At 42.9% G+C, this 57,671-nt stretch carries 60 protein-coding genes and 2 rRNA genes (1 of these 62 running past the window's edge); 14 read left to right on the top strand and 48 right to left on the bottom strand.

Features of this window, described 5'->3' with window-relative positions; genetic code table 11:
- Together murI and DS891_RS23400 are read right to left on the bottom strand one after the other, a co-directional pair.
- Positions 1–388, bottom strand: the start of a protein-coding gene (murI, locus tag DS891_RS23405) for a glutamate racemase (protein WP_174171062.1). It extends 389 nt beyond the left edge of the window; the window shows 388 of its 777 coding nt (coding positions 1–388); the start codon lies at positions 386–388; its stop codon lies off the left edge, out of view.
- A 63-nt stretch (positions 389–451) separates the two neighbouring features.
- Complete coding sequence (locus DS891_RS23400; protein ID WP_010604385.1) at positions 452–1,579, bottom strand: DUF5610 domain-containing protein; 1,128 nt, start codon at positions 1,577–1,579, stop codon at positions 452–454.
- 164 nt (positions 1,580–1,743) lie between these two features.
- On the opposite strand from DS891_RS23400, the gene trmA reads away from it, so the two are divergent.
- Positions 1,744–2,838 (top strand): tRNA (uridine(54)-C5)-methyltransferase TrmA, encoded by a 1,095-nt coding sequence (gene trmA / locus DS891_RS23395; protein ID WP_010604384.1) that lies wholly within the window; start codon positions 1,744–1,746, stop codon positions 2,836–2,838.
- Between the two features lie 10 nt (positions 2,839–2,848).
- Here the strand turns inward: trmA and DS891_RS23390 are convergent, their stop codons facing one another.
- The 5 genes from DS891_RS23390 to ccoG are packed head-to-tail and all read right to left on the bottom strand — an operon-like array spanning position 2,849 to position 7,125.
- Complete coding sequence (locus tag DS891_RS23390; RefSeq protein ID WP_069023300.1) at positions 2,849–3,307, bottom strand: DUF523 domain-containing protein; 459 nt, start codon at positions 3,305–3,307, stop codon at positions 2,849–2,851.
- Between the two features lie 48 nt (positions 3,308–3,355).
- Positions 3,356–3,985, bottom strand: a complete 630-nt coding sequence (locus tag DS891_RS23385) for a thiol:disulfide interchange protein DsbA/DsbL (RefSeq protein ID WP_010604382.1) — start codon at positions 3,983–3,985, stop codon at positions 3,356–3,358.
- Between the two features lie 18 nt (positions 3,986–4,003).
- Positions 4,004–4,627: a thiol:disulfide interchange protein DsbA/DsbL gene (locus DS891_RS23380; protein ID WP_010604381.1), complete on the bottom strand. Its 624-nt coding sequence runs from the start codon at positions 4,625–4,627 to the stop codon at positions 4,004–4,006.
- 16 nt (positions 4,628–4,643) lie between these two features.
- Positions 4,644–5,618 (bottom strand): serine/threonine protein kinase, encoded by a 975-nt coding sequence (locus DS891_RS23375; RefSeq protein ID WP_174171061.1) that lies wholly within the window; start codon positions 5,616–5,618, stop codon positions 4,644–4,646.
- 49 nt (positions 5,619–5,667) lie between these two features.
- Complete coding sequence (gene ccoG, locus DS891_RS23370) at positions 5,668–7,125, bottom strand: cytochrome c oxidase accessory protein CcoG (protein WP_102057652.1); 1,458 nt, start codon at positions 7,123–7,125, stop codon at positions 5,668–5,670.
- Positions 7,126–7,374: 249 nt separating this feature from the next.
- Between ccoG and DS891_RS23365 the strand changes: the two genes are divergently transcribed.
- The gene (locus DS891_RS23365; protein ID WP_026001103.1) at positions 7,375–7,734 is read left to right on the top strand and encodes a hypothetical protein; all 360 of its coding nucleotides are present in this window, start codon (positions 7,375–7,377) and stop codon (positions 7,732–7,734) included.
- Positions 7,734–7,937 (top strand): hypothetical protein, encoded by a 204-nt coding sequence (locus DS891_RS23360; protein WP_010604378.1) that lies wholly within the window; start codon positions 7,734–7,736, stop codon positions 7,935–7,937. Before DS891_RS23365 ends, DS891_RS23360 begins: the two co-directional genes overlap by 1 nt.
- A 3-nt stretch (positions 7,938–7,940) precedes the next feature.
- Here the strand turns inward: DS891_RS23360 and DS891_RS23355 are convergent, their stop codons facing one another.
- The 13 genes from DS891_RS23355 to gspC form a co-directional block, all read right to left on the bottom strand.
- A complete protein-coding gene (locus DS891_RS23355; RefSeq protein WP_174171060.1) occupies positions 7,941–8,510 on the bottom strand; it encodes a UPF0149 family protein in 570 nt (189 codons plus the stop codon).
- Positions 8,511–8,827: 317 nt separating this feature from the next.
- A complete protein-coding gene (locus DS891_RS23350) occupies positions 8,828–9,586 on the bottom strand; it encodes a type II secretion system protein N (RefSeq protein WP_010604376.1) in 759 nt (252 codons plus the stop codon).
- A gap of 2 nt (positions 9,587–9,588) precedes the next feature.
- Positions 9,589–10,062, bottom strand: a complete 474-nt coding sequence (gspM, locus tag DS891_RS23345) for a type II secretion system protein GspM (RefSeq protein ID WP_010604375.1) — start codon at positions 10,060–10,062, stop codon at positions 9,589–9,591.
- Positions 10,059–11,264, bottom strand: a complete 1,206-nt coding sequence (gene gspL, locus DS891_RS23340; protein ID WP_174171059.1) for a type II secretion system protein GspL — start codon at positions 11,262–11,264, stop codon at positions 10,059–10,061. The genes gspM and gspL overlap by 4 nt, the downstream gene beginning before the upstream one ends.
- The gene (gene gspK / locus DS891_RS23335) at positions 11,261–12,262 is read right to left on the bottom strand and encodes a type II secretion system minor pseudopilin GspK (protein WP_099031899.1); all 1,002 of its coding nucleotides are present in this window, start codon (positions 12,260–12,262) and stop codon (positions 11,261–11,263) included. The genes gspL and gspK overlap by 4 nt, the downstream gene beginning before the upstream one ends.
- Positions 12,259–12,897 (bottom strand): type II secretion system minor pseudopilin GspJ, encoded by a 639-nt coding sequence (gene gspJ / locus DS891_RS23330; protein ID WP_010604372.1) that lies wholly within the window; start codon positions 12,895–12,897, stop codon positions 12,259–12,261. Before gspJ ends, gspK begins: the two co-directional genes overlap by 4 nt.
- Positions 12,897–13,274, bottom strand: a complete 378-nt coding sequence (gene gspI, locus DS891_RS23325) for a type II secretion system minor pseudopilin GspI (RefSeq protein ID WP_039490909.1) — start codon at positions 13,272–13,274, stop codon at positions 12,897–12,899. Before gspI ends, gspJ begins: the two co-directional genes overlap by 1 nt.
- Complete coding sequence (locus DS891_RS23320; protein ID WP_174171058.1) at positions 13,271–13,864, bottom strand: prepilin-type N-terminal cleavage/methylation domain-containing protein; 594 nt, start codon at positions 13,862–13,864, stop codon at positions 13,271–13,273. The genes gspI and DS891_RS23320 overlap by 4 nt, the downstream gene beginning before the upstream one ends.
- Before the next feature lie 3 nt (positions 13,865–13,867).
- A complete protein-coding gene (gene gspG, locus DS891_RS23315) occupies positions 13,868–14,293 on the bottom strand; it encodes a type II secretion system major pseudopilin GspG (RefSeq protein WP_026001105.1) in 426 nt (141 codons plus the stop codon).
- 64 nt (positions 14,294–14,357) lie between these two features.
- The gene (gene gspF / locus DS891_RS23310) at positions 14,358–15,584 is read right to left on the bottom strand and encodes a type II secretion system inner membrane protein GspF (RefSeq protein WP_010378505.1); all 1,227 of its coding nucleotides are present in this window, start codon (positions 15,582–15,584) and stop codon (positions 14,358–14,360) included.
- Positions 15,584–17,071, bottom strand: a complete 1,488-nt coding sequence (gene gspE / locus DS891_RS23305) for a type II secretion system ATPase GspE (protein ID WP_174171065.1) — start codon at positions 17,069–17,071, stop codon at positions 15,584–15,586. The genes gspF and gspE overlap by 1 nt, the downstream gene beginning before the upstream one ends.
- Positions 17,072–17,162: 91 nt before the next feature.
- Entirely contained in the window at positions 17,163–19,229 is a 2,067-nt protein-coding gene (gspD, locus tag DS891_RS23300) for a type II secretion system secretin GspD (protein WP_010604368.1), read from the bottom strand.
- Positions 19,230–19,256: 27 nt separating this feature from the next.
- A complete protein-coding gene (gene gspC, locus DS891_RS23295; RefSeq protein ID WP_010604367.1) occupies positions 19,257–20,141 on the bottom strand; it encodes a type II secretion system protein GspC in 885 nt (294 codons plus the stop codon).
- 276 nt (positions 20,142–20,417) lie between these two features.
- Here gspC and hslR point away from each other — a divergent pair, with 276 nt between their 5' ends.
- The 4 genes from hslR to DS891_RS23275 all read left to right on the top strand — a co-directional run bounded on the left by hslR (position 20,418) and on the right by DS891_RS23275 (position 23,842).
- A complete protein-coding gene (hslR, locus tag DS891_RS23290) occupies positions 20,418–20,828 on the top strand; it encodes a ribosome-associated heat shock protein Hsp15 (protein ID WP_010378496.1) in 411 nt (136 codons plus the stop codon).
- A gap of 11 nt (positions 20,829–20,839) precedes the next feature.
- A complete protein-coding gene (gene hslO, locus DS891_RS23285) occupies positions 20,840–21,685 on the top strand; it encodes an Hsp33 family molecular chaperone HslO (RefSeq protein ID WP_010604366.1) in 846 nt (281 codons plus the stop codon).
- A gap of 263 nt (positions 21,686–21,948) precedes the next feature.
- Positions 21,949–23,487 carry a phosphoenolpyruvate carboxykinase gene (locus DS891_RS23280; RefSeq protein WP_010378491.1) on the top strand — a complete coding sequence of 513 codons (1,539 nt, stop codon included), beginning with the start codon at positions 21,949–21,951 and terminating at the stop codon, positions 23,485–23,487.
- Positions 23,488–23,647: 160 nt separating this feature from the next.
- Positions 23,648–23,842, top strand: coding sequence for a hypothetical protein (locus DS891_RS23275; RefSeq protein WP_010604365.1), 195 nt, complete (start codon positions 23,648–23,650; stop codon positions 23,840–23,842).
- A 44-nt stretch (positions 23,843–23,886) separates the two neighbouring features.
- Here the strand turns inward: DS891_RS23275 and DS891_RS23270 are convergent, their stop codons facing one another.
- Genes DS891_RS23270 through ompR form a run of 3 tightly spaced genes read right to left on the bottom strand, consistent with a single transcriptional unit; the run spans position 23,887 to position 26,675 of the window.
- Positions 23,887–24,612, bottom strand: coding sequence for a hypothetical protein (locus DS891_RS23270; RefSeq protein WP_227386789.1), 726 nt, complete (start codon positions 24,610–24,612; stop codon positions 23,887–23,889).
- Positions 24,613–24,636: 24 nt separating this feature from the next.
- A complete protein-coding gene (gene envZ / locus DS891_RS23265; RefSeq protein WP_010604363.1) occupies positions 24,637–25,950 on the bottom strand; it encodes a two-component system sensor histidine kinase EnvZ in 1,314 nt (437 codons plus the stop codon).
- Between the two features lie 5 nt (positions 25,951–25,955).
- A complete protein-coding gene (gene ompR, locus DS891_RS23260) occupies positions 25,956–26,675 on the bottom strand; it encodes a two-component system response regulator OmpR (protein WP_010378483.1) in 720 nt (239 codons plus the stop codon).
- 214 nt (positions 26,676–26,889) lie between these two features.
- On the opposite strand from ompR, the gene greB reads away from it, so the two are divergent.
- Together greB and DS891_RS23250 are read left to right on the top strand one after the other, a co-directional pair.
- Positions 26,890–27,375 (top strand): transcription elongation factor GreB, encoded by a 486-nt coding sequence (gene greB / locus DS891_RS23255; protein ID WP_010378480.1) that lies wholly within the window; start codon positions 26,890–26,892, stop codon positions 27,373–27,375.
- An 83-nt stretch (positions 27,376–27,458) separates the two neighbouring features.
- The gene (locus DS891_RS23250) at positions 27,459–29,771 is read left to right on the top strand and encodes a Tex family protein (RefSeq protein WP_174171057.1); all 2,313 of its coding nucleotides are present in this window, start codon (positions 27,459–27,461) and stop codon (positions 29,769–29,771) included.
- A 116-nt stretch (positions 29,772–29,887) separates the two neighbouring features.
- Here DS891_RS23250 and DS891_RS23245 read toward each other — a convergent pair whose 3' ends face one another.
- The 3 genes from DS891_RS23245 to bioH form a co-directional block, all read right to left on the bottom strand.
- Positions 29,888–30,772 carry a putative metalloprotease CJM1_0395 family protein gene (locus tag DS891_RS23245; RefSeq protein WP_174171056.1) on the bottom strand — a complete coding sequence of 295 codons (885 nt, stop codon included), beginning with the start codon at positions 30,770–30,772 and terminating at the stop codon, positions 29,888–29,890.
- Complete coding sequence (locus DS891_RS23240) at positions 30,772–31,080, bottom strand: hypothetical protein (protein WP_102057660.1); 309 nt, start codon at positions 31,078–31,080, stop codon at positions 30,772–30,774. Before DS891_RS23240 ends, DS891_RS23245 begins: the two co-directional genes overlap by 1 nt.
- 104 nt (positions 31,081–31,184) lie before the next feature.
- Positions 31,185–31,916, bottom strand: coding sequence for a pimeloyl-ACP methyl ester esterase BioH (gene bioH, locus DS891_RS23235; protein ID WP_174171055.1), 732 nt, complete (start codon positions 31,914–31,916; stop codon positions 31,185–31,187).
- Between the two features lie 57 nt (positions 31,917–31,973).
- On the opposite strand from bioH, the gene DS891_RS23230 reads away from it, so the two are divergent.
- The gene (locus DS891_RS23230) at positions 31,974–32,645 is read left to right on the top strand and encodes a ComF family protein (protein ID WP_174171054.1); all 672 of its coding nucleotides are present in this window, start codon (positions 31,974–31,976) and stop codon (positions 32,643–32,645) included.
- Positions 32,646–32,709: 64 nt separating this feature from the next.
- On the opposite strand, the gene DS891_RS23225 is transcribed toward DS891_RS23230, so the two are convergent.
- Complete coding sequence (locus DS891_RS23225; protein WP_174171053.1) at positions 32,710–35,235, bottom strand: M14 metallopeptidase family protein; 2,526 nt, start codon at positions 35,233–35,235, stop codon at positions 32,710–32,712.
- Between the two features lie 145 nt (positions 35,236–35,380).
- Between DS891_RS23225 and nfuA the strand changes: the two genes are divergently transcribed.
- Together nfuA and DS891_RS23215 are read left to right on the top strand one after the other, a co-directional pair.
- Positions 35,381–35,956, top strand: a complete 576-nt coding sequence (gene nfuA, locus DS891_RS23220; protein ID WP_010378467.1) for a Fe-S biogenesis protein NfuA — start codon at positions 35,381–35,383, stop codon at positions 35,954–35,956.
- Entirely contained in the window at positions 35,956–36,234 is a 279-nt protein-coding gene (locus DS891_RS23215) for a hypothetical protein (protein WP_174171052.1), read from the top strand. Before nfuA ends, DS891_RS23215 begins: the two co-directional genes overlap by 1 nt.
- 10 nt (positions 36,235–36,244) lie before the next feature.
- On the opposite strand, the gene dinF is transcribed toward DS891_RS23215, so the two are convergent.
- Positions 36,245–37,576 (bottom strand): MATE family efflux transporter DinF, encoded by a 1,332-nt coding sequence (gene dinF, locus DS891_RS23210; RefSeq protein WP_174171063.1) that lies wholly within the window; start codon positions 37,574–37,576, stop codon positions 36,245–36,247.
- Here dinF and DS891_RS23205 point away from each other — a divergent pair.
- Complete coding sequence (locus DS891_RS23205) at positions 37,541–38,584, top strand: polysaccharide deacetylase family protein (protein ID WP_174171051.1); 1,044 nt, start codon at positions 37,541–37,543, stop codon at positions 38,582–38,584. The two genes, dinF and DS891_RS23205, sit on opposite strands and share 36 nt — an antisense overlap.
- Before the next feature lie 33 nt (positions 38,585–38,617).
- Here the strand turns inward: DS891_RS23205 and DS891_RS23200 are convergent, their stop codons facing one another.
- From DS891_RS23200 to DS891_RS23140, 13 genes are all read right to left on the bottom strand, one after another.
- The gene (locus tag DS891_RS23200) at positions 38,618–39,646 is read right to left on the bottom strand and encodes a chemotaxis response regulator protein-glutamate methylesterase (RefSeq protein WP_174171050.1); all 1,029 of its coding nucleotides are present in this window, start codon (positions 39,644–39,646) and stop codon (positions 38,618–38,620) included.
- Between the two features lie 9 nt (positions 39,647–39,655).
- Complete coding sequence (cheD, locus tag DS891_RS23195; RefSeq protein ID WP_010604353.1) at positions 39,656–40,270, bottom strand: chemoreceptor glutamine deamidase CheD; 615 nt, start codon at positions 40,268–40,270, stop codon at positions 39,656–39,658.
- Positions 40,257–41,087 carry a protein-glutamate O-methyltransferase CheR gene (locus DS891_RS23190; protein WP_174171049.1) on the bottom strand — a complete coding sequence of 277 codons (831 nt, stop codon included), beginning with the start codon at positions 41,085–41,087 and terminating at the stop codon, positions 40,257–40,259. Before DS891_RS23190 ends, cheD begins: the two co-directional genes overlap by 14 nt.
- Before the next feature lie 51 nt (positions 41,088–41,138).
- Entirely contained in the window at positions 41,139–43,826 is a 2,688-nt protein-coding gene (locus DS891_RS23185; RefSeq protein WP_174171048.1) for a methyl-accepting chemotaxis protein, read from the bottom strand.
- A gap of 1 nt (position 43,827) precedes the next feature.
- A complete protein-coding gene (locus DS891_RS23180; protein ID WP_010604350.1) occupies positions 43,828–44,349 on the bottom strand; it encodes a chemotaxis protein CheW in 522 nt (173 codons plus the stop codon).
- Positions 44,346–46,436: a chemotaxis protein CheA gene (locus DS891_RS23175; protein ID WP_010604349.1), complete on the bottom strand. Its 2,091-nt coding sequence runs from the start codon at positions 46,434–46,436 to the stop codon at positions 44,346–44,348. Before DS891_RS23175 ends, DS891_RS23180 begins: the two co-directional genes overlap by 4 nt.
- A gap of 18 nt (positions 46,437–46,454) precedes the next feature.
- Positions 46,455–46,817 carry a response regulator gene (locus tag DS891_RS23170; RefSeq protein WP_010378447.1) on the bottom strand — a complete coding sequence of 121 codons (363 nt, stop codon included), beginning with the start codon at positions 46,815–46,817 and terminating at the stop codon, positions 46,455–46,457.
- A gap of 9 nt (positions 46,818–46,826) precedes the next feature.
- Positions 46,827–47,099 carry an STAS domain-containing protein gene (locus DS891_RS23165; protein ID WP_010604348.1) on the bottom strand — a complete coding sequence of 91 codons (273 nt, stop codon included), beginning with the start codon at positions 47,097–47,099 and terminating at the stop codon, positions 46,827–46,829.
- A gap of 155 nt (positions 47,100–47,254) precedes the next feature.
- Entirely contained in the window at positions 47,255–47,848 is a 594-nt protein-coding gene (locus tag DS891_RS23160; RefSeq protein ID WP_174171047.1) for an SCO family protein, read from the bottom strand.
- A complete protein-coding gene (gene cyoE, locus DS891_RS23155; protein WP_029215745.1) occupies positions 47,845–48,744 on the bottom strand; it encodes a heme o synthase in 900 nt (299 codons plus the stop codon). Before cyoE ends, DS891_RS23160 begins: the two co-directional genes overlap by 4 nt.
- Positions 48,728–49,741, bottom strand: a complete 1,014-nt coding sequence (locus DS891_RS23150; RefSeq protein ID WP_174171046.1) for a heme A synthase — start codon at positions 49,739–49,741, stop codon at positions 48,728–48,730. The genes cyoE and DS891_RS23150 overlap by 17 nt, the downstream gene beginning before the upstream one ends.
- A gap of 9 nt (positions 49,742–49,750) precedes the next feature.
- Positions 49,751–50,242 carry a transmembrane cytochrome oxidase associated protein gene (locus DS891_RS23145; protein WP_102057668.1) on the bottom strand — a complete coding sequence of 164 codons (492 nt, stop codon included), beginning with the start codon at positions 50,240–50,242 and terminating at the stop codon, positions 49,751–49,753.
- The gene (locus tag DS891_RS23140; RefSeq protein WP_010604343.1) at positions 50,235–50,963 is read right to left on the bottom strand and encodes an SURF1 family protein; all 729 of its coding nucleotides are present in this window, start codon (positions 50,961–50,963) and stop codon (positions 50,235–50,237) included. The genes DS891_RS23145 and DS891_RS23140 overlap by 8 nt, the downstream gene beginning before the upstream one ends.
- A 12-nt stretch (positions 50,964–50,975) precedes the next feature.
- Here DS891_RS23140 and DS891_RS24880 point away from each other — a divergent pair, with 12 nt between their 5' ends.
- Positions 50,976–51,272 (top strand): DUF2909 family protein, encoded by a 297-nt coding sequence (locus DS891_RS24880; protein ID WP_081489941.1) that lies wholly within the window; start codon positions 50,976–50,978, stop codon positions 51,270–51,272.
- Here DS891_RS24880 and DS891_RS23130 read toward each other — a convergent pair.
- The 7 genes from DS891_RS23130 to DS891_RS23100 all read right to left on the bottom strand — a co-directional run.
- Positions 51,178–52,053, bottom strand: a complete 876-nt coding sequence (locus DS891_RS23130; RefSeq protein WP_102057670.1) for a cytochrome c oxidase subunit 3 — start codon at positions 52,051–52,053, stop codon at positions 51,178–51,180. The genes DS891_RS24880 and DS891_RS23130 overlap by 95 nt on opposite strands.
- Complete coding sequence (locus DS891_RS23125) at positions 52,043–52,621, bottom strand: cytochrome c oxidase assembly protein (protein ID WP_102057671.1); 579 nt, start codon at positions 52,619–52,621, stop codon at positions 52,043–52,045. The genes DS891_RS23130 and DS891_RS23125 overlap by 11 nt, the downstream gene beginning before the upstream one ends.
- On the bottom strand, positions 52,621–54,195 hold the full coding sequence (ctaD, locus tag DS891_RS23120) for a cytochrome c oxidase subunit I (protein WP_102057672.1): 1,575 nt from the start codon (positions 54,193–54,195) through the stop codon (positions 52,621–52,623). Before ctaD ends, DS891_RS23125 begins: the two co-directional genes overlap by 1 nt.
- The gene (gene coxB, locus DS891_RS23115; protein WP_010604340.1) at positions 54,195–55,337 is read right to left on the bottom strand and encodes a cytochrome c oxidase subunit II; all 1,143 of its coding nucleotides are present in this window, start codon (positions 55,335–55,337) and stop codon (positions 54,195–54,197) included. Before coxB ends, ctaD begins: the two co-directional genes overlap by 1 nt.
- A 360-nt stretch (positions 55,338–55,697) precedes the next feature.
- Positions 55,698–56,312 carry a transcriptional repressor LexA gene (lexA, locus tag DS891_RS23110; protein ID WP_102057673.1) on the bottom strand — a complete coding sequence of 205 codons (615 nt, stop codon included), beginning with the start codon at positions 56,310–56,312 and terminating at the stop codon, positions 55,698–55,700.
- An 898-nt stretch (positions 56,313–57,210) separates the two neighbouring features.
- Positions 57,211–57,324: ribosomal RNA gene (gene rrf, locus DS891_RS23105) — 5S ribosomal RNA — on the bottom strand.
- Between the two features lie 117 nt (positions 57,325–57,441).
- Positions 57,442–57,671, bottom strand: a 23S ribosomal RNA gene (locus DS891_RS23100); the annotation flags it as partial.

Raw genomic sequence — 57,671 nt, 5'->3', positions numbered from 1 at the left:
TGATGAGCTTATGTGTATAAGCATTATTTGACGTTGCCGGTGTTGCCAATAGTGCGATGTGCTTGGTCTTTGAACTAGACGCAGCAGGCTTAACAGCAGGAACAACACCTATAATTGGAATCTGGGTATGTTTTCTGGCTTCTTCCAACGCGTATGTTGAAGCGGTATTACATGCAATAACGATAAGATCAACATTGCCCAAGTATTGCTGTTGCCAACGAATAAGTCCCTTGATACGTGATTTGATTAGCTCTTGAGGCTGAAGGCCATATGGGAGAAAAGCGTTGTCCATAACATAACTAAATGAACCCCCCTGCAAACATGCCTTTAAGTGCGACAGCACACTGGTGCCACCGATCCCCGAATCGAAAACCAAAATATGCGACAAACTTCATACCTCAAATCAATGAAGTATGAAGTTTGCCATGAGTCCTCGCGAAAATAAACTGGCTTAGCTTGTTTGTTTTTGCTCAACTTGCTCTTTATTTAGTTCATTCAGTTTACTAAAAAAGCTACTAGCATAATCCAAAAACTCATTTAGTCTCGACTGACCTTCATTCATCCAAGCAAGCAGGTTTGGCAACTCATTATCGGCATTGAGTCCCTTAGCTTGCTCTTGCACATCTGCTAACTGCTTATTGAGTGGCATAAATGCCTTCTCTAAGTCTTTCATTGGATTGCCTTGCTGATATTGAGCAATCGCAGCAGATGTTTTACTTTGTCTTAAATCCATCGTGAAATTAGTGATCTGATCTGAGTTTAGGCTAAGCGACTTTGCCAAATCGAAAGCTTCATCGTATTCACCACCGAAAAAAGAATCACTGACATTACGGATATCTTCCATCATATCGTTAATTGCCTGCTGCTCCTCTTCGTTCAGCTCACCATTTACCTTAATTGAGAAACTGACTTCGTGAGAGGACTTAGTGCCATATGCCATGCCATAATCATTACCTTTTTGCGCAACACTCGCAGCGGCTCCCTGAGCATACGCATCGGAGAATGAAATAACGACTTCATCCCCTTCAGCTGTAGTAAATGCATATTCAGCCTGATTAGAAAGACTCGCAAACTGTGCGGCACTGATCGCTAATGCCTTTGGCGACTTTTCTTCAAACAATTCTTTTTCAAAATCATCTAAACCTTTAAAAATCCCTTCTCGTGATTTTTCAATGCCATCTTCGATGTCGGAATTGAAAGCGCCCATGCCTTTTAACTCTTCGCTGGCTTCATCAATACCCTGCAGCACGCCCTTACGTGCCCCATCTAGCATGGATTTCAATTCGTCATCATTTTTGCCGTCGACTTTGGCTTTCTTCACTGCACCCTGAACAAAATCGAGTACATTTTTGACAATAGATTCAAAATCAAATAGTGGCTTGTCTTTTTTATCTTGTGTCGGCTTCTCAATCCCCAACGCTTCTGCAAGCTTATCATCAAGAATTTTAGCTGCTAGCTTAGATTTATTCCCCGCATAGCTGTCCGAATTAATTTGGATATTTGGTCCTATCCCTTTGCTCTTTCCAGGCTTATGCTGCATCGCTGGATTGAGCAACTGATTTAATTGCCCGATTTTCATGGTATGCCCTCCAATATATTAGTTAGATTATCGGCATATTTGCGCAAAGCTAAAGTATAATGATTAAAAAAACAGCAAACCAGACGCATCAGTGATGCTAGACTGGACAAATTAGCAACGCTCCCTAAAATAGCGCCTCTTAATTCAACATAGATGGTTTTAGCATGGCAGTAATAAAAATTGATGATTCAGCATACGAGCAACAGTTAGCAGATAAAGCTGAGCGTATCACAACACAATTTGCACAGTTTGATGCACCTGCACTTGAAGTGTATGAATCTGCAACTCGCCATTACCGCCAGCGCTGTGAATTTAGAGTATGGCATGAGGGTGAAGATCTGTTTCACATCATGTTTGACCAGCAAACAAAAGAAAAGATCCGTGTTGATAGCTTTGATCCTGGTGCGCCGCTTGTCAATGAAATGATGCAGGTGATGATACATCAGCTGAAAGGCAACGAAATATTGCGTCGTAAACTGTTTCAGATCGACTACCTCACGACACTGAGTGGTGAAGTACTGATCAGCTTGCTTTATCACAAGCAGTTAGATGAAGCGTGGCAAACCGCGATGCAGACATTGAGAGCCGAGTTGCAACAAACCTATAAAGTTGATTTTATCGGTCGTGCTAGAAAACAAAAGGTTGTGTTTGGCAACGACTATGTAACTGAAAAACTAAGCGTTAACGGTAAAGAGTATATTTATCAGCAGGTTGAGAACAGCTTTACGCAACCGAATGCGGAAGTGAATCAGAAAATGCTAGCTTGGGCGCAGTCCATCAGTGAACCGCTAAGCAACGATCTACTTGAGCTTTATTGTGGTAACGGTAACTTTTCAATTGCATTGGCTGGTTCATTCAATAAAGTGCTGGCTACGGAGATCTCTAAATCATCAGTAAAGTCTGCACAATTTAATATTGCAGCAAACAAAGTCGATAACTTAGATATTATTCGCATGTCGAGTGAAGAGTTTACACAAGCCATGAAAGGGCAGAAGTTTTCTCGATTAGATGGTATTGATTTACAGTCCTATGATTGCCAAACGATTCTTGTCGACCCGCCTCGTGCTGGTATGGATGAATTAACCTGTCGCTTAGTCAGCAACTACGACAACATTATTTATATCTCATGTAATCCAGACACATTAGAGCGTGATTTAGCCTTGTTATGTGAAACACATAAAATCGCACGAATGGCAATTTTCGATCAGTTCCCTTATACCCATCATATTGAATCTGGCGTTTACTTAGTGAGAAAGTGATCTCTAACGATTAACGACTGGCTGCCATCGCTGTGATAAGTGCTGGCAGTTGAGTTTCGCTAAAGACTTGAATACCGGATTGCTGTAATAAAGACGCCGTTAGCCCCTGCCCTACTATTTTTTTACCTGTATGACTACCATCGTAAATCAGATTGCTGCCGCAAGACGGACTGGACTCTTTTAACAACGCAAACTTTATATCGTGCTGAAGACAAGCCGCTAGCGCTTTTTTAGCACCGAGTTCAAACGCGGTGGTAAAATCATCCCCTTGTTTACTCAAAACTTTACCATCTGCTATTTCAGCCGATGGGCGAGGTGTTGGTAAACCACCAGATACTTCGGGGCATAGCGGTAAGACCCAATTTTTTTGCCGCCAATACTGCAAGGTATTATCTTGAAGGCTTTGTGAAGAGGCGTCATACCTCACCGGATAACCTAATAAACAGCTAGAAACTAAAATTTTAAACATAAAAAAGCCCCGCAATAATTGCAGGGCTAGTCTAATACAAATTAGATTTTATTTCTTTGCTAAATAATTCACCAAAGCAGCAATTTGCTCAGGCTTAGTCGTACCAGATTCACGAAGTAATAGCTTGTATTTACCGTTCACCACGAACATTGGTACCCCTGTTAGCGCGCCTTTATCAGAAAGAGTCTTCTGCATACGTTGCATTTTTGAAGCTTTAGTACGAACAGAGAAACTGGCATAAAGTTTATCAAACTTCTCTTCTTCAACACCTTGTGCAATAAAGATATCTTTTACATCAGCAAGTTCATTGATTTTTGCGCGCTTGCCATGGATATGATTAAACATGGCTGCAACTATCTTGTCTTTTTGTGGCAGCACTTCAGCAGTTGCAAGTGCTTGTGCCAACACCTGTTGGATCTCAGGCTCTCTTGGACCAACAAAATCTATATGGCTCTTTTTAAACTTAACGCCTTCGTCCAGCTTTGGTTTAACGTCAACGATTAAATTTTCCATTGCGTTACAGGCTGGACAATAAAAAGAAAAATACTCCATTACCTCAGGCTTTTTCGTGCCACGCTCGGCAATAACTTCATAATGCACACCTTCTTCAAATGGCGCAGCCTGAGCAAGAAGAGGAAGCATTAGTGCAACCGCTAAGCCTTTTAATACTTTCAACATACTAAGTTTCTCCAGTCCTTATTTTTTTAATAGATATGCGATCAATTCATCAAGCTGCTCTTGGCTCTTGATACCTTTCATTTCGATTCTGTATTTGTCATTTACGATAAAAGTTGGAACGCCTGTTAGTGCACCCGCGTCAGAAAACTTATTTTGTGCTTTAAGCATGTTATTTTCAGCACTCACGACAGGCATACTCGTTACAGCCTGCTCAAACTTTTCAGCAGAAATCCCATTTAACTCCATTAGTGTTTTCAAATCTTTAATGTCTAACAGTTTGTTTCTTTCAACATGAATAGCATTAAAAATCTTCTCAGCAATCACATCCGCTTTGCCTTCTTGCTCAGCAATAATATAGGCATAGCTAAGATTACTTTGCGTCTCTGTAGGAATACCTCGTAGGAAGTTTACATGGCTTTTTTCAAAGCGAGCTTCCTTTGGTAAATTCTTTTCAATCGCTTTTGCAATTGGCTCAAAGCGGAAACAGTGAGGACAGTAAAAAGAGAAAAACTCGGTAACTTTCTCTGATTTACTCTGTTCGGTTGTTAAGGTCGTGTAGTGCTCACCTTCGGTAAAGTCTGAAGCCATTGCTGCAATAGGCAAAAATAGTGCGACTAATGCGATTCTGAATTTCTTTAGCATGTTACTCTCTCTAATTTTAAGGAAATAGGCTCAAACTTGGTTCATCTAATGCGGCAAATTGCTCTTTTAACGCTAGGATCTGTTGTTCCCAGTATTTGTCTGTCGCAAACCAAGAAAAGTTCCGTTCGAATGCAGGATCCTGCCAGCGCTGTGCCAACCAAGCCATATAATTCACCATTCTCATGGCACGTAGCGGCTCAATTAACGCAAGCTCTTTTGCATCAAACGGCATAAATTCTTCGTAACCCATAAGCAGGGTGTCTAACTGTACCAATTGCTCGTTGCGGTCGCCATTTAACATCATCCACAAGTCTTGTATTGCAGGGCCTTGCTGACAATCGTCAAGATCCACCAACATCAATTGATCTCTAGACCACAATAAATTTCCAGCATGACAATCCCCATGAAGCCGAAGTGTTTTAGTAACTTGATACTTTAAGGTTGCTTTGTTAATAACTTGCTCAAGAATAGTAACAAATGGAGTATGTAGATGACTAGGTACTAGCTGGCTTTTTAGCAGTGTTTGTTGCGCATCAACCAAAAAACGCTGGGTATTGAGCTGTGGTCTATGCTCGAATGCTCGCTCAGCCGACAGACAATGCAAGCGCCCTAGATAGCGACCTAAAATTTCTAAGTGGTCTAGATTATCGAGTTCGAACTGGCGTCCACCAACGCTTGGAAACAACGTATAGCGGTAACCTTCATGAAAGTGCAGACTACGCCCAGCAATAATTAAAGGTGCCACAACTGGCACTTCAGCTTCTTTCGCTGCCAGCGCGAACTCATGCTCTTCAAGAATTTGTTCATCCGTCCAACGCGCTGGACGGTAAAACTTCACTACATAACGCTTGCCGTCCTCAGCACCAAATTGATAAACACGGTTTTCATAGCTGTTCAGGGCCAATAACCCCGTTGTAGGATATATCTCAAGTGCCTCAATCGCATCTAAAATAAGATCCGGTGTCAGTGCGTTAAAACTAAAATCGTTCATAATGTTTATAAAAAAGCGAGGTTTTATACCTCGCTTTTACCTTACTCTATTATCTTCCTTTGAAGAAATTGGTCGGCTGCGCCAGCCGCTCTTCTGGATCTTCTTGGTTAATAAGCACAAACTCAAATTCGGTTACTGGCTTTTTCAAATCATATGGATCAATCACAACAGAGAGTGGCACATCTAATGTCGTGCCTGCAGCTAAGTGCACCTCATGCTTACCGATCACCTGATAATTACTTAGACCCGTTATTGCAATAGAAAATTTCTGCTCAACTTGCGCTTTGTTTATCACTTTCAAGGTATAGGTATTTTCTACCAATCCCTCAATATTGACACGATAAAGTTGATTTCTATCCCGAATAATATCAAGATCCATCGGCTTACGCATCGCAATATTCGCAACTAATGCACCAGTGATAACGACCAGGATCATTAAATAACCGATTAATTTACCACGTACTGGTTTGGTCTTTTCGCTAGATGATTCTAAATTGCGCTCTGTAGTGTAAGCAATTAATCCGCGCGGGTAGTTCATCTTATCCATAACACCATCACAGGCATCAATACACGCACCACAGTTGATGCATTCATATTGCAAACCATTACGAATATCGATACCGGTAGGACACACCTGAACACACAGGTTACAATCAATACAATCTCCTAGACCTAGCTCTTTTGGATCTTGCTTGCGTCCTCGAGGACCGCGACTTTCACCTCGTTCGCTATCATAAGCGACGGTAAACGTATCCTTATCAAACATGGCTGATTGGAAGCGAGAGTAAGGACAGATGTGTAAACACATAATTTCCCTCATCCAACCGGCATTACCATAAGTACAAATGGTAAACACGATGATGCTAATGACGGAATAAAAACCTGCTGAAAAAGTAAGTAAATCAGGGAGCAATGAGCGGATCGGGGTAAAGTAACCAACAAAAGTGATTGCGGTATACAGTGAAAAGAGTATCCAGCTACCGTGTTTTGCCGTTTTTCGCCAAAACTTGTCAAAATCCATCGGTCTCTGATCTAGTTTTTTCCGTTGGTTTGCTGTTCCTTCAAATTTTTCTTCAAACCAAATAAAAATAAACGTCCAAACGGTTTGCGGACAGGTGTAGCCGCACCATACCCGGCCATAGAAGGTGGTCACCAAGAACAGAGCAAATGCCGCTATCATCAGAATAAAAGCAAAGATAGTCAGATCTTGTGGCCATAGTGTCATGCCAAAAATATTGAACTTCTGCTCAAAAATATCGAACAACACCGCTTGATGGCCGTGAAAGTTTAACCAAGGTAAAGCCATAAATGCCAACATACCAATAAAGCCGATACGCCTTCTTAGCAGTTGATGTAGGCCAGACACCGCCCGGACATATATGCGATTACGAGGATTAAAACGATCGGGCGTAGAGCTATTGAGCGATTTCCCTTCAGTGCCACCTATTGGCTTTTGAATTTTTACTTCAGACGGTATGTTTTTAACCTTGATTCTTTCGTTCTCCATGGAAGCTCCTTAGTGCTTTGGAACGAGATGCACTTGCTACAGTGACCTTGAAAAATACAGGCTAAACTATTGCAATGTGCCCCATGACATAGTTTAGCGCTTACTATTATACGCTTTGAAACCCTATGATTAATAGTAAGTTGAGCTAAAACCCACCATAAATGATGAGAGACCTGTTGCGACCTGACAGACAAGTTTATTACACTAGGAACAAGATTTTTGTTAGCTAGATCAAATCAGCGTCAGATTATGAAAAAATTCTTAGTATTAGCCATTATAGTCGTTGCTCTGTTTACTGTGGATCATCCATTGATTAAAGAGCCAAGAGATAGGTTACTCGGTCAAGGCGTTGAAGTGCTAAGCGAGTCCAGCAAAGTACAACGCAGTACGGCTGCAAGAATCGCCAGAGCCAACGTAGTAAAAGCAATTACCATGACAGATGACGAAAAGCGCTATATTGATGAAGCCCTTGCAACAGATGAAAAAGTAAGGCTTTTCCACCTCAAGTATTGTAAAGAAAACGACTATAACTTGTATTTTTACGGCCCCGATCTCGTCAAAATCTGTGAAATTGCAGAGCAAGCCATTCATGAAGCAAAGGGATTATAATGGACTTTAGTCAATTAAATAAAAAGTCGGCAAAATCCTTTAATGATCAAAAAGCACTCATCAAAAAGCTTAGTCAGGGACGTGTTGTCAATTGCCCAAGCTGTCAGCAACCCATAGCACTCAGTTTAAGCCAATCAACGTCAAATAGAGCTGTGGCGCAATGCCAGCAGGGTTGCACATTTATCGAGTTAGATCTCGCATAAAGGTTATTCAAATAGTCCACTATTCACTGCGGCAACTTCGACTAACTCAGCATAAGATGCGGCAAACTCGTCAGCCAATTGCGCTTGAGTTAGTTGAAACTCGACCAGTGACTGTCCTATTTTGTCACAGTAAATCGTTAACTGTTGCTCACCAAGTGCAAAGAGCCCTAGTTGTTCTGTGCTCACTTGCAAAGCTTGTTTAATATCGTCGGCGAGCGGACTGGACATCAATTGCTCGTAAAAGGGCGTTGCCGCCATTAAAAATCCTTCGGCCCAATTAATTTTTTGCTCAAGTGGTGTTTCACTATTCCAAGGCAATTGAAATTCAGTTTCGTATACCTGCTCAGAAATCTCATGATGTAAGGCCATCAATGCAAACGCAATACTCTCATCTAATTCTGGATCCGCATTGGTTAAAGTCTTAAGCCACTTATCAACCTCAATACCGTTCGGGTCTATGCAGGTAGCAAATAAATATCCTTGTAAAAAAGCGATATCAATAGAAAGCTTGCGCGCAGAAAAGTAGTTTTCTAAATTCAGCTGATCAGCTGCAGTAAAAGAGAAGTCGTGCATAGTGTTGCCTTGAACTTAGGCGCCGTATCAGCGCCTACAAAAATGCTTTTATATTAATAACTAACCTGAGATTAGATTAATACCAATTAGTCTTAATACTTGCTCAATTTGAAGGAGCAAATCTGACGCTAACTGCGTTAAAAATTTCTCATTTAGAACCACTAAATAGCAAAGTTTTCGCCTTGCCTACATGGATGTAGGTACCTTGGCGATAGCAGGACGCGTAAGCGGTGTTATCGACAAGATTTTCTCGCCTCAAAATAGGTCACTTAATTAAGCAAATTGGTATAACTAAAGTCTGATATGACAGAAGTATATTATAAATTTACTGGGTAGCGACCTTCGCCATCCGGTCTACCCAAAAACTTAACCGCATCGTGTACTTCTTTTGGTAGACTTGCATCTGGCTTAATATTACCAGATACGCGAAACTGGAAATTGGCAGCAAGTGTCGCATCAGCCTGTAAGCCCAGACGATTTTCAGGGTCAACAAGCACGGCAATATCTCCTGATTTACAATCGAGCTGGCCACTAAGGTCGCCGATACTAAACCAACCATTCATGCCTTTAACATCAATATTTGGACTACTTATCTCACCATTTAGCCCTTCACAGTATGGTGCACCACTTTGGTACTTTTTCACATTGACGATAACACGCCCTTTGGCATCAACCGGCAATGGCAGGGTTACTTGATCCATAGCCTGCTCAACACTGAAACGAAGTGAGGCATTATTTACCATCACTGATTTACTGACTAAATTCGATGAGAAATTAGCTTTTCCTGAGATCTCATTTTTATCTCTCGCATTACCAAACTGTACATTGCCTGCCAGATCACCGAGTAGTAAAGCCGACGGTTCAAGCTCCCACTGAACCTGATTCAATTGAATGTTATTGAATCTCACACCGCTCACTTGACCATGCCAAACAGAACCATTTACTGCACCTAGCTGCAAATTAGCTGGCAATTGACCTTTAAAAACTTGCAGCAACACCGCTGCTGGCATAGTAAAAGCACTAAAAATAATAAATGCGAGTAAAAATATAATGAGTAGAGATAGTGTTTTTTTCATAATTATTTCTCTAAAACCAAGCGACTAACACGCACAAAGCCAGGTAAATTCCCTTGTGTAAGGTCTAGGTTTTCTACTTTTACTCCATGCTTATTTGTCAGTTCATCTATCCAAGCAACAAGTTTATTAAATTCCACATCATCGATGGTTAAACGCAGGCTTTCGCCACTAGGTTGCATTTTACTGATATCGATTTGAAAGCGGCCACGGGTGTTATTGACTATCTGGCTGATATTACCGCCGCTAATCACCTGTGCAGGGCTGTTAGATTTCAGCTTATTCACGCTTTGACCAACCCAATTTACGAGCTCGTGATTACGTTTTAGCTTAGCTTCGGCATCGCTGACAGCCTGATTTAAAGGTTTGAATATACCCATTATCAGAACAAAAACGACAAAAATAACGCCGGCAACGATCAGCAGTTTTTGTTCTTGCTCTTTTAAACCACGCCAATAGTTAACTGCTTGCTGCTTCATGCTGCACCTCGAATACGAATTTCACCCACCACAAAGTCACCATCATTGTTCAGGGCCCCCTGTTCAACGCTTACACCGCGTTGCTCTAAAATTGCTTTGACCTGACCAAATATCTGGAACTCTTTTGCGCGCGCTCTAATTCTGAGTTCATTCCTACGTTTGTCGTAACGTAGCGTTTCAGGAGCGAAAGCATCAACCTCTTCATAAATGGCCACAAAATGATTTGTTAATTCGAGCAAGCCGCCTTGCTCCGTACCAGATAAAGCATCAAGCTCATTTTGGATCTGTTTTTTCAATAAGTGCGGACGCACTACTTTATTTGGAAATGCCTGTTGATACATAGCAACCGCTTGGGTTTCTAGCTGATTAGCTTGATGACTTATTACATACAGTTGAGTGCCTTTAATTGCGATAAAGCTCACTACTGCCACGCTCGCCGCTATTAAGCCACTGCGCCAATCACGCCACCACTGCGGTTGCTTTTTCTTCGCAGCGAACCGACCTTGACGCAAATTAAAATCAATATTTGATAATGATTTCGCGAAGATGGCTAAAGGTAAATCGTAATCTTGTTGTTGCGCAGTGAGCGCTATCGTTTCTGAGAAATCACTTGCAGGGCTAAAATGCGCCAGCTGCTCAACACCCGCAATGGCGAGGTACTCGTTAACCCAGCTAAGTTCAGCAGTGCCAACTTGCCAAGCATTGTGTTTGAATAGCCATTGCTGCCCTAATTGCACGGCACTAGTCATCTCTTCATGAAGCGGCAGACATAAGGCGTCTGGTAGCGCTTTACTTACACTGATCCCTGCGTCATCGAAGGTACTAAACCAGCTTTGTAGCCAACTGCTATCACAAATCGCAACATCGATAGTATGTGTGTCGGCTTTCATACCCGGTTTACCAATTGCGATAAATAGCGCATCGATGTCGGTCGCGACATGTTCCTCAAGCATAAACGGTAAGGCTTGCTCTAGTTTCCTATTCCATTTTGCTGGTAATTCTAGCGTGCGTAACTGTACCGCAGTCGCTGGTAGTAACAAAACAACCGGTCTCGTTTGCGCTTTTTCGGCAAGGCTACCAAGCTGTTCACTCCCTTCTAATTCACCACTGGCAATAATTTGTTGTTGTTCTGTTGACCACACTAACCAGTGTATTGTCGCCTGGTGTGACTGATCCACACGGATCAATAATTGTTCTGTCACTCTACGCCTCCAAATTTACGAGCAAGCACGTACGCTTTACCATCTTTTGTTTCTATAATTGATGTGAGAGAAAAGCGTCGCTCATCAAACACAGCTGTTGCTCGCAACTGAAAATAATTGCTGTTAATCGTAAAAATTTTGGAAGTCTTGTTAGGGTCTTTGACCCCTTGATTCGCGACTTCCGTGTAAAATTCATTAATATCGGTAAAACCTTTTTTTGGTCTTGCAGAAATAATAGCTTCAGCACCTGACTTCGATAAACCAGGTATAAGCGCACTGAGTAAAAGCGCTTGTTCTGGCAATATCGTATTGACGTTTACCGCAAGCTCCTCACTTCCGGGGATCACGCAAACATAAGGCTTAATCTTTTCCATCACCAGCGGGTTAAAGCCCTTAATCACGCGTAGCTCACTAACAGACGCCATCAAATTATTAGCCGTTAAATAAGGCGTCTGATTAGACATATACTCGTCTTCTTCTGCCCCTGAGCGGTAAGTAATGCTATCTTCGTCAAGCCAATCGTAGACACTATCAGCAAGGGCTTCCTCGCTTTCGTTACTCGGCAAATCCTCAATATTCTTCAAAAGCTCCAATAGCGCAGCATGGGCTGGGTTAGTATTCTTTCCACCAATCTGCTGACCACCTTGGTTATTTCCATTTGTTTGTGACTTTGCTCTCAAAGCATTCAGGTTTAGGCATGCCTGTAAGTCTGTAACTTTACCGCTCAACGTACCATGGTCAACGGGGTAAGGCACTTCTTCACGAGCCCAAGGCTGGTCTAGATTAACGGTATCAGGATCATCTTTTTTCGCTTGTATCAACGCTCTTTTGACTAATTCCTCAGCACCATAGCTATACCACTTGGCTTGTTGCTGAGTTTGAATATTCGAGGCCTTTTGTACCTGCACCATTAAACTACTCGCCATTTCAGCGGCAATTGTCGCTGCCAATGCAACGATGAAAAGTACGATGACGAGTGCCGCACCTTGCTGCTTCATGGCTGTTGCCCCTTATCATCAGCGACACCACTGCCTGGCGTTAAAAATAAACGGCTTATTGGATCCGAGTCTTTTCTTTGCAACGTCACTTTAATCGCTTTAGGTAACGATTTCGACTTCCAATCAGCTTGCCATTTTAGTTTGTCGTCCAAAAATTCAAACTTTAATTCTTCGACATCTTCCAAGATGACCTGCGCGCGGGGCTCTGTTCCATCTAGCTGATCAACGTATATTCGATAAATACGCTCAAGCTTGTCATCGATAACCCGATAGCCCACTGCCTGCAGTTCAGAGCGAGGCAATAAACTAATAGGGTTAGTCCAACCATCACGAACAAAAGCGATACCATCATATTGGCTCTCAAGCTCATACCGGCCATGGATGATATAAGTTGGGCTAAAATCCCCGGCTTCATTTCTGACTTCTCGCTTAGTGATCTGATTAAAATCCTGATCCATCAAGCGGAAAGTCGTTTGTAGACCTTCAATTTCGGCAATTTTTTCCGCTGAAGCCGCTTGGGCCTTCAACGTTGAATCTAAAATTTGATGAGTCGCCGTCACCACCACCGCTAAAATAGCCAGTGCCAACAATACTTCTATTAGCGTGAAACCACGCTGAGGTGTATGCACTGTCACTACTTACTCCGGTACATAAAAGTGGTGATGTCATACACTGAGTTTTTGAGTTCAGGTTCGCGGAAAACGTGTACGGTGAGCTTTACAAAGCTAGGATCTGCGGTTTGTTGGATATGCTGTTGCCAATACCAAGTGACCCCGGCCATTTCCTCTTCGCCTTTGTTACCATTCTTCCCATGCCAGTCATCGCCTTGCGCGCGCAAAAATACCAAGCGATTTTCTGCCACCCACGACGCATAGGTCTGCTCTTCAAGCGAGCTGATATGATTTATATGTTCGCTTGTTGCTTGCATTGCAGCAATACCAGCGACAGCACAAATACTTAGCGCAACCATGACTTCAAGTAAGGTAAAGCCTACGCTTTTTCTAGCGTTCATTCTTCAGGTTCCCGCTTCAGCCCTACCGGCGCCATAAATTCGCCTTCGACAAAATAAATTGGCTCTTGCAGTTCTTTATTTTCCACACTTAATCTAAATGCGCTGACTTCACCAGAAGATAAAATAAGTACTTGCGGGATCTTAAGTTTTTTAAGTTCAAGTAAATTGTCGTCGTCGCCGCCACTCATCAACTCTCGCCAATTTGCTTGCTCAAGTAAGTTATCTTGAGACCAGGGCAGATCTTCTAAGATCAATTCCACTTTGTACTGCTCAGGCAGCTCAATAGGTTTGTAGATATCGTCGGCTTCGAAAGTTCGCCACTTCTCACCGTCAAAAACCAAAAACTCAATCACACCTTTATCTAAGTGAAAACCAAGTTCAACCTGATTTAGTACTGCAAATTCTGACGCAAGATTAATCGTCCCCTGCACACGCATAGCCATGGTTTCAAGCTCTTCCTCATCACTATCACTGACGGTATAAGTAATGAGGTTTACTGAAAAAGCAATGATCACCAAGACAATAAGGACTTCAAGTAAACTGAAGCCCTTTACCTTAGCTAATACCGGTTTATGCAGAGGTGTTGACATAGATTAACGTTCGTCTTCCGTATCCCAGTTACCGATATCATCATCAGTGCCAACTTCGCCATCCGGACCCATTGAAAAGATATCGATTTGGCTCATTTCGCCAGGGCTTACTAATTGGTAAGGATTACCCCATGGATCTTCTGGAAGCTTAGAAATAAAGCCACCTTCAGGGAAACGTTTTGGTACCGGGTCAATATTGGTTTGCGTTACCAAAGCTTCCAAGCCTTGCTCTGTGGTTGGATAGCGTTTGTTTTTTAGCTTGTACATCTTCATTGCGTCTTCAATCTGACGAATATCTAGACGTGCCTTTTCTTTTGCTGCTTCTTCTTGTTGACCCATCACGTTAGGCGCAACGATAGATAAGATCATACCGATGATAACAAGTACCACCATCACTTCTAGTAGTGAGAAACCTGATTGTTTTTTCACAATGTTTACCTCAATGCTGTTATTGATGACCATGCAAAAACATGCGATGGCCTTTCCTTTTTGACTACAATCCTACGGCTTTGTTCATCGCCATAATCGGCTGAAGAATCGCCATAACTATAAACAGTACAATAATTGCCATCGTCGCTATCATCGCAGGTTCTAGCAACTTCAGCGAGACATTTACCATACTTTCAAATTCTCTTTCTTGGTTATTCGCTGCACGTTCAAGCATCTGTTCTAATTCACCCGACTTTTCACCGCTGGCAATCATGTGCAGCATCATAGGTGGGAACATTTTAGTCTGTTGCAACGACGCTCTAAGGCTTGCACCTTCACTCACCCGAGTCGCGGCTTCTGCAACGGAGGCTTTGATTTTTTCGTTCTCAAGTACTTGACCTGAGATTTTCATGCCCTCAAGTAGCGGAACTGAACTCGATGAGAGAATACTTAAGGTACGCGCAAATCGTGCAGTATTGACACTGCGAGTTACCTTACCAAGACCCGGTAAACTCAGCAACTTGCTATCGTACCAAAAGCGGATCTTAGGTTTTTGTAATGCTTTTTTAATCGCGTAGGTGCCAATGACAACCACTGCCAATGTGATCATCCAGTAGTTTTGTACAAAATTACTGGCAGCCATAACCCACTCTGTTGTCCAAGGCAGTGCTTGCTTAGATTTCTCAAAGGTCTTCAAGATCTTTGGTACTACCGTTCCCAATAGAATGGAAACAATCGCGATAGCAAAGATGACCAAAATAATGGGATACACCATCGCTTGCGTAATTTGGCTGCGCATATGCTGGCGCTGTTCAGTATAATCGGCCAAGCGATTTAGTACTTCATCTAAGTGCCCTGACTTTTCTCCAGCGGCAACCATTGAGCGGTACAAGTGATCAAATACGTGAGGAAACTCCGACATACCATCTGCAAGTGTATAACCTTCAACGACTTTTGATCTTACCGCCATCAGCATACGCTTTAGTCTTGGCTTTTCGCATTGCTCAGCTACAGCCATCACCGCAGCTTCAACAGGTAAAGAGGATTGGATCAAGGTCGCCAACTGGCGCGTGATCAAGGCAAGGTCTGATACCGAGGGACGGTAGCCTTTAAAAAGCGTAAAACCACCACTACTTTGGTTTTTATCTTTCTCCGCAGCAGGCAAAACTTCAAGTGGCATCATGGCTTTTTCTCTTAGCATCTGCCTAACTTGCTTCGCCGTATCCGCCTCTAAAATTCCTTTCTTCTCTTTGCCTTTACCATCTAAGGCGCGGTATTCAAACGCTGCCATTAGCCTTCCTCACGTGTTACACGCATTACTTCTTCTAAGGTTGTTTGACCAGCAAGTACTCGCGAACAGCCATCTTGTCGGATGCTTGGCGTACGCTTACGAATATACTTCTCAACCGCCTGCTCACCTTTACCGTTATGAATAAGTTCACGGATGGGCTCATCAACGATGAGAAGCTCATGAATACCTGTACGGCCTTTGTAACCATTGAAGTTACACTCTTCACAGCCGACTGCACGGAAGATTTGCGTGCCACTGTCTTTGGCCACACCCAGTAGTTCACATTCTCGTTCATCCGCCAAATGCGCTTCTTTACAGTTAGGGCAAAGCGTTCTTACCAATCGCTGTGACAGCACGCCTAGCAGTGATGAACTCAAAAGAAATGGCTCAACACCCATGTCTTCCATACGCGTGATAGCACCGGCGGCTGTATTCGTGTGTAGTGTGGATAATACCAAGTGACCGGTCAAAGATGCTTGAACACCAATTTGCGCGGTTTCTAAATCTCGGATCTCACCGACCATCACTACATCGGGATCTTGACGTAGGATTGCACGTAAACCTCGAGCGAATGTCATATCCACTTTTGGATTCACTTGTGTTTGGCCAATGCCTGGGATCTCATATTCAATCGGATCTTCAACCGTTAAAATATTGCGATCCTTAGAATTGATTTGTGTCATGCCTGCGTACAGGGTCGTACTCTTACCTGAACCCGTTGGACCAGTAACCAGTATAATACCGTGAGGCTTGGCTATGATCTCTGCAAACGCATCGCGGTTTGCTTGGGTCATGCCCAAATCTTCGAGATCTAATCGCGCATTATTTTTGTCTAACAGACGTAGCACCACTCGTTCACCAAAGCTTGATGGCATCGTTGATACACGCACATCCACGGCTCGTCCCGCGATCCGCAGACTAATACGACCATCTTGCGGCACACGTTTTTCTGCGATGTCGAGCTTAGCCATTACTTTGATACGAGAAACTAATAATGAAGACAATTTACGGTTTGGCTTCAAGACTTCTTTCAGTACACCATCAACCCTAAAGCGAATAACTAGTTCTTGCTCGAATGTTTCGATATGAATATCCGATGCACCTTCTTTTATCGCTTCACTCAACATGGCATTAATTAGCTTGATGATAGGCGCATCATCATCCGCGGCAAGCAAGTCTTCTGTTTGTGGCAATTCTTCAGCAAGCGAGAACAAGTCCATCTCGTTGCCGATGTCTTCCATCATCTGTTGTGTTTCAGAGCTGTCTCTTTGATAAGACGCCTCAAGCATATGCTCAAAGCGTTCTTCATCTAAAGCTTCGAGATGTAATGTCTTTCCTGCAACTCGGCGTACCTCCATCAGCGTTTCAAGATCAAGCGTACCTTTGTGAAAGAGCTTAGCCTGATCGCCATCAGGGCTGAGTAACACCCCTTTGCGACGTGCAAACGAAAATGGCAAACGTAAAGTGATTGCTGGGACGGGCGGCATTTCAGCCACCTCACCTAGTATTGGCTCAGCGCTTTGCAGCTGCGCTGCCATCTCTTCAGCTTCAGCTCCTAAATCCGGCGTGACTTTCTCATCAATCATTTTCACGCTCTTTTTTGTTTTGTTCTTTTAAGAACTCTTCATACGTAGGAGGCAGAGTAAGCTTATCATCCCACTTAGGTAAGATTGGCGTGTCTTCAAATGGCATTAGCTCAATGCCATCTTCTCTTTGTTTATGCTGCTCACCGCGGATAAAGTTATATTTTGAATGGCTAATTTCATTCATACTGCGGCTATCACGTACAATAGTCGGACGAATGAATACTAATAGATTGCGTTTTTCCTTTTTAGTCCCTGTTGATCTAAATAGGTGACCTAATATTGGAATGTCACCCAATAGTGGTACTTTAGATACACTTTCTTGAACGGTTTCATCAATCAGACCACCTAAGATAACCATGCCGCCATCATCAGCGATAACCGTGGTATTGATAGCACGTTTAGCCACTCGAATATCCACCGACGTCGCACCTTTCACGCTTGATACTTCTTGTTCTATCGTCAGTTGAACCGCTGTGCCATCGTTAATCTGAGGGGTTACTTTTAATTTAATACCCACTTCTTGGCGGTCTACCGTTTGGAACGGGTTTGAATTATTGTCGTTCGCCGTTGAACCCGTAACAATTGGCACTTCTTCACCGACGATCATGGACGCTTCTTCGTTATCCATAGTCGTAACCGATGGCGTGGCAAGAATATTTGAGTTGGTATCAGTAGTTACCGCTTGAATGATTGCACCCCAATCATTCTTGACAATACCTGCGGCTAACCCATTAATACCGCCTAGAACTTTGGCAAGCCCAGTCAAATCGCCCTTAACAGTCTCATCATATTCCGTTGTTTTTCCAGATTCTGTACCTGTTATATTTTTAGTGACTGTTTTGTCACGTGCTTGCTCAGCAGCAACCGCTATGGATCCAATTGGTGCAGTTGTACCATCATTAAACTGTAGCATACCGCCTTTTTCAGAGATCCATTGTAAGCCAAGGTTAATACCATCGGCTTCAGAAACCTCAACAACAATCGCTTCAACCAATACTTGGGCACGACGGATATCCAGTTTTTTAATAACTTGACTCAGTGAACGCATAGTGTCTGGCTGCGCCGTTATCACCAATGAGTTTGAGTCTTCATGCGCCTCAATGCTGGTTTCATTTTTGCTACTACTGCGAGTTCTTGCTTGCTGACCTGCGGCTTGCTCTTCTTCAATCGATTTACTCACGCCTTGAAGAACCTTAACCAGATCTTCAGCTTTTGCGTAATTCAGATAGAAGACCTGAGTATTGCCTTGGGATTGCAACTCGTCGTCTAAACGCTTTATAAGCTCAGCAGCTCGGCTACGCGCCTGTGACTCACCGCTGACAATGACGCTATTAGTGCGGGTATCTGACACAATTTTCGGGATAAGGAAGTCTGGTACACCGCCTTTCCCTGAGTCTTGAAAAATCTTTTCAACGACTTTAACAACATCTTCAGCAGTGGCATGCTTCAGCTTAACGATATCAACACGTTTATCACCTGCTTGGTCAACCGTTTTGATTATATCAACTAGGCGATTCACCGAGGACGCGTGGCCAGTTAGCATCATCACGTTTGCTGAATTTAGATTGGTTACGTGACCACCATCTTTTTGGTCACTGAACTGACGAATAAGTGGACCAAGCTCTTGCACGCTAACGTTCTTCACGCGAACAACGCGTGTTACCATTACGTCACCATTACCTAGCTCTTCACCAGATACCAAAGGTACATTTGACTTTTTACCATCAGAACTACGAACTACCTTAAGCACACCGCTATCCATTTCAATAACAGAATAACCATACACTTCCAGCACGTTTAAAAAGAACTGATAATAAAGCTTTTCATCCATCAACTCATAACTGCGAACATTGATATTACCGCGCACGTTAGGGTCTATGATGATAGTTTTATTCAGCTTATCACTAACGATATTAATGAATTCATTAATATCGGTACCTTTGAAGTTCGCGGCATATTCAACCGCAGAAACAGAAAGTGAAATACCAGCAGCAATCAAGAGCGTTGCATACTTAGCTAACCCTTTTTTGGTTTTTGTGAGGTGTAGCTTTTTACCCATTATTCTAAAACTCCAAAATTAGTAACTTTACAGGCTAAACTGCACATCCATCACTTGACCGTCTCGCTCAATCGTGATGTTCGCATCTGTGCTCGTTCTAAGTTCATTAATAGCTGACATAGCCTGTTTCATATCCGTGAGCTGAAACCCATTAATTGCGATTGCTAAATCATTCGCTTTAAGCCCCACCTGTTCGAACAATTCAGGATCCTTTCCAGGTGAGAGACGATAGCCAATAACTTCGCCGTTACGCTGTTCCGGAGCAATCTTAATATAATCAAATAATTTACCTGGATCGCTGAGCAATTCCTGGCGACGATTTGCTAGTTCATTTCGAGATGGGGTTGGTGAAGCTGTGCTGTTGACGATTTTCTTTGACTTTGTTGGCATCGCCACAGTGCGACTAAACTCTATACCATCTAACATCAGCGTTTCAAAACGCCCACTGACATCCAAAATCACACGATCAGGTAACACTCGGGCAAGCTTAGCGCGAGTGCCTGTGATTGGTGCATCAACTGAGTAGGTCTCCTGGCGACCCTGAGACTCGATAATAGCAAGACCCGCACCATCATCTTGGCTAACCGCTACGATACCGGTTAGCCTAACGTTAAGCGTTGTTTCTGGTGCATCAGAAACCACGGGCTGTGGTTTGGTATCAGGCTTAGCATTTGCCTCACCAAACAAATTTTGAGCGACAATTCCTTGGCTTGTGATACCGCTACTTGATTGACTATACAGTTGTGATGCTGGAAGCAAGGGTTGTGTTTGTGGCACTGGCCATAACAACCAAAATAATTGCGAAAAGAGAAACGCAACGTAAACAACCGACAGGACAACAATGATACGACTCAATTTTGCGTGAGGCAAACCAAGCCAAAACTTCTGAAGCTGTTGTAACTGTAATTCCATATAATACTTTTCTTATTTTCTTGAACGCCCCAGTGTACCGCCTCGAAATTTTTTCAACAAGCGTGCATTTGTTAAACTTTTAATTAAATAGGTACACCGTAGGCCAATTAACTGAATCTAAACTTAACCTTGGAACATAGACACTCATATTAGTTCATTTTTTAGGTAAAGTGCGATTAACTCACAAGTTTAGTGCCTGTCATCTACTTTGTTTGCATAACGAAATATGCTAAATTTGTTAGGTTAAATTTCACACTAGCAAATAGTTAACGAATTGTGACAAAACTCCAACAGGAAAACAACCAATCTGAACAGAAAGTTCGTATTGATAAGTGGTTATGGGCTGCTCGCTTTTACAAAACACGAGCGCTTGCTCGCGATATGGTCCAAGGTGGCAAAGTACATTACAACGGTCAACGCTGTAAACCAAGTAAAACGGTTGAAGTCGGCGCGGTAGTGAAATTAGCCCAAGGATATGAAGAGAAAGAAGTAACCATACTCAAAATCATGGAAAAGCGACAAGCGGCTCCAATTGCTCAAACTCTTTATGAAGAGTCTGAAGCAAGCATTGAAAAACGAACGCAAAACGCGTTGGCGCGCCAAAACAATAGCTTGTTTGCGCCTCGTCCTGCCACTAAGCCGGACAAGAAACAACGCCGTGAATTACTTAAATTGAAATCAAACTAGGATTTTCATTGATGCAGACTGATTTACTTCATCGTTATATTTTTGACAAGCTAGACGTACGTGGTGAGCTTGTACAAATAGAACAGACTTTTACTGACATCATTAGCGGTCACAACTACCCAGAGCCTGTGCAACACCTATTAGGCGAGTTATTGGTTGCAACCAGTTTACTGACCGCTACGTTAAAATTTGAAGGTGACATTGCGGTTCAGCTCCAAGGTGATGGTCCAGTAAAATATGCGGTGATCAATGGTAATCACAAACAACAGATGCGTGGCGTGGCAAGGCTGCAATCTGAGGTTTTGGGATCATCTATACCTGAGCTCATGGGCAAAGGGTATATGGTTATCACCATTACACCGACAAAAGGCGAACGCTATCAAGGCATAGTTCCCCTTTCTAAAGAATCACTTGCCGAATGTTTAGAAGAATACTTCGAGCAATCTGAGCAATTGAAAACCCGTTTATGGTTCGCAACAAGCCTAGTCGGCGATAAAGTGAAAGCGGCAGGTCTGTTTTTACAAGTACTGCCCGTCAATAAAGAAAAGTCTGTTGCCGATTTCCAACATCTTGAAGCACTAAGCGACACGATTAAAGATGAAGAGCTACTAGATTTAGACGCCAATACCGTACTAACTAGACTGTATCACGAAGACAATCCTCAACTTTTTGAACCGCAAGCTATCTCGTTTGTATGTGGATGTAGCCGAGAGAAAACCGAGAATGCGCTGGCCAATGTCGGACTAGAAGCCTTGATGGAAGACTTGCAAAAACACGGCGAGGTCAATATTAGCTGTCATTACTGCTTGAAAAACTACGTTTTTAACGAGCAAGATATTAAATCGTTATTTAATTAAGTTGCGCTTTAGCCCTTAATTACAAAATGAAACCGCCATTTTTGGCGGTTTTTTTATGGCTATTGGGTGATACCGGTGTCATAAAACATACAAAAGTTATGACACCGGTATCATTGAAATTATTCAAGTTTTTTGACGTTTTTATGTAATTTTAAGCACTCTAAAGGCTCGAATATCTCAATTTCATCTGTTACTATAAATTTAGCTAAGGGCAAGAGTACCCCAGAGCTATCCCGTTCAACTCTCACTTTTTAGGTATAAACATGACTTCAAGCGCTACTCGTTTTGTCGATTTAACCGCAGCTGAACTTGTCGAACACGCTATCCGTCGTGGCGAGGGCACTTTAGCCGCAAATGGAGCTTTTGTTGCAAAAACTGGTCGTCGTACTGGACGTTCACCAAACGACCGTTTCATCGTAAAAGAATCAAGCACAGAAAATGACATCCAATGGGGTAACGTAAACCGCCCATTCGAAGGTGCTAAGTTTGATGCTTTATGGGCTCGCGTAGAAGCGCACGTTCTTGAAAATGACCACTTCGTCTCTCACTTAGAAGTCGGTGCGGATCCAGAGCACTATTTACCAGTCGTTGTAACGACTGAAACTGCTTGGCACCACATTTTCGCTAAAAACATGTTTATCGAACCTAACTCTTATAACAAAACTGATTTACCTGAATGGCAGGTGATGAACGTTCCTTCTTTTGTTTGTGATCCTGAGCGTGATGGTACAAACAGCGATGGTACCGTTATCATCAACTTTGCACAGCGCAAAGTGCTTATCGCAGGTATGCATTACGCCGGTGAAATGAAGAAGTCGATGTTCTCTGTACAGAACTTCTTACTACCAGCAAAAGGTGTGCTACCTATGCACTGTAGTGCAAACGTTGGCGAAGCTGGTGACACAACGTTATTCTTTGGTCTATCAGGAACAGGTAAAACTACGCTTTCTGCGGATCCTAAGCGTTTTCTTATCGGTGATGATGAGCACGGTTGGGCACCTGGTAGCGTATTCAACATTGAAGGCGGTTGTTATGCGAAATGTATCGACCTGTCACAAAAGAACGAGCCTGTTATTTGGGATGCAATCCGTTTTGGTACTATTTTAGAAAACGTCGTGCTAGATGAAACGCGTACTCCTGATTATACCGATTCAAGCTTAACGCAAAATACGCGTGCAGCTTACCCTCTTGAGCATGTTGAAAAGCGTAAAGTTGAAAACCGCGCGGGCGAGCCTCGTGCAGTTGTATTCTTAACTTGTGACGTGAGCGGCGTATTACCTCCAGTTTCAATCCTAAGCGAAGAAGCTGCAGCTTATCACTTCCTTAGTGGCTACACAGCGAAAGTAGGCTCAACTGAGATTGGTTCAACTTCTGATATCGAATCAACTTTCTCAACTTGTTTTGGTGCTCCTTTCTTCCCGCGTCCAGCAGGCGTGTACGCTGAGCTACTAATGAAACGCGTGCGTGAGTTTGGCGCTAAAGTTTACCTAGTAAACACAGGTTGGACTGGTGGTCCTTATGGCATTGGTAAGCGTTTTGACATTCCAACAACTCGCGCCGTGATTGATGCAATCGTAAACGATACATTAGAGGGCGTTGAGACACAGCACATTGAGGCACTAAATTTAGATGTACCAGTGGCAGTGGAAGGTGTTGATAGCAAGCTACTTAATCCGGTAAATACATGGCAAGATCAGGCTAAGTATGCGGAATATGCAGCTAAACTTGCGGCTGACTTCAAAGAAAACTTCGCTAAATACGATGTTTCTGAAGCAATCAAAGCAGCAGGCCCTCGCGGCTAACCTAAGAAAGATTCCTTTATCAAAAGCGCCCCTTGTTTGGGCGTTTTTTTGTGCCTGATTTTTTACACATGAATATCTTTCAACAAACTTATTATTAACATTTAGGTACATACATGCTTATATATTGCTGATTATTTAAACAGCACGTATAAGGAAAACCATGAAATTACAATTAAAAAAGAAACAACTAAAATCGCTGCAAGCGAAAGATCTAAACAATCAGGCGACCAGAAAAATTGCTGCCGCGGGCGCGACTTTTGGCTCTAGAGTTGATTGTGGCAGTTGGCAAATTTGTGATACTCACGTTGCGATTTGTGAGTCAATGGGACTTTGTCGTTCAGTAGATATCTGCTAATAACGCGATAACCAAGTCCTTTAATAGGGCGAAAACTCGCCCTATTACGACGTACTCCAAAGCTTATTTAGCACCAACTTTTTAAAGGTTAATACAAATTGTTTCATTGTGATTGGAATGATAGCCACAAGCGCAATTCCCTTATCAAAGTCAGGGTTAACACAACAGTAAAGTGCAATCTCAGTTTTGCTGCTTTCTCTAAAGCGTGCGATTTCAGCCTCGCTGTAATTGGTTTTGCGTCCAACAGCCTTCAAACACCTTAGGCCATTATGAGGGCTTACCAAGCCAACTGGATTGATGGTGTCATAGAGCGTTGCTATCGCGCTATTTTGAGGCAAGTTATTTGGATAAACTTCGGCGATATTTTTTGCCATGGCCCTGAACATGGCGGGACTGAGCATGGTATCTGCATATAACAGTTGTCTACGTGGGTTACGTATATAACGTTTTAATACTTCTATAAGAGAAAACCTAAAGGTGCTGTTTTTCCCTCTAAAGGCAGGTAAAAAAGCAGCTGAAGCGCCAACAATACAAACATCCTTGTTGCTATCATCAAAGGTCAATAAGCAATAGCCGACAATGTCACCGCCTGATAAAAACAACCGAAGCCTGCGCTTTGTACTTTCACCTTTTTCAAAGTACAGTGCAAAGTAATGCTCTACCTCTACATTAGAAAAGCTTGTCGCTATCACTCGCTTCAATTGGTTTAAATACGGTGTATCTAACATTCCCTTTTGATAGCTTAAATCCCTATGCTTTATTGTGCTCAATTTGCTCGCCTACTCTTTTGAAAATCATGCTTCCTCAAGCTTTCCCCGATAAGCTGGCAAAGAAACCTCCGCGATCAGACCACCACCATCTCGATTTCGTAGTCTTACTTTACCGCCGTGTGTGGTCACGATACGTTTGATAATGGCAAGCCCTAAGCCACTCCCCTCACTCCCTCTAGCCTGATCTCCCTGTTTAAATGGTTCGAATACAGACTCTAACTCTGACTCAGGAATACCTGGCCCTCTGTCCATTACTTTTACGATAACAGCACGGTGCTTGGGGCTGTATTCTGTCGTCACCTCAATATCTTGTTCAGAATAACGGATCGCATTTTCAATCATGTTAGTAAACACTCGCTTTAACGCGACGGCATTCATCATTACCGCTGGTAAGTATTCCTCTGCTTGCAGGTGAATTGGTCGCTGATGCTGCTGCTCTGCATGAACAACTTCTTCAATAACCGTGTTAACATCGTCTGGCGACATTTCCGCACCGTTGTGATGACGGAGATATTCAATGAATTGGTCAATAATCGCATTCATATCTTCAATATCGTCGATTATCCCCTCGCGCAGGTAGTCTTCTTCATCCGACATCATTTCAGTTGCTAGACGAATTCGGGTTAAGGGTGTACGTAAATCGTGCGACACACCAGCCATTAACAGTCGCCTATCACTTTCTAGGTCTGCGATCCCCTTAGACATTTTATTAAATGCCCGAGTCACCTCTATGACTTCCGTGGACCCTTCTTCGACAAGACGTGTTGAAAAATCTCCGACGCCTACTCGACTAGCAGCAATTTGTAGTGATTTTAGCGGTTTATTTAGATGCCGAGCAAAAAGCCAACCCCCTAACACACTTAAGAAACCAATACTGGAGAGGTAGAAAACTAAAAACTCCATTTTTGTTTCACTGAGTCCGCTAAGCGGCACTCTTACCCAATATCCTGGCGCTTGTGGTGGCTCAACCCAATAAACAACCGGATCTCCTTGGCTTATCCTGACTCGCGCAGAGCCATTAAGTTGCTCCGACATACTACGAGACAGCAATGTATATTCTTTGGCCTGCCCCAGCCCATTTACATACGCCTCTCTTTGTGTCATCACCTCAATGCCGGTTATCTCAAAAAATTTGCGAGATAGTGTATTGTCCACTTCAACACCATCTTCCCAATCAATGAAGACCGTTTTAACCTGCTTAGCGAGCATCAGATTCACTTGTTCAAAGGTTGGTTTGAAGACGTATAAGGTAACGGTAATGTAAGACACGACTTGATTTATCAATAGTAACGCGCCGACAAAGAAGACGGTTTGCCCAAATGCACTACGAGGTAACATGCTGGCTACTTCACGCCGTCAGGCACAAATACATACCCAAGACCCCACACCGTTTGTATATAGCGAGGATTAGAGGCATCATCTTCAATCATACGACGTAAGCGCGAAACCTGAACGTCAATGCTACGCTCAAGTGCGCTATAATCACGCCCTCTAGCAAGGTTCATTAACTTATCTCGACTAAGCGGCTCGCGAGGGTGACTCACCAGTGCTTTAAGTACCGCAAACTCACCTGAGGTAAGTGAAATTGTCGCTTCTCCATGTTGCATCTCTCGCGTCGCTAAATTAAGGGTAAAGTTACCAAAGCTCACTTCATTTTCTTCTGCCGCAGGCGCACCTGGTACTTCTTTGGCACGACGACGAAGAATGGCTTTTATTCGCGCCAGCAGTTCTCTTGGGTTGAATGGTTTTGGAATGTAATCATCCGCGCCAAGCTCAAGGCCAATAATACGGTCAACTTCGTCACCTTTCGCCGTCAACATAACAATTGGGATCTCATTCTCTTTTTGTCTTAAACGACGACAGATGGAAAGGCCATCTTCTCCAGGAAGCATCAAATCTAACACCATTAAGTGAAAGTTTTCGCGTTCAAGTAGTCTATCCATTTGTTCAGAATTGGCTGCGCTGCGGACGATAAATCCCTGCTCAACGAGATAACGCTCTAAAAGACTGCGTAAACGCATATCGTCATCAACTACGAGCACTTTGGTGGTTTCATTTCCCATTTATATTTCTTCTATTTATTAATTTACTAAAGCTTGCTGATCTGCGACATTTCGTGCACAAATCATCATCCTGTTCATTTAACGCTCATGGCGATAATGGACCATGATATTATTATGCTTAAATATAATTGAATTTGGTGCTTTTCGACACCATACATTGATACTAGATTGTTACCGAACATTACAAGGGTTTAACCCAAAATACCTGAGAAACATGAAAACGAATTTGATCACGCCCGAAGGATACCGCCAACTGCAGCAAGAACATGATCATCTGTGGTTTGAAAAGCGCCCAGAGATCACCAAAATTGTGAATTGGGCAGCGAGTTTAGGCGATCGCTCCGAAAATGCCGACTACACCTTCAATAAACGTTTATTAAGGCAAATAGATAGACGGGTGCGCTTTTTACGAAAGCGTATGCCCGAACTAAAAGTCGTGGAATATAGTCCCGAACAAGAAGGTAAAGTATTTTTTGGCGCTTGGGTAGAAGTAGAAAGCGAAGAAGGCGAGGTTCGTGCATTTCGGATTGTTGGACCTGATGAAATATACGAACGCAATGACTACATCTCCATCGATGCGCCAATGGCTAGGGCATTGCTAAGCAAACAAGTCGATGATGAAATTACGGTCACCACACCGCACGGCCGAAGACTTTGGTATATCAACCAAATCGAATATCGCAGAAACACCGAACAATGATAACATTGAGCTAAATTTTGTTTGCCCGAGATGAGTATTATCTAGGCAACACAGACCGATTAAGAAGAGTATAAGGATTTTGCATGAGCAATATCACACAACGTTTAGCAACTGAGCTTAACGCCAGAGAACAGCAAGTTAATGCTGCTATTAGTTTGCTAGACGAAGGGGCAACCGTTCCATTTATTGCACGTTACCGTAAAGAGGTAACGGGTGGCTTAGATGACACTCAACTGCGTTTGCTTGAGCAAAGGTTAGGTTACTTACGAGAACTTGATGAACGTCGCGAGTTTATTTTAAAAACCATCGATGAACAGGGTAAACTCTCTGCTGAGCTAAGTGCAGAAATACAAGCCGCCGACAGTAAAACCGTACTCGAAGATTTATATCTCCCATACAAACCAAAGCGCAGAACAAAAGGCCAAATCGCGATAGAAGCAGGTTTGGAACCCTTAGCTGACGCTTTATTTGCAGATCCAACGTTAGACCCAGAACAACAAGCGACTCCTTTCATTGATGAAAGCAAAGGCGTTGCTGACAGCAAAGCGGCTTTAGATGGCGCTAAATTCATTCTCATGGAGCGTTTTGCAGAAGACGCCAAACTACTTGCTAAGCTCCGAGCACACCTTAAAGACAACGCGCAAATCGAAGCAAGAGTCATCGCAGGTAAAGAAGAAGCAGGAAGCAAATACCGTGACTACTTTGAACATAATGAGCTACTAAATAAAATTCCATCACACCGTGCGCTGGCGATGCTAAGAGCACGTAACGAAGGCTTTTTGCAGTTATCTATCAACCCGGAACCAAGTGCAGAAGACGCCGCTCAATTTTGTGCACAGATCATTGCCGATCATTACCGCCTAGCCGTCTCTGGTAAAGCTGCCAGTGATTGGTTGATGGGTGTAGTCCAGTGGGCATGGAAGATTAAAATCGCCCTGCACTTGGAAAACGAATTCTTAGGGTCAATGCGTGAAAAGTCAGAGCTAGATGCTATCGAAGTTTTTGCGAAAAACCTAAAAGATCTGCTGATGGCTGCGCCTGCAGGTGCAAAAGTGACAATGGGTATCGATCCGGGATTACGTACCGGATGTAAAGTCGCTATTGTCGATGCCACAGGCAAACTGATTGCAACGAGTACTATCCACCCTCATGCCCCTCAAAACCAGTGGGATAAGTCGCTGAAGACACTAGAGCAAATGTGTCGCCAATACAAAGTTGAGCTTATTGCTATCGGTAACGGAACCGCGTCTCGCGAGACCGACAAACTGGCCGCAGAACTGCTAAAAAGCGCCACCGAATTAAAACTTAATAAAATCATGGTGAGTGAAGCTGGCGCATCGGTGTACTCTGCCTCTGAATTTGCCGCAAACGAATTTCCAGATCTTGATGTATCTCTACGTGGCGCAGTTTCTATTGCAAGAAGATTACAAGATCCGTTAGCAGAGCTTGTAAAAATCGAACCAAAATCAATCGGTGTTGGCCAATATCAGCATGATGTTTCTCAAAGCCAGTTAGGGCAAACGCTAACTGCTGTGGTCGAAGACTGCGTAAACTCAGTGGGTGTCGATGTGAACACGGCATCGATACCATTACTAACGCGCGTCTCGGGCTTGAATAAAACATTAGCCAGTAACATCGTAAAATACCGCGACGAAAATGGCTCTTTCACGGATCGCAAAGCGCTTAAAAAAGTTGAGCGATTAGGACCTAAAGCATTTGAACAAGCAGCCGGTTTCTTACGTATCGCCAATGGCGACGATCCACTGGATGCATCAGCAGTGCATCCTGAAGCTTACCCTGTTGTCAAAGCGATTTGTAAAAAACAAAATCTAGAAGTGAATACCCTTATCGGTAATCGCGAAGTCTTGAATGGCCTTGTGGCAAATGACTATGTAGATGATAAGTTTGGGGTACCAACGGTCACTGATATTATCAAAGAATTAGATAAGCCAGGCCGAGATCCTCGCCCAGAATTTAAAACGGCGCAGTTTAAAGCTGGTGTTGAGACAATCACAGATCTTAAAGTCGGTATGATTTTAGAAGGTGTGGTCTCTAATGTTGCCAATTTTGGGGCTTTTGTGGATGTAGGTGTACATCAAGATGGACTTGTTCACATTTCAGCACTCACGGATAAGTTTATTTCCGATCCACGTGAAGTCGTTAAAGCGGGAGATATCGTTAAGGTCAAAGTGATTGAGGTTGATGTGCCTCGTAAACGCATTAGCTTTACCATGCGCTTAAACGATGAAATATCTCAAGCTCCAGCGCAAAAACAAAACGCTAAGCCGCACAAAGGAAAACCGGTGCCTAAGTCTTCTAAGCCAAAGTCACGAGATGCAGGTAACGCCGCGATGGGTAATGCGTTTGCTGAAGCCTTCGCAAAGCTGAAGAAGTAATCTCAACAGAACAGTGAACAAAGAAAAGCGCGGCCTTGGTCGCGCTTTTCGTTTGTCGGGGGTTTTAACTCGTTTTCACTGCAATGACCCGCGGAGGAGAAGGCCAATACCTACGGTTAAATTTGCACTGATAGCGATGCGGGTTGGTTAGGCATCGCTACATGTTGATAAAAATTTGAGATCCTGAGCGATCTTGCTTGGATTTCAGGGTCAGCTTCAATTGGCATCGCAACAGCGTAAGGATCTGCATCCTGCTTAAGCTTGGCTTGCTCCTCTTCACTCTCTGCTTTTGCCTGCTCACCACTCAAGCGGCGAGTTTGAATGTTTTGTACCCGCTTGCTATCACTTTGCTCTTCACCACTGATAGAAGCTTTTGCCAACTCAGCCTGCGCCGCCGAGAGTTTTTGAGTCGCATCTGCTGCGATGGCTCTGTCAGCGCCAGATGGTTCTGCTGGTGCTAACGCTGCCGCTCTCACCGTTTGCATTTTTTCAATCGTGCCCTGCGGGTCACCTTCAAGCGGCGCAACGTCGATCATCACCTCACCGCCAATAGCGTAGTTATTGCCATCAGGACCGCGCTGATATTCATAACTCGGTGATCCAGCATATTGCCCACCTACTCTGGCATGAGCCTGCTCATGTAATCTTACTTCTCTATCTCGAGATTTTAATTCTTGAACGACCTGCTCATCTTGCTCTGTTTGTTGCTGCTCTTGTTCATTCTTTTCTTTTTCTTGGCCTTCGCCTTTTTCACCTTGCTCTTTGCCTTGAATGGTTTTGCTTTGCTCTGTTTTACCATCAGAGCCGTAAACTTTTGCATCGTCTACGTTAGAAGAGCGGCCTTTTTCAGAATCGGAAAGGTTGCGGTTTTCAGTAAATGAAGAGTTAGTTGGTGCAGGTTTTGGGATCGCTTCACGCAGCTGATTATCGCGTACAACCGTTTCGGTGTACACGTTGGCAGTGTTTAAATTCATCGCCGGTGGTGGCGTTACTATGTTCATTACACTTTAATATCAATCAACGTACCTAACACTTCATCTGCAGTGCGAATAGTTTGCACATTGGCTTTCGCGTTAAACTCTTCAACTTTTAAGGCTACCACTGATTCGGTCAAGCTTGGCGTCTCACTCACTGGAGCCGTCACAGCTTCACCGGCACTAGCACCTTGCAACTGCCGCCCTGCTGCACGTTCAGAATCACTTTGTTGATCGATGGCAGCGCGGTTAATATCAGCACTTGCTTGGGCAATCCCCTGAGCAGCGCGGTTATAACCGTCAATTCCATTATTTAACACATCACCTATTGGCATATTCGCACCTAGATAAACCTTTTCTTACTGACTAATTATTGCGCAAAATATCAACAAAGAAAAGTAAAAGCGGCAATTTTTTGCCGCTTTATTACTCCAAATATTTAAACAATTGATTTAAGGAGTGATAAAAAGGCTTCTTTATGAGAGATAAAAGGCGCATGAGAGGCCTTTGCAAGCGTATGAGCCTTAAAATTTGGATTGAGTACCTGCATTTTCTCTACAGCCGCTTGTGGAACAAGAGAATCTAAACGGCCGAAGATGCCTATTGTGGGGAGTTGCAGCCGTGAAAATTCATCTCGTAAGTCCTGCGATTTCAATATCTCCAACCCACCAGCTAGTGCTTTCGCCTCCGCTTCCGGCAGTGTGCCTAGTAGCGCTTTGAGTTGTTTGATGTCTTCTCTGGCATGTTCACTGCCCATCGCTTGAATCGCTAAAAACCTTTCTATCGTCTTTGCGCTATTGGTTTGCAGTTGAGTCTCAAAGTTGTTTAGCACCTTAGGGGCTATTCCGGGCCAATCTGCTTGCTCACAAAAAAATGGCGTTGAAGCGACCAAAATAACCTTGCTAACTTTGTCTGGAAAATGAGCAGCTAAATACAATGCAAATAAGCCCCCCAAAGACCAGCCTATCAACACGCTTTGTGGCATCAGCTGCTCAGCAATAAGTAAAGCGTTACGCTCAAGAGAATAATCGCCCTCAGCGCTTGGTGTACCACCAAATCCAGGAAGATTGACCGCTTTAATTAGTGTTGCAGGTGCTAAAGCTTCCTCGCATAACTGCCACACCGCTTTGTTCATCCCCCAACCATGGAGCAACACAACTTCATTTTGCATTTATCTGTTCTCTATACCAAACTTGACGCCATGATAGCTAACCCGGGATGGAAAGCAATGATCCAACTTAATCGGTTATTACCTAAAAAGTGGTGTCAGCCTTGTGTATGCTGTGAACAACGCACAACAGAAACCTTGCTTTGTCCACACTGCTTACAAGCCTGCTTAGACTTTATGGATCAAGAGATTAATCTACTTAATTACCCCAATATCCAACGCATGGTTAGCCTTGAAGACTGTGATGGGTTATCTGTGGCGAGTTGGTACCGCACGCCTATAAACACATGGTTGCAAGGAGTAAAGTTTAACCATAGCAAAGCCTATCAATGTGCCTTAAACCTGCTAGCTCAGGCGCTATGGCAGCGTTTCAGTGAAGAAGATGCTTTCCCCGTAGACCTTGTTTGTTGTTTGCCATTACACCGAAGACGTTTAATCCGACGAGGTTACAATCAAGTTGAGCAAATTTGGCAAGGGCTACCACTCACCCAAAAAATACTCAAAAGAACAAAGCACACCAAGCCGCAATCTGAGCTGACCAAGGCTAAACGAAAACGTAACTTAAACAATGCCTTTGTGCTCAGCCAACCTGTTGAAGGAAAAAATATCGTATTACTTGAGGATGTGATCACAACGGGCGCGACCATGAATGCAGCGGCAAAAGTGTGTAAACAAAATGGGGCAAAAATGGTGTGGGCGATGGCTATCAGCCTCACACCATTCGACGCTTAAAAGCGTATTATTTAATTGATATAGCTAGAACAGATACCAATCAACTTGCTAAATATTCTGGACTTTATCTTATGCCGTGTGCAAAGAACAACGCGTTATTTAGCAGCCGGCTAGAACCGAACCAAAAGCCACGAAATACCGGGTTGTCAGTCATTCCAACAGCCACCCCACGTCCAGACTTTGACGCAATCAAGACAGAGGAACCTGCGATCTGCTCAACGTTGATATTATCAGTATACCCTGCCAATAAAGGCTTTTGAGTGTACGTTAACGACTCGATAAATGGCCTATTATTACGATGCATCACCCAAGTACTATTTTTAAAGACAGGTAATTCCCGGTTCTCGAAGCCAAAAGACAAGGGATGACTTAAATCCAAACGCGCATCAAAAATCGCGCCGGCAATCCGCTGCTTTGCCGAAAGGCTATCTTGATCTGCAAAGGTGAGATTTTTGCTGTCAAACTGGGCTCGCATTTCTTTGCTTGAAACCATTTTAGCGTCTAGTAGTTGCTGTTCGATTAGCCACTGTGCACCACGCTTTTGCCCCCAAATCACACCGCCTTTAGCAACCCAACTCAAGAGCTTGGCTTTGCTCTTGTCACTTAAATCTCCATACTTACCATCAGCCAATAAAATATGGGTGTAGCGTGTAAGATCGAGTTTCTCGATATGCTGCTTTTCCACAATCGACGGGGCTAGTTTTAAATGCCTATCCAAATGATACCAAAGCTCACCCGCTTCATATTGACTTACACCCGCACCACCTATGATGAAGACTTCTGGCTTTTGCAGCTGCAGCATTTGTCTTGACCCAAAATCGACGCCACTTTGTGTCATGCCTGTAGTCACACTATAGACTGGAAGTGAAAGCTCTCTGGCGATTGTTTCAAGCTCAGTAAACCAGTCCGCTTGCTGTTGAATACCACTTGCTATCACCAATGTACCGGCCTGGAAGTCATGAGAGCCTGAGGTTGTTGATGCTGAAAATGGTGACATTGCAGCTGCTACTTTCACTCCTGCCTGTAAGAGTCGATTTGCTAATTGTGGCGCCAGATAATGGTGCCATTCTATGGTGTAAGCATAACTTCCTGCAACGGGAGCCAATATATTTGAGTCAGTGCTCGATTCACCTTGAAGCTTTAAACCCCAGCCACTTTTTACTGCGGCAAAATCTAAATCATAAGCATACGACATCGTCCAACCTGAAACATCGTAGAACGTGTTGTCCTTAAAATGCGTCTGTGTGCTAAATAGTGCTTTTATCAAGCGATATTGCGGCTGAGCTAGTGGAATGTATAAATCCCCTTGCTGATATTCGGTGTTATCAACTTCTTTGGCTTTTGAGAGGTATTTCACCTCTATCTGATGCTGTTTCAATAAATCCACAAACGCTTGAAAACGGTAGTTATCTTTGCCGCGAGCAACAACGTAACCGTTAATTTCATCTTTACTCGCAAGCTCGTTCGCTTGTTGATAAAACTGCTGCTGATAATCAAGTAAAGCGCGTCGATGCGTTATGCTGGCTTGGAATGTCGAGAGACTCGTCGTGACTTGATTTTTAATCGTTTCAGGAAAACTCAACACGCCATACTGAGTTTCTTGTGCATGCCCTCTACTACTAGCTTGTTCGAATAAAATGCCAACCGCACCATTTACGTCGGGGTACGTAGAACCTTTGCCATAATAAAAGTCATCAAAACTCTCTTGAGTAAAATATAACTCCCCTTGCGCATCAAGAGCTTTGGCATGAAACTTACCAATCTCGTTGGTTAGCGCTACGTTTTGTAATGGGGTAATTGGGTGAGTTCTTGATGGGATCCCTGGTTGGAAAAAATACGTACTATTTGGTCCCATTTCATGAAAATCGGTCAGTACGTTTGGTTTCCAACGATGGAACGCTTTGATCCGTGCTTTTGACTCAGGATGTTGTAGTAGTAACCAGTCACGATTGAGGTCAAACCAATAATGGTTAGTGCGACTAGAAGGCCAAGACTCATTATGCTCACGATGTGCAGGATCGGTTGATAGAGACATGCTCTTATTGGCGTTTGCCCATGTAGCAAAACGTGATAAGCCATCAGGGTTCAAAGCTGGATCTAACAATATCACCGCATTATCAAGGAGCTGCGTAACAGACTCGCCCTGCGCCGCAGCTAAATAATATGCCATGAGTACCGCGGCATTGCTTCCTGAAGACTCATTACCGTGCACGCTATAGCCCATCCACATCACAACTGGCTGGTCTGAACGGCTTTGGCTACTGCTCAATGAAGCAATATGATCTTGCTGAATACGCGCCAAGTTTTGTTGGTTTTGTGGCGAGCTCGCTTTTAGGAGTAACAAAGGACGTCGCTCATGGCTAAACCCGATTGTTTCGACACTCAGTCTTGGACTTTCGCTTGCAAGGGTATGTAGATAATTAACGATTTGATCGTGGCGCAAATGCCACTGCCCAACTTCATATCCAAATGCTTGTTTTGGCGTAGTTATTGTGGGATCAAATTTTACTTCATCGCCAAAATAATAGGCAATGGGCTTGGCCTGCAAGCTAAAGCTCAACAGCACGATAATACAGCTTATTAACCGCATGATAATGTCCTTTAATTCCGATTACTTTTCAAGCTAACAAGCACACCGCCGATTGCCAAATTTTTACGCCGAACACTAGCGACAACACGACGAGGAGAGTATGATACGTATTAACCGAGTAATTTAGTCAAGTATAGAGCGAATTATGATCCATATTTCAGATTCTGCCCAAAGCCATTTCGCGAAACTATTAGCCGATCAGGCTGAAGGCACCAATATTAGGGTTTTCGTGGTTAATCCAGGCACCTCTCAAGCTGAGTGTGGCGTGTCATATTGCCCAGCAGATGCCGTTGAACAAAGCGATATCCGCTTACCGTTTAATGGTTTTGAAGCCATCGTTGATGAAGAAAGTGCACCATTTTTAGAAGAAGCCGATATCGATTTCGTTACCGATAAAATGGGGAGTCAGTTAACGCTTAAGGCACCAAATGCCAAAGCTAAACGATTACGTGACGATGCGAGCCTAGCTGAACGCGTAGAGCACATGCTTGTGACAGAAGTAAATCCACAGTTGGCCAATCATGGTGGTCAAGTTAGCCTAGTAGAAATTACCGCAGATGGTATTGCAGTACTTCAATTCGGCGGTGGTTGTAACGGCTGCTCAATGATTGATGTCACATTGAAAGAGGGCATCGAAAAAGAGATGATCGCTAAGTTTGAAGAAATCAATGGCGTACGTGACATCACAGAGCACGCGCGTGGCGAACACTCTTACTATTAATGAGCAAAACCCTCATTTATCGCTTAGGGTCTCACCCTAAGCGAAGCCTCAAATTTTTCCTTTTTGGCCTTGTTATTGTGTTACTCGCGGGTGCTTTTATAGCACTGGGTTATTATCAAGATCATCGCTTTCAAATCGCAGGTTTAGTGCTTTTACTTCCTGGTTTGTGCTGTGCCTTTTACGGTTATATTGGTATTTTTGCTAACCGCTTTTCTCAAGTGATAGAAGCCAGAGAAAAACGCCGCCAAGCCCTAAAAGATAACGACCCATTTGCTTAACGCAGCTCCATTATTCGAGTAAAGCAGCTTCTCGAGAGAGCTGATGGTATTTATATGCCAAAGTCAATCCACGCAACCCCATAAAACAACTCATCGCAAGCCAGAGCGCATGATTACCGAGTGGCAATGCAATTAAAAACGGCAAGAAGAAACCGAATACCGCAGAAACTAACATGCTGTTTCGCATTTCTTTAGCACGAGTAAGCCCCACAAAGATGCCGTCAAACAAAAAGCAACTCATAGCAATCAAAGGTAATAGCACCAACCAAGGTAAGTAAGTACCTGCCAACGTTATTACTTCGGGGATATTGGTTAATAAACTAATGATCCAGCCACCAGCTAGATAAAAAATAGCGCTGTATAAAAGCGCAAATGCAGCCCCCCAAAACAGGCTTACTTTTACCCATAATTGCAATTGTCCTAACGAGCTTTGTCCTTTTGCTCTGCCGACCTTAGCCTCCGCAGCATAAGCAATACCGTCCATCGCAAAGCTGACTAACATCAAAAAATTCAGTAAGACAGCGTTGGCCGCTAGTGTGATCTCACCAAGCCTTGCGCCATAGAAAGTCATGAAACTAAAGCAGAGTTGTAAGATCAAGGAACGAATAAAAATATCACGATTCAAGGTGAGTAAACTGAACCACTGTGCGCGCTTTGGTAGAGTGAATTTCAACGTAATACCGTGACGCTTTGCGACCAATGCGCTCAAAAACAAGGATAAGCCTAATGCCGAATAGTCTGCAATCAGTGAAGCCCAAGCTGCGCCTGCTACTCCCCACTCAAATCCGACAACAAATAAAATGTCCAAAGCTATATTCACTATGTTTGTGAACAACACCAGATAGAATGGCCCTCGCCCGTAATGCATCCCAAGCATAAAGCCCAGCAGCACAAGGTTTAACATTGCTGCAGGCGCACTAAATACACGGATTTGAAAATATAATTTTGCTTGCTCAAATACTTCACTAGAAGCATTTGAAAGCTGAGCAATAACTTGGATCAGCAGAGGAGATAACACAATCAAACTCATGGCGAAGAGCAGCGCAATGAGCATACTGGTATATAGTGAACGTGTTAGCTTGTCATGGTCTTGCTGGCCGCTTGATTGAGCGATCACTCCTGTTGTACTCATTCGCAGAAAACTTGCAAGCCAAAATAGTACCGAGATAGCGCTAGAGCCAAGCGCAATCCCAGCCAAAAAATGCGCATCCCCCATATGACCAATTACTGCCGTATCGACTAATCCTAACAGTGGCACCGTAATATTTGATAGTATCATCGGACCTGCAAGTAGTAAGAGGCTCAGATGTTGCGCTTTATGGCATTTAAGAAATTGATACAACATATTATTTTTGGTTTGGCCCTATTTTCAGCAAATAGTTGGAGTGCGGTTATCTTACAGTATCATCACGTGAGTGAGAAACTCCCAGCGGTCACCAGCGTGAGTGAAGAAACCTTTAAATCTCATCTTAACCACATTAAAGAACATGGTTTTTCGGTGATACCTTTACCACATTTGTTAGATAGCCTGAAGTCGGGTAAGTCTCTACCAGAAAAAACGTTGGCTATCACCTTTGATGATGGCTATGAAAACAATATCACTGCGGCGGCCCCGATCCTGGAATCTTTTGGCTTTCCCTATACGATTTTCGTCAACCCTCAACTTATTGACGAAAAGAAAAGCTATGTCATGACGTGGGATGAACTGAGGGCATTAGCAAAACGCGGGGCTATTATCGCAAATCATAGTGCTAAGCACGATTACCTCCATCTCAAACTAAAAAATGAAACAGTGGCACAGTGGCGTGCGCGTGTTGAGCACGATATCACATGGTCACAACAGCGAATTAAAGAAGAAATTGGCCACGATTACCCCTACCTCGCATACCCGTACGGCGAATTTAATCATGAATTACAAAAGCTAGTAGCAGAGCTTGGACTTATTGGTATTGGGCAACACTCTGGTGCGGTTGGTATTTCTTCAGATTTTACACGTATCGCTCGCTTTCCCGCATCGGGAAACTACAGCAACTTAGAAACATTAAAAACTAAGCTCGAGACCAAAGCGTTCTCTCTACAAAAATTAGATTACCTTGATAGCGTCACGAACAATAAATCCCCAGCAATCACGTTGCATTTTAACAATAAGGATTTTCATCAGAGTCAATTTGCATGCTACGTTTCAGGTGTTGGGCAAGCTGAGCTGACGTGGCTAACAGAAACCAGCGTACGTATCCAAACCCCGAAAGCACTATCCATAGGACGGTCACGATATAACTGTACTGCGCCTTCAATCAAAGACACAGGACGATATTATTGGTTTTCACAACCTTGGGTTATTGAAAAATAACAGCTTTGGGTAGGAACAAATTAGCTCTTACCCTTACTTTTTAACCGCGCTCAACATGGTTTCGGTCACTTTACTCAAAGGTACCAGACTTTGCACTGCACCAAGCTCGTACGCTGCTCTAGGCATTCCCCATACTACACAGCTTAGTTCATCTTGTGCAAACGTCTTGGCACCAGCGACTTTCAAAGCTAGCATTGCTTTTGCTCCATCACTACCCATTCCCGTGAGCATAGCAGCACAAACATGCTTCCCCATTGGCACAAGGGAGTTAAATAACACTTCAACTGACGGTTTATGACGATTAACAGGCTCAGTATCATCTAATCGGCAGACATATCCGGTTGCAGTGTGTGCTACCTTGAGATGTTTGTCTCCCGGTGCTATGAATACATGACCAGGTAATAAAGCATCACCATCTTCCGCTTCTTTGACTGATACCGCACAGGTGCGATCCATTCTTTGCGCGAATGAGGTGCTAAAAACCGGTGGGATATGTTGGGTGATAACAACGGGAGGCGCGTGTGTTGGTAATCGCATAAGTACTTCTCTGATAGCTTCAGTTCCTCCAGTTGAGGCGCCTATGGCTAAAATAGTATTACGCGAAAATGTATAATTACGGCCAATTTCTAATTCGCTTTCCTGTTTTGGTGCTTTAAAAGCCCTCACTCTTGCACCAGCCGCGACTCTAATCTTCTTAACCAGTAAATCGGAATAAGACATTAAGGTATCAGCAACATTGCTGGTGGGCTTAGAAATAAAATCAACTGCACCTAACTCTAGTGCTTCTATCGTGGCGGGTGAGCCCTCTTGGGTCAACGTAGAGATCATCACAACAGGCATAGGCCTTAAACGCATTAAGTTTTTAAGAAAATTAATGCCATTCATTTTTGGCATTTCTATATCCAAAGTTAATACGTCAGGCGAAGTAGATTTAATGAGCTCTCTAGCTTCATAAGGGTCTTCCGCGGTGCCAACGACTTTAATACCATCCGCCTGACCTAGTATTTCTTTTAACAACCCACGAATTAACGGCGAGTCGTCAACAATCAGAACTTTGATCATATTTCACACCTAAAATAGCTCAATATCCGTTTTATTGTCTTGAGCCTCAATGTCATGTAAGTAACGCACTTCACGTTGTTCAATTGTGTTATTGTGCATGGTTCGTAACTTTTTCACTTGCGCTTTGCCACTTTGAGGATGAAAGATAACTTTTCTTGGCCAGGGGCCACCTACATCCTGTGAAATTAAATTCAAACTTTCCTCTTCCACATAGGCTTGAGCAAACCTGATGTTCCCTTCCCCAATATCAGTCATTGCGCTAATAATTTTTCCACCGCCAAAAAGTTTGATTTTTAAATTGCTTCTAGACGCCCCATTTTTGAGTACTTCATTTATCAGATACTCCATCGCCCAGTTACCATAACGACAATTTAGGTCATCCGCATGCACTTCTCGTAGCGCTTTCGCTCCGGGTAACATAAAGTGATTCATACCACCTATCCCCAATTTCTCGTCATATACGCAAGCTGCAATACAAGACCCTAATACCGTCGAAATCAATTCGTCCTGCTTAGATACATAAAACTCCCCAGGTAGTACTTTTGCAACGACTTTAGAACGTCCTGAATCCCAGAAGCGTTTTACATGTTCGAATCCTCTGAGAACAGGTCTAAACTCTCTCATTCAACTGGCCTTTTTGATAAATGGTTTTACCTAGATTTTTAAATTCCAGATGCTCTTTTCCCATCGTCTCGGAGTGCCCGATAAGTAAGTAACCATTGGGAGCTAACATGTCATGATATTGCTCAAACAACTTATCTTTGGTTTCTTTATCAAAATAAATCAAAACATTACGACAGAAAATAACATCAAAGGGTCCTTTCATTGGCCATGGCTCTAGAAGATTAAGTCGTTTAAAATGGATGAAAGATTGCAATTTAGGCTTCACTTTATACATTGCTCCATCTGCACTTCTAAGAAACCATTTTTTGAGCTTATCTTCATCTAAACCCGTGACGTTATTTGCCGTATATTCTCCGAGACTCGCTTTGCCCAAGACGTTGGAATCTAGATCTGTTGCTAGCACTTTGACGTCCCAACCACTTGGAAAAGCATTCGCAATGGTCATCGCGATACTATAAGGCTCTTCACCTGTAGAGCATCCAGCAGACCAGATTCGGACTCTTCTGTCGTGTTTGTGCCTGGCAATAATTTCAGGAACTATTCTTTTCGTTAAGAACTCGAAGTGATGATTTTCTCGAAAGAAAGAAGTTAAGTTAGTTGTTATTGCATTAATAAAATGGCTAAACTCAACATCTTGATTTTCTTCCAAAAAAGACAAATACGCCTCAAATGATTTTAGCCCGTTGGCTCTTATGCGCCTTGCCAACCTTGAGTAAACCATTTCCCTTTTATGCGGCCCGAGTACTATGCCGCATGTGTCATAGACCCGAGCCGAAATTTCGGAGAAATCCTTATCGGTCAACAGAAACTCTCGCATCGTCGTATTCCTTCAGCCAACCCCACTAAGGAATTGGTCTATTACCAAACCCTAAAACTCTTCCCACTCTTCCGAGTCATCAGCAAACTGATTACTTCTCGTGTTTTGCTGCGGGGGCTTATTGGAATTCATTGTCCGTTTTGGTAATTGTTTTTCTGGCGCTTTATAGTTCTTCGGTGACTCAGATATTTCTAAGCTACGGTGTGAAGATTCATCAAGAGTGAAGAAGTTTAATAATCTTCTCATATCATTTGCTTGCTCAGCCATCGACTCCCCTGCGGCTGACGCTTCTTCAACTAAGGCAGCATTTTGCTGCGTCATTTCATCCATTTGTGACACTGCTTTATTAACCTGCTCAATACCTGAACTCTGCTCAATCGACGCTTCAGCAATGTCAGAAATCATGTTTGTCACCCGCTTAACGGACTCAACTATTTCTTTTAGTGTTTCACCTGACTCATTAACCAGTAACGTACCATCTTCAACCTTACTTACACTGTCTCTGATCAGGTCCTTAATTTCTTTAGCTGCTGCGGCAGAACGCTGAGCTAGATTACGAACTTCACCAGCAACCACAGCAAATCCTCGACCTTGCTCTCCAGCCCGAGCTGCTTCAACGGCTGCATTTAATGCCAATAGGTTTGTCTGGAAAGCAATTTCATCAATAACACCTATAATGTCAGCAATTTTCTTACTTGAATCATTAATTTCAGACATGCTTTCAACTGCGCGTGTGACTACTTCACCGCCTTTGGTCGCCTTGTCACAAGTATCTTCAGCCAACTCATTAGCTACTTTCGCGTTATCTGCATTTTGTCTAACTGTGCTCGTCATTTCTTCCATGCTAGAAGCAGTTTCTTCTAGCGAGGAAGCTTGCTCCTCGGTCCGCTGACTCAAATCTGCGTTTCCTTGAGATATTTCATCTGCACCACTGGCAACTAGATTTGCAGATGTACGTATGCGACCAAGCATTTCGGTTAACTTCTCAGCAGTGGTGTTTGCGTCTTTTTTGAGCTTTTCATAAGCCCCGCGATAATCGCCTTCAATACGCCTAGTCAAATTACCAGTCGCCAATGCGTCTAACATATCCCCCATGTCTGTAACAGTCTCATCGACAGTAGACACTAAACTATTTAACCCTTTGGTTAGTCTTAAATAGAAGCCATCTTTCCCATCTTCTGATAAACGAACACTAAGGTTACCAGCGTTAGCCGACTGAACGAGGCCATTCACCTCTTTCTCAATCGTAACTTCTTTGGTTCTATCTTCCCATTCGACAACGGTGCCCACGCGTTCATTATTGCCATCAAATATCGGATTGGCGACTAGACCAAAGGTTCTTCCGCCGACAACGATTTCCGTTTTATACTCAGTTTCGAGCCGAGAAAGCATACTGCGTTGATGACTTGGGTTGCGGTGGAATACATCAATATTCGCCCCCATAAGATGGTTACTGTCAAAATTAGGCAGGTCACGCCTTAGGTCGCTCTCAGCATTTCTCATCATATCTTTCACTGCGCGATTCAAGTAAACGATCTCAAACTGCTCATTTGCTATCATCGTATTCGTTGAAACGTTGTCTAATGCTCTTCGGACGCGTAAGTTTTCAGCTGCGGCAGTTTTCTCTTCTTCTTCACGAACTAAACGCTCTGTTTTGTCGTCCCACTCTACAACGGTACCAATCCGCTTTTTCTCTTCATCAAACACCGGAGTCGCAATTAAACCAAAGGTGAAGCCAGCAACTTTGATATCTGTACTGTATACATCACTCAGTTTCTCAAGCAGATTTCTTTGATGGCTAGGGTTCGCATGAAACACATCAATACATTGCCCTACAAGCGTATCCACATCAAAGTTCGGTAATGATTTTCTAAGCTGCGTTTGATTGTCTCTCAACATTCGCACAACCGAATCATTAACATAAATAATATTCAACCCTTCGTCCGCTAGCATTACGTTTGCCTGACAAACGTCCAGCGCGCTCGATATACGAGCATTGTGACTCGCCAAGTCCGCCTGCTTTTTCTCTAGCGCTAATTCTCTTGTAAGGTCTTTCCACTCAACTAAAGTCGCGATCCTTTGCCCTTCATCATCGAAAACAGGCGTGGCAATAAGATCAAAGGTCAAACCTGCCACTTTGATTTGTGTGACATATGGACGGGTCAAATTAGCTAGGATGCCTCTCTGATGGCTGGGGTTTTTATGAAATGTATCAATGTTTGCACCAATCAAATTATCAACATTAAAGCCAGGCAATTCTTGCTGTAACTTAGCCTGATTTTTACGCAGCATGCTGGTTACGGAATCGTTCAAATACACAATATTGAGAGAAGCATCTGCAAGCATAACATTGGCCTGACAGACCTTTAAAGCTAGCAACAAACTATGGCTATGATCTTGACTATCTACTGCGTCACCATTTAATAAATTAGCAACCGCTTTGTATAAAGATGATTGACGTGACGCATTACTTGCATTGAGTAAACTAGCATCTTTACTCTCTATCGCGGGAACAATTTCCTCAACATCTTGTAACTTAGAAAGCAGAATGTTTGCGCTTTGCTTAAGTAGTAAAATTGCCAGCACCACACTGACAGCTGCTATAACCATCGCCACATAGGCTTGTGTAGACATATTAATATTCAACATTTGAACACTAATTGCCAAGCCCACAAATATTATGGCACCCGCAATCAGAACCCTATTGTTGAGTTGACTTGCTAATGCTTGATCGCTCATGTTATCCCCCGACAACCAATTGCTCATTCTGCTTGACTTCAAGATCTAATATCTTCTTCAAATTTAAAAGTACGACCATTTTTTCACCAACATTTACAAGTCCCTGTACAAATTGACTATTTTCCGAGTCTTGAAAATCTGGAACATCCTTCGCTGTTTCTTCGTTGATGCTGTATACGTCAGAAACAGCATCAACAACTAACCCCATAATTTTTGTTGCCTCTTTTATTACAACGGAGACAACGATAACCACAGTTAGAGCTCCATATTCGATTTGCGGTAAGCCGAATCGAATCCTTAAATCTATGATTGGTACTATCGTGCCACGTAAATTAATCGCACCGTTCACATACTTAGGAGCATTTGGAATTGCAGTGACTTCTTCCCACCCTCTGATTTCCTGTACGGCCAGAATATCCATGCCATACTCTTCGCCCGCCATCATAAAGGTGAGAAATTGTGTATCGTCATCTCTGTCTGCAAGCATGACTTGTTCATTAATCGAGGCTTTTTCAGTGATCATGACACCACCTCATCTAACTCTTGTTCTACTAATAATTCTTGAGTTCCTGGACGCTTTAAGCCACTTAGCTTGATAAGACCACTAATATCAACAATTAAAGAGACTCTGCCATCACCTAAAATTGTCGCCCCTGAGATCCCATTTACTTTCTGATAATTCGCTTCGAGACTTTTAATAACGACCTGTTGTTGCGCCAGTAAATCATCTACCAACAACCCCACTTTGTGATTATCACTCTCAACAACCACTAACAGTGTTTTATCCAACTCTTCTATTGCACCACCATGATTAAATAATTGATATAGCCTTAGTATTGGTATGTATTCATCTCGTAACCGTAGCACCTCTAAGCCATTACCTACTTTGCTCACTTTTTTAATATCTATTTGTAAAGACTCAACAATAGAAATAAGTGGAATGATGTAGGTATGCTTTGCAACTTTAACCAGTTGACCATCAAGAATGGCCAGCGTTAATGGCAATCTAATTGTAAACGTTGAGCCAACCCCTTTTGCTGAAGTTACTTCAACGCTGCCGTTTAATGCTTGAATATTTCTTCGAACAACGTCCATACCCACGCCGCGACCAGAGATATCACTCACTTCATCGGCTGTTGAAAACCCAGGCCTAAAAATAAGTTCATTAACCTCTTCAATAGTCAGCTCATCAGTTGCTTGAATTAGGCCATTGGCAATTGCTTTACTTTTTATTTTTTCGGTATTCAAGCCTCTGCCATCATCCATGATTTCAATCACAATATTTCCACCTTGGTGGAAAGCATTCAGTGTCACCGTACCCACAGGATCTTTTCCGGCTTTTATTCTGTCTTCCGGTGTTTCTAAGCCGTGATCCAAAGAGTTTCTTACTAAATGAACCATAGGATCGGAAATTTTTTCCATCACGGTTTTATCTAATTCTGTTTGCTCTCCTAGCAGTTTTAGCTCAACCTGTTTGTTCAACTTCTGTGATGTGTCTCTTACTAAACGAGGAAATCGGCTGAAGACAAAACTAATAGGTAACATCCTGATCCGCATTACATTTTCTTGTAAATCTCGCGTATTATGGGCTAATTGAGCGAGGCCTTCTTGCATCGCAGCAAGCGTATTTTCGGTCGGTTCTTGCTCGCCTAATTGAGTCAACATAGCTTGGGTAATAACCAACTCCCCTACCATATTGATAAGCGAATCAACTTTATCAATCCCAACACGGATCGAAGTCGATTCTGCTGATTTCTTGCTAGCCTCAGGCTTAGCCTTTGTCGCTGTCGCTGAGGATGTTTTTGGTACATCAATATTTTGAGTGTCGTTGCTCGACGCTTCTTTCTTCTCACTCTCTGGTTCTGGCGTTGTGGAGACACTCACATCATCTTCAAATAAACCACCACATAAGGTAATAGAAATTTCAGCATCATCCTCAACCCACTCAAATACTTCTTTAATCGCCGACTCTGGATGACTGGTTGTTAAGTATAACCGCCAACTGAGGTAGCAATCCTCTGGATTGAAGTCATCAATTTCAGGTATTGCATCACAAAACGCATGAGTTTCTAAATCCCCCAATTCTGATAGCTCACTTAACATATAGAGCGGTTCGTTACCGGTTTTAAACAAGTGGGGGAGCGGTTTAAAGTCTATTTGATAGGTTTGAGATTCTTGCCCTTGAGGTATGCTATCGGCAGTATCTGAGCTAACACTCTCTTTACCACCTAAAATCTCTTCAAATTTAACTTTCAACTCATTCGCATTGGAAAGATCTGGCTCTTCTTCGGCTTGTAATGCGGTTAGTAAGGCCCTTAAACAATCAACGGATTGGAGCAGCAAATTGACATGTTCAGCGGTCAACTGTCGACGCCCATCCCTGATTTGATCGAGTAAGGTTTCCAACACATGCGTGAAGTTAGCGACAGAAGTAAAACCAAATGTTCCACTGCCACCTTTGATGCTGTGTGCTGCGCGAAATATAGTATTGATCGTTTCTGAGTCTTCATGGCCTGGCTGTAAATTCAGCAGCTCAGCTTCCATTATGTCTAGGCCTTCAAAGCTTTCTTCAAAAAAGACATCAAAAAATTGGCTTAAATCAATACTCATATCGACGCCTCTCTGTATCTATCTTATGACTTTTTTCAATACCGCTAGTAGTTGTTCAGGGTTGAATGGCTTCACTATCCAACCAGTTGCTCCCGCCGCTTTACCTTCTGTTTTTTTATCTAACCCCGACTCGGTGGTCAGCATTAGTAAAGGGGTGAACTTATAGTTGGGTAGGCTACGCAGCTCTTTAATAAGTGTGATCCCATCCATTACAGGCATGTTTACATCAGAGATCACGGCATCGAACCCTTGTTGCTTGGCAATAGATAGCGCTTCACTGCCATCTTTGGCTTCCGTAACATCAAAACCTGCTTTTTTCAAAGTAAAGCCAACCATTTGGCGCATTGACGCCGAATCATCCACAGCTAAAATCTTTTTCATATTCACCTCTTAATTTTCAATACTATGGAATAAATAATGGGTTAATCCCAACTCATTGACAGCCTGCGCTAAAGCGTCACTTTCACCATGCCATACAATTTTATGTTCTAACGAGAGCAAGTGTTTTTGCACGGCACAGAGCAGTTGTATAGATGCTGTGTCGGCTCTTTGCACTTCACTAATATCAATCGTGATGTCTGATGTTTCCATAGAGTCTTGGAAAATCTGATGGTACAGGCTTTCCACATGGTTAATCGCCATTTCAGGTGGAAGTTTCAACATGAGCTGAAGACTATCCTTGTAAAAATGAGTAATAAAATTAGCTTAGACCGTGATGGTAAAAATGCCACAAAGATTGATTAAAAATCCGCAAATAATTAAAGCGTTAGAGGTAAGATAGTGCAGCGACACTAGGGTCGACCAGTGTCGCTATAAGACTAATTGATGATCTTCTCAAGGTCAGAAAGAAGTAGTTTGTCATCGATTGTAGGGACCGCTCCCACTGTATGTGTAGGTTTGAAAATAGCCTCAAGCTGACCTTTTGGGTTAATTAATGCTACAGACGCACTATGATCAACATAATACTCTTCTGTCTGTTCCTGATTTATTGCGTATATTAAACCGAGATCTCTCACAAACGGAAATAAAGCAGAATGCTCGGCAGATACCGCTTTAAAATCAGGATCAAAGTGCTTGATGTAGGCCAAACGCTTTTCTTCAGTATCTCGGTTGGGATCGACCGATACAAACCATACTTGTAAGTCACCTTTATTTTTTACAGATTGATATACGTGAGTTAATTTCAACAGCGTCATTGGACACACGTCGGGACAACTCGTGTAGCCCAAAAATAGCAAATTCCATTTATCGGTAAAGTCTTGGTTTGAGACTATCGCACCGTGTTGATCCCTTAATTCAAACGCTTTAACGTCCTTAGGCTTTGGGTACCAAACCACTTTTTCCGACACATCTGGTGCAGGCCCACAACCAAACAAAGTTAACATAGAGATAATTAACAGAAATTTTTTCATATAAATGCTTTATCCACAAAAAGTGCAATGAACACTATCAAAAGATGCCAGATAGAGAAATAAAATACCCTCATAGCATACTCTAAACTATTTGTTCTCATAAGCTTTGTCGCTTTGTAAATAAAAGCGACATTTGCCATACCAGAGACCAACAAGTAGATCCAACCAGACATTCCCACTAGATAAGGGAGCAAACAGACTAAAGTCAAAATGATGGTATAAAATAGCACACAGAGTTTTGTAAATTCGTTTCCATGCGTTACTGGTAACATGGGGACTTCGGCTTTTTCGTAGTCTCGTTTACGAGCAATAGCTAATGCCCAAAAGTGAGGAGGTGTCCAAGCAAAAATGATCATTACTAACAACCAAGGCTCTGCACCAAGCTGACCAGTCTCACTGACCCAACCTAACAGGGGTGGCATCGCTCCTGCTAACCCCCCAATTACTATGTTTTGAGGTGTTGCGCGTTTTAACAATAACGTATAAATCACGGCATAACCGAATAGCGCGGCTAAGGTAAGTAGCGCACATAACTGATTGGCGAAAATAGTTAATAGAGCATACCCAGAAATTGCGAGGCCTATCGCAAAGATTAAAGCTGATGATACAGAAACAGAGTCTGTCGCTAACGGTCGGTTTCGTGTTCGCGCCATCTTTTTATCTATTTCTCTATCCACGATATGATTTACAGCTGCTGCACTACTCGAAAGTAAACCAATGCCAAACAAACTCATTAATTGTGCCAATAATGTTTTATCACTTTGTGGTGCTAACATCATCCCGACCCAAGCAGTAATAACCAACATACATACTACTTTGAACTTACACATGCCAAAGTAGGCTTTGAATAAAGTAGTTGCTTTTTGAAGCTCTGAAAAACTAGTTAATTGAAGCATGTTTTACTCCTACTTTTTGCGCCAAGCTGATAAAGAAACACAATTTCACCATTGCTAATAACACCATTGCTGCCATGAAGTTATGGAATAAGGTCAACAACAGAGGAAATTGGAAGTGTACGATTGCCCCCCCCACCAAAACTTGTATAGAAACTAAAGCTAAAACGACAAGCGCTGAATGTCGGAGTAAGTGGTTTTGACCAGCTCTAAGGAGTGGCCAACATGCAGCAAGTAGCGTTAAAACGGTAACAACTGCCCAAACCCGATGGATAAAGTGAATAGATACTCTAGATTCAAACGGTAACACTCCAAACTCGTAGGTCGCTGAAGCTTCAGGAAGCGTAAATAAGCTCTGCCAAGAGAAAAGCTGAAGATTGTCACATAGCGGCAACCCTGTACAATGTGGAGCAGCATAATTGGCGGCAAGCCACCCACCAAGCGCAATTTGTATAATCAACACACCAAGAGCCACATAACATAAGCGATAGGTAGGCTTAGTTACACTAGCAGTAATAGTGGTGTATTTCAGCCTTAGAACCAGTAACACCAGCAATGCAAGAATACAAAACCCACCTAGTAAATGACCCATCACAATGACTGGCTGTAAATTCATCGTCACGGTCCACATCCCGAGTGCCCCTTGAAATAACACAAGCAATAGCAGTAGATAGTAGTGACGGTTAGGGCTTTCTGTATTTTGCTTTTTGAACAGCCTTATGCATGCAAGTGCCAAAATAAGTAACCCGAGGAAGCTGGCAAAATAGCGATGGATCATTTCAATCCAAGCTTTTTCTGCTTCCACTTCTAAATGTGGAAAATTGTCTTTAGCCGCAGATAGTTCATGAGTCTCATTTGGTACTGTTAAAAAGCCGTAACACCCAGGCCAATCTGGACACCCAAGTCCCGCATCACTTAAACGTGTGAAGGCGCCAAGTGTCACTACAGTTATTGCGACGAAACAGGCAAATATTGCGATTTTTATTTTTACCTTGGACATATTTACCTCCTAACTTGAACGAGAGTAATTCAATAATTTCTTCAAATCACTCAGTAGCCCTTTTTGCACATTTCGCATTTCTTCTAAGCTTGCTACTGGTGCATACTTGAGTACAAATAACCCTGTTTTATCAACCAAATAGAGATAATTTTCGTCTAACTGGTTGAGGTATATCGGCAAAGAAGTAGCGTACTCAATACCTTTTTCATTTCGCTCTTGTAATACCACAAGCGATACTTTCTGTTGGTTTTTCCCCAGCGCTAAATACAAATTAGGTAAGCTATCTAGTAGTAAAGAACATTGCTTATTACACTGTTTTGGTCGCTGGTAAACGATACTCCACTCAGTATCTAAAACCAGCTCTGATTGGCGAACCTCCTGGCTTAAAAATTCACCGTGATTAGTCGTGCTATGTGGTATCCAGCCGACCTTCAGGGCAACAAATGCCAACAGTAAGGGGAATACGAACAGCCCTATAAACCATGCCGCACTTTTAGACATTTTTATTCTCCTTTTTTGAAAGTTTCCAGCCAATTACTACCGCAGCCAAGGCAATAAGCAACCACTGTAAAGCATAAGCTTCATGTTTTTGCGGTGACATTACTACCGGTTGATAATGGGGCTCAGTCCCGGCAAATCTGTTTTTAGTCATGTAGGCAATTAGAGGTAAAAGAGGTTTACCTGACTCCGCAGATAAGTAATCAACATCAATATATTGGATCACAGATTGTTTTGTTGCCTCCTCTGCCGCAGACTTAGCTAAGGTGAACCGCTTACTAGCACTAGATTTGATATAGACAGGTAGAGAAACGGTACCACTTGGAAGAGAGAAAACGGTAGGCACGCGACTAGCTTGCTGTGGCACAAAACCCAAATTCACAGCTAGATACTCATCAGTTTCGGAAATTTTAATAATGCCAATTACATCAAAACCGACTCGGCCTTTCACGACTTGATTATCTAAATACCAAACCGCATCGCCTACAAAATTCCCTGTAATCGACACTTCAGCATTAACATATTGCGTTAGCTGCTGGGATGTTACTTGCTGCTCATTAGCTACGCCTAGCGATTTTTCAATCTCAACTTTATGCTGCAACACATGTTTTTGCTGTGCTCTTTGCCACTGCCAATAAGAGAGCGAGCCACATAAAAGAACAACTATTAATGCTGCCAATATGGGGGGTTTTGATCTACCTTTAAAAAGTGCACCTAAATCCATCGGACACCCCTTATGATTAAAATTATTATTGTTGTACTGCTACTACTCGTTTTTCTAAATCTATTTAGAGCTATGCTAGTCATGCTCAAGTCAGAGCAACAAGAGTCGATGGCGAGGCTATTGCAACAAAGAGTTTATGCATCAATAGCTGTCGTACTTCTAATCTGTCTTGCTGCTCAATTTGGCTTTATAAAACTACACTCTTCACCCGTTGTTACAACACATAAACAAATACAAACAGGCACAACCAAACAACATCAACAAAATGCCAATACCAAGCCCCAGCTTGAAAAGCAAAGTGGTTCTTAGCGGTAAAGTGGCCCTTCAACACCCTGATCCATATAACGAAAAGAATAATCGCGCCAAGAGTGACATGAAAGCCATGAAATCCTGTCAGTAAAAAGAATGTATTACCGTAAACCCCCGACTGGAGAGTTAACCCCAGATCTTGGTAAGCGTGAATATACTCTTCCACTTGCAAGGTTAAGAATGCGACGCCAAGTAGTACTGTTAATCCCAAGAACGCCTTTACTTTCGCCCGTTGCTCTTTTTCTAAAGCTACATGAGCAAAGCTAAGGGTTACTGATGATGCTAATAGAATAATCGTATTGATCAGTGGAAGTCCCTGCCAACCCATAGCTTGAGTGACAGTTCCATCTGGAGTTGTGAGCAATGGCCATACAGCTTCAAATTGAGGCCATAAAACCTCATTGGTACTGGCATTATTACTTGCACCGCCTAACCACGGCACAGCTATCATTCGTGCATAGAAAAGTGCACCAAAAAAAGCAGCAAAAAACATAACCTCGGAAAAGATAAACCATCCCATTCCTTGCTTGAACGAACGATCCATTTGGGCAGAATATAACCCATTTTGAGATTCTTGGATCACATTCCTGAACCAACCAAAAATCATATAGATCAGCACAGCAATACCCACGAGCAGTAGCATTACTCCACTATTACTGGTTGATTTAAGTTGAATAATCGTTAAGCCAGCGCCAACAGCGATAAAGAAAAGTGCAAAAGCCCCGACGATTGGCCATGGACTTTGCTCAGGCACGTAATATTTTTCTTGTTCATGGTTCATATTTGAACTCCTCTCGAGCAACTAGCATATTCAGTCCATCACTGTCTTGTTTGCTAACTCGCTCTGTAATATCAAACAACGTATATGAAAGCGTGAGTTCCTCAACATCACTTGGTAGCTCCGTATCTACATAAAACCTCAAGACAAACTCAACTTCTTCTTTGCCTTTCATTGATTGCTGATCAAAACAAAAGCAGGCCATTTTGTGTAAATACTTTGCAGCTTTCCCCGGGGACACTGAAGGGATCGCTTGCAACACACGCTCACTATCACTCAAGTTTTTTGCAATAAATTTGACATCGGTTAGCTTACCGGGTTGAACACTAACCGAATGCTCGACTGCATCGACCTTAAATGGCGCCTGGCTTTGACTATGCGTTGTGAAGCTCACATCTACTTGTCGACTTTGTGCAATTGACTCGCTCTGCTTTGCGATTTCCATGGATGGCTTACCATTTAGGCCTGTGACATCACAAAAAACGTCATATAGAGGAACCAGTGCAAAGGCAAAAGCAAACATACCTAGCGTCAACAAAATAAGCTTCTTAAGCAGGCGGCCATGTTGCATTACTTAATCTCCGGTGGCGTTGAAAAGGTATGATAAGGAGCCGGAGATGGTACTTGCCACTCTAATCCCTCTGCCCCATCCCATACTTTCCCGGAGGCCTGCTCTCCACCTTTTATACATTTATAAACCACTGCAACAAACAACAGTTGAGAAAGACCGAATGCAAACCCTCCGATACTAATGATCGCGTTGAAATCAGCGAACTGTAGAGCATAGTCAGGGATCCGCCTTGGCATGCCAGCAAGACCAACAAAGTGCATTGGGAAGAACAATACGTTCACACTAACCAAGGAGAGCCAAAAGTGAAATTTAGCCAATTTGATATCAAACATGTGCCCCGTCCACTTTGGTAACCAATAATATGCGGCGGCCATTATTGAGAACACAGCTCCCGTAACTAACACGTAATGGAAATGCGCGACAACGAAGTAGGTATCGTGATATTGGAAATCGGCGGGAGTAATCGCTAACATCAAACCGGAAAATCCACCAATTGTGAAAAGTACGATGAATGCAATAGCAAAAAGCATCGGCACCTCAAAACTAATAGCACCTCGCCACATTGTAGCTACCCAATTAAAAACCTTAACGCCAGTAGGCACTGAAATGAGCATAGTTGCATACATAAAAAACAACTCACCAGCTAAAGGCATACCCGTTGTAAACATATGATGAGCCCAAACGACGAACGACAGCAGTGCAATTGAAGCGGTTGCATAAACCATTGATGCATAGCCAAACAGTTTCTTTCTTGAAAATGTCGGTACTATCGTAGAGATTATGCCGAAGGCAGGTAATATCATGATGTACACTTCAGGATGACCAAAAAACCAGAATATATGCTGGAACATAACAGGATCACCACCACCTGCTGCATCAAAAAAGCTCGTTCCAAAGAACTTGTCGGTCAGCACCATAGTCACAGCGCCAGCGAGTACGGGCATAACTGCAATCAAAAGAAATGCAGTTATCAGCCAAGTCCAGACAAATAAAGGCAACTTCATCCATGTCATACCTGGAGCTCTAAGATTGACGATGGTCACGATAACGTTGATGGCACCCATAATAGAGCTAATGCCCATTATATGAACAGCAAAAACAAAAAATGCAGTATTGTCATTGCTGTACGTTGTAGATAGTGGCGCATAAAAAGTCCAACCGAAAGCAGGCCCGCCGCCTTCCAAAAATAACGACATCAGTAAAATTGCAAATGCAAAGGGTAGTATCCAAAAACTCCAGTTATTCATTCTCGGTAACGCCATATCAGGAGCACCAATCATCATTGGGATCATCCAGTTGGCAAGACCTGTAAATGCGGGCATTACTGCGCCAAATACCATTATTAGTCCATGCACTGTCGTCATTTGATTAAAAAAATGCGGATCTACAAGCTGTAACCCAGGTTGGAAAAGCTCGGCTCGGATCACCATCGCCATAGCACCGCCAATTAAAAACATGGTTAGTGAGAACAATAAATACAGTGTTCCAATGTCTTTATGATTGGTGGTAAACAGCCAGCGCTTTAAGCCTTTGGGAGCTGTATGGTGTGAATGTTCGTCTACGATGGCACTCATTACTTACCCTCCTCTAGTGCATCTATCTCACGCTGTATTTGGCTTGGCTGAATAACATCGCCAGTGTCATTACCCCAGCTATTTCTTTTATAGGTGATCACCCCCGCGATCTGCTTAATTGTTAATTGCTTTGCGAAAGATTGCATCGCAGTTCCTGGGCGACCTAAAAGTAGAATATCTATATGAGCTTTAATATCTCCAGTGACGACTTTACTTCCTTTCATTGCAGGGAAGACTCCTGGTAGCCCAAGCCCAGTTGGTTGATGGCAAGCTGCGCAATAAGCCATGTAAGTTTGTTCCCCAACCTCCATTAACTCTTCTTTCGAAAGAGTTTGTTGCGCAACTGCCTGTGACTCCGCCTCTGCTTTTGCTTTTTCAGCTTTAGCATCGTTAAGCCAACTATCAAATTTATCAGGACTTACGGCCTCGACGACGATTGGCATAAAGCCATGATCTTTGCCACATAATTCAGCACATTGACCTCTATAAATTCCCTCATCGTTTACCTTTGCCCATGCCTCATTTATAAATCCCGGATTGGCATCCTTCTTCACCGCAAAATCAGGCACCCACCAAGAATGGATGACATCATCCGAGGTCATCAAAAAGCGGACTTTCCTATCGGTAGGAATAACTAAATGCTTATCAACTTCAAGCAGGTAATTTTCATTTTTTTCTTTAAGATCACTAATTTCATCTTTCGAAGTAGAGAGCAAAGAATAGAACTCAACATCATGCCCCATATACTCATAGTGCCATTTCCACTGAGAGCCTGTGACCTTAATGGTCAGATCAGCTTTACTCGTGTCTTCCATAGCAATAAGCGTTTTTGTGGCTGGTATTGCCATACCAATGAGTATCAGGAAGGGAATTGCAGTCCAAAGTATTTCCACTTTGGTGCTTTCATGAAATTGCGCCGCAACAACGCCTTTTGACTTTCTGTGTTTTATAAGCGCCCAAAACATAATCCCAAATACAATCACTCCAATGACACAACATATTAGAAATATGGTCATGTGAAGCTCATACACTTGATGACTAATGTCTGTAACACCTTGCCTCATATTGTAAGCGCTGTTAGCAAGTGAGGGCATGGCGATTAGCACCGCGATGAATGCTACAACTAATCGACAAATTTTCATTTGACGTCTCCTTCAAGACAACTCGTGGTTGTCTCTTGTTATTATTGGATGACTGTCATATTGTCTATTTGTACATAGACTTACTGCACGACTATTAACCAATTAGTCAAAAAACAAACAAATTGCAAGATTTTCGAGAAGACCGACTTTAGAATCAAAACTGGGGACTATAGGGAGTAAAACGAAGAATGATGAAAAATAGTGTATAAAGATCAGAAAACTAAAAATATTACTAAATGATTAAAGTCACTATAATTATCTAACTTTCACACAGTTAGAAAAGTTAATTATTACTTTCTAAACAAAATATAGTTAAAGCAAGCGCAACTTTATATTTAACGCTACGCTCGCTCTCATAAACTACATCCAGTCTGCACTTCGGATAACACCGACAGCTAACCCTTCAATGGAGAAATTTTGATGTTCTAGATCTACTTCAATCGCTTTAAATTCTTCATTCTCAGCATGTAAAAAAACTTTCTTTCCTTTCTTTTCAAGGCGTTTAACAGTCACATCTTCTTCTACACGAGCAACTATCACTTGCCCATTTTCTGCCACTTGAGTTCTGTGAACAGCCAATAGGTCACCATCTATAATACCAATATCCTTCATGCTCATACCATTAACTCTCAAAAGGTAATCAGCATTAGGTTTAAAAAAACTAGCATCTACATTACAGTGGCTTTCTACATGTTGCTCTGCCAAAATAGGCTCACCAGCAGCAACACGACCAATAATAGGCAAACCAAGTTGTTCTGATTCATCCTCTACAAGTCGAATCCCTCGGCTTGCGCCTGGGACCATTTCGATAACTCCCTTTTTCGCAAGCGCTTTCAGGTGCTCTTCCGCTGCATTTGCACTCTTAAAACCCAAAGCATCAGCTATTTCAGCACGAGTTGGAGGCATGCCTGTATCTTTTATGAATACTTTTATTAATTCAAAGATTTGTTCTTGTCGTTTTGTTAGAGGACGCATTAACTGGTATTCCATACAGTGGTTTATTTACTGTAAGTATATACAGCTCAAAAAAAATCGCAAATGTTTCTTTCTTCGCCATATTTTAAGTGTATTTATTGATAGCATTAATTAGATCAGCATTAAACAAGAAGCTTCAGAGCATAACCTACGACTCTACGAAATAAGGATTATTAAGTTTTAGGGCTGATAAATCACCTCCTACCATTTTGCACTGTGCTGATACTGTGGTAGGAGCGAGTTCATCTCGCGAGGTTTTCTATATCCCAAACAGCAAAAAACCCTTCGCATTACTGCAACGGGTTTTGATGTACATGGTTTTTTGCTGGAACTTCATTGCAAGCCATCGGCGGGTAAACCACCTCCCACCATGTTGCACTGTGCCTATACTATGGTAGGAGCGAGTTTACCTCGCGAGGTTTTTCGGAATTTCATTGCAATCCCTCGGCGGGTAAACCACCTCCCACCATGTTGCACTGTGCCTATACTGTGGTAGGAGCGAGTTTACCTCGCGAGATTTTCTATACCCCAAACAGCAAAAAACCCGTCGCATCTCTGCAACGGGTTTTGATGTACATGGATGTTCGAATGTCGATGAAGTTCATGGATGAACGCTTTTCATCAACCTCTTATTTGGCCCTGGCTCGCTACGAAGTAGGATGTTCTCATTTTTTAAATAGAGAGTCACATGGGAAATCCCACACTATCATTGACCGGGGCCGACCCTTCGGCTGTTTTGTTTCACTTCTGAGTTTGGGTGACGAGAAACCGAAGCACCGCTTCGCAGTTCGAGGAAGTGAGCGCAAGGACGCGCGAAGGGGAGATGCTACATGGAAGTACTTTACCCCAAATAGCAAAAAAACCCGTCGCATTGCTGCAACGGGTTTCTCTTATTTGGCCCTGGCGATGTTCTACTTTCACATGGGTAATCCACACTATCATCGACGCTGTTTTGTTTCACTTCTGAGTTCGGCATGGGGTCAGGTGGGTCCAAAACGCTATAGTCACCAGGAAATTCTGTTCATCAATGAAGTCTCCYTCATCAATGTAAATCTGGAAAAAGCTATTAAATTCTTTTGTCTACTTTAGTCTATTAACTTCTGTCGCTTATAAACCACTTTGGCGTTGTATGGTTAAGCCTCWCGGGTAATTAGTACGAGTTAGCTTAATGCCTCACAGCACTTCCACATCTCGCCTATCAACGTTGTAGTCTTCAACGGCCCTTCAGTTGACTCTAAGTCAAAGTGAGAACTCATCTCGAGGCCTGCTTCCCGCTTAGATGCTTTCAGCGGTTATCAGTTCCGAACGTAGCTACCGGGCAATGCAATTGGCATCACAACCCGAACACCAGCGGTTCGT

Source organism: Pseudoalteromonas sp. JC28, assembly GCF_013319255.1.
In the GTDB taxonomy this organism is placed as follows: Bacteria; Pseudomonadota; Gammaproteobacteria; order Enterobacterales; family Alteromonadaceae; genus Pseudoalteromonas.
The sequence above is the reverse complement of the archived record's forward strand: the minus strand, read 5'-3'. Positions and strand labels throughout refer to the sequence as shown.

Coding starts and splice junctions, on each gene's coding strand:
- DS891_RS23400 (WP_010604385.1), bottom strand. CDS start 1,579: ATGAAAATCGGGCAATTAAATCAGTTGCTCAATCCAGCGATGCAGCAT.
- trmA (WP_010604384.1), top strand. CDS start 1,744: ATGGCAGTAATAAAAATTGATGATTCAGCATACGAGCAACAGTTAGCA.
- DS891_RS23390 (WP_069023300.1), bottom strand. CDS start 3,307: ATGTTTAAAATTTTAGTTTCTAGCTGTTTATTAGGTTATCCGGTGAGG.
- DS891_RS23385 (WP_010604382.1), bottom strand. CDS start 3,985: ATGTTGAAAGTATTAAAAGGCTTAGCGGTTGCACTAATGCTTCCTCTT.
- DS891_RS23380 (WP_010604381.1), bottom strand. CDS start 4,627: ATGCTAAAGAAATTCAGAATCGCATTAGTCGCACTATTTTTGCCTATT.
- DS891_RS23375 (WP_174171061.1), bottom strand. CDS start 5,618: ATGAACGATTTTAGTTTTAACGCACTGACACCGGATCTTATTTTAGAT.
- ccoG (WP_102057652.1), bottom strand. CDS start 7,125: ATGGAGAACGAAAGAATCAAGGTTAAAAACATACCGTCTGAAGTAAAA.
- DS891_RS23365 (WP_026001103.1), top strand. CDS start 7,375: ATGAAAAAATTCTTAGTATTAGCCATTATAGTCGTTGCTCTGTTTACT.
- DS891_RS23360 (WP_010604378.1), top strand. CDS start 7,734: ATGGACTTTAGTCAATTAAATAAAAAGTCGGCAAAATCCTTTAATGAT.
- DS891_RS23355 (WP_174171060.1), bottom strand. CDS start 8,510: ATGCACGACTTCTCTTTTACTGCAGCTGATCAGCTGAATTTAGAAAAC.
- DS891_RS23350 (WP_010604376.1), bottom strand. CDS start 9,586: ATGAAAAAAACACTATCTCTACTCATTATATTTTTACTCGCATTTATT.
- gspM (WP_010604375.1), bottom strand. CDS start 10,062: ATGAAGCAGCAAGCAGTTAACTATTGGCGTGGTTTAAAAGAGCAAGAA.
- gspK (WP_099031899.1), bottom strand. CDS start 12,262: ATGAAGCAGCAAGGTGCGGCACTCGTCATCGTACTTTTCATCGTTGCA.
- gspI (WP_039490909.1), bottom strand. CDS start 13,274: ATGAACGCTAGAAAAAGCGTAGGCTTTACCTTACTTGAAGTCATGGTT.
- DS891_RS23320 (WP_174171058.1), bottom strand. CDS start 13,864: ATGTCAACACCTCTGCATAAACCGGTATTAGCTAAGGTAAAGGGCTTC.
- gspF (WP_010378505.1), bottom strand. CDS start 15,584: ATGGCAGCGTTTGAATACCGCGCCTTAGATGGTAAAGGCAAAGAGAAG.
- gspE (WP_174171065.1), bottom strand. CDS start 17,071: ATGCCGCCCGTCCCAGCAATCACTTTACGTTTGCCATTTTCGTTTGCA.
- gspD (WP_010604368.1), bottom strand. CDS start 19,229: ATGGGTAAAAAGCTACACCTCACAAAAACCAAAAAAGGGTTAGCTAAG.
- gspC (WP_010604367.1), bottom strand. CDS start 20,141: ATGGAATTACAGTTACAACAGCTTCAGAAGTTTTGGCTTGGTTTGCCT.
- hslO (WP_010604366.1), top strand. CDS start 20,840: ATGCAGACTGATTTACTTCATCGTTATATTTTTGACAAGCTAGACGTA.
- DS891_RS23280 (WP_010378491.1), top strand. CDS start 21,949: ATGACTTCAAGCGCTACTCGTTTTGTCGATTTAACCGCAGCTGAACTT.
- DS891_RS23275 (WP_010604365.1), top strand. CDS start 23,648: ATGAAATTACAATTAAAAAAGAAACAACTAAAATCGCTGCAAGCGAAA.
- envZ (WP_010604363.1), bottom strand. CDS start 25,950: ATGTTACCTCGTAGTGCATTTGGGCAAACCGTCTTCTTTGTCGGCGCG.
- ompR (WP_010378483.1), bottom strand. CDS start 26,675: ATGGGAAATGAAACCACCAAAGTGCTCGTAGTTGATGACGATATGCGT.
- greB (WP_010378480.1), top strand. CDS start 26,890: ATGAAAACGAATTTGATCACGCCCGAAGGATACCGCCAACTGCAGCAA.
- DS891_RS23250 (WP_174171057.1), top strand. CDS start 27,459: ATGAGCAATATCACACAACGTTTAGCAACTGAGCTTAACGCCAGAGAA.
- DS891_RS23245 (WP_174171056.1), bottom strand. CDS start 30,772: ATGAACATAGTAACGCCACCACCGGCGATGAATTTAAACACTGCCAAC.
- DS891_RS23240 (WP_102057660.1), bottom strand. CDS start 31,080: ATGCCAATAGGTGATGTGTTAAATAATGGAATTGACGGTTATAACCGC.
- bioH (WP_174171055.1), bottom strand. CDS start 31,916: ATGCAAAATGAAGTTGTGTTGCTCCATGGTTGGGGGATGAACAAAGCG.
- DS891_RS23230 (WP_174171054.1), top strand. CDS start 31,974: ATGATCCAACTTAATCGGTTATTACCTAAAAAGTGGTGTCAGCCTTGT.
- DS891_RS23225 (WP_174171053.1), bottom strand. CDS start 35,235: ATGCGGTTAATAAGCTGTATTATCGTGCTGTTGAGCTTTAGCTTGCAG.
- nfuA (WP_010378467.1), top strand. CDS start 35,381: ATGATCCATATTTCAGATTCTGCCCAAAGCCATTTCGCGAAACTATTA.
- DS891_RS23215 (WP_174171052.1), top strand. CDS start 35,956: ATGAGCAAAACCCTCATTTATCGCTTAGGGTCTCACCCTAAGCGAAGC.
- DS891_RS23205 (WP_174171051.1), top strand. CDS start 37,541: ATGTTGCGCTTTATGGCATTTAAGAAATTGATACAACATATTATTTTT.
- DS891_RS23200 (WP_174171050.1), bottom strand. CDS start 39,646: ATGATCAAAGTTCTGATTGTTGACGACTCGCCGTTAATTCGTGGGTTG.
- cheD (WP_010604353.1), bottom strand. CDS start 40,270: ATGAGAGAGTTTAGACCTGTTCTCAGAGGATTCGAACATGTAAAACGC.
- DS891_RS23190 (WP_174171049.1), bottom strand. CDS start 41,087: ATGCGAGAGTTTCTGTTGACCGATAAGGATTTCTCCGAAATTTCGGCT.
- DS891_RS23185 (WP_174171048.1), bottom strand. CDS start 43,826: ATGAGCGATCAAGCATTAGCAAGTCAACTCAACAATAGGGTTCTGATT.
- DS891_RS23180 (WP_010604350.1), bottom strand. CDS start 44,349: ATGATCACTGAAAAAGCCTCGATTAATGAACAAGTCATGCTTGCAGAC.
- DS891_RS23175 (WP_010604349.1), bottom strand. CDS start 46,436: ATGAGTATTGATTTAAGCCAATTTTTTGATGTCTTTTTTGAAGAAAGC.
- DS891_RS23170 (WP_010378447.1), bottom strand. CDS start 46,817: ATGAAAAAGATTTTAGCTGTGGATGATTCGGCGTCAATGCGCCAAATG.
- DS891_RS23165 (WP_010604348.1), bottom strand. CDS start 47,099: ATGTTGAAACTTCCACCTGAAATGGCGATTAACCATGTGGAAAGCCTG.
- DS891_RS23160 (WP_174171047.1), bottom strand. CDS start 47,848: ATGAAAAAATTTCTGTTAATTATCTCTATGTTAACTTTGTTTGGTTGT.
- cyoE (WP_029215745.1), bottom strand. CDS start 48,744: ATGCTTCAATTAACTAGTTTTTCAGAGCTTCAAAAAGCAACTACTTTA.
- DS891_RS23150 (WP_174171046.1), bottom strand. CDS start 49,741: ATGTCCAAGGTAAAAATAAAAATCGCAATATTTGCCTGTTTCGTCGCA.
- DS891_RS23145 (WP_102057668.1), bottom strand. CDS start 50,242: ATGTCTAAAAGTGCGGCATGGTTTATAGGGCTGTTCGTATTCCCCTTA.
- DS891_RS23140 (WP_010604343.1), bottom strand. CDS start 50,963: ATGGATTTAGGTGCACTTTTTAAAGGTAGATCAAAACCCCCCATATTG.
- DS891_RS24880 (WP_081489941.1), top strand. CDS start 50,976: ATGATTAAAATTATTATTGTTGTACTGCTACTACTCGTTTTTCTAAAT.
- DS891_RS23130 (WP_102057670.1), bottom strand. CDS start 52,053: ATGAACCATGAACAAGAAAAATATTACGTGCCTGAGCAAAGTCCATGG.
- DS891_RS23125 (WP_102057671.1), bottom strand. CDS start 52,621: ATGCAACATGGCCGCCTGCTTAAGAAGCTTATTTTGTTGACGCTAGGT.
- ctaD (WP_102057672.1), bottom strand. CDS start 54,195: ATGAGTGCCATCGTAGACGAACATTCACACCATACAGCTCCCAAAGGC.
- coxB (WP_010604340.1), bottom strand. CDS start 55,337: ATGAAAATTTGTCGATTAGTTGTAGCATTCATCGCGGTGCTAATCGCC.
- lexA (WP_102057673.1), bottom strand. CDS start 56,312: ATGCGTCCTCTAACAAAACGACAAGAACAAATCTTTGAATTAATAAAA.